Consider the following 56,177-nt stretch of genomic DNA (forward strand, 5'->3'; position numbering starts at 1 on the left):
TTACGCCCTTTATACCCAAATCAGAAATGGCTTTGAGTATAGTTTCCTGAACCGGGTCGGTTACCCCGGCGTTATAGGTAACTTCTATAGCCGAAAAGCCGTCAGCTTCCGCCTGCGGGCAGTCAGCGTCATATTTAAAGGTCTGGATTATTTTATCTGAAAGAAGCTCCTCAGAAATGGTCATGACTTCACTGTCTGAAAGCTGTCCCTCCAGCCAGAAAACGTCTATTACCCGTACTTCGGCAACTGAGGTAATACCAAGGTCTTGTATATCACGGCAAACACCGTTACCTCTGGGATCTGGCCACTCCGGTTTCAGGGAGACTTCTATTCTATGCACTTTTTACCAGCCCCTTTGGGAAATCAGCTTGTCGGGTTCTATCTGTTTTATATCCAGACCAGGCATGGCATCACCCAGCCCTTTGGATATTTCGGCCAGTACTTTGGCATCTTTATAGTGGGTTACTGCCTTTACTACGGCTTTGGCCATAGCTGCGGGGTTTGATGATTTGAATATACCCGAACCTACAAATACCCCGTCCGCCCCCAGCTGCATCATAAGGGCTGCATCAGCCGGGGTAGCTACTCCGCCGGCGGCAAAGTTTACTACCGGCAGTTTACCTGTTTTGTGAAGTTCAATCACCAGTTCCAGGGGTGCATTTATCTCTTTAGCATAGGCGGAAAGTTCGTCAGCAGACATGGATTGTACACGCCTGACAGAGCCCATAACGGAACGCATGTGGCGCACTGCTTCCACAATGTTGCCGGTGCCGGCCTCACCCTTGGTGCGTATCATAGCTGCGCCTTCGCCAATCCGCCTTAAGGCCTCGCCCAAATCACGGCAGCCGCAAACGAAGGGGACTTTAAAATCATGTTTCCAGACGTGGAAATTTTCATCAGCCGGGGTAAGTACCTCGGACTCATCAATGTAGTCAACCCCCATGGATTCCAGTATCTGGGCTTCTACGAAATGACCAATACGGCATTTGGCCATAACAGGTATGCTGACTACTTTCATAATCTGCTCGATAATAGTGGGGTCTGCCATGCGTGCAACGCCGCCGGCCGCCCTTATATCCGAAGGTACGCGCTCTAAAGCCATAACGGCGCAGGCGCCTGCTTCTTCCGCTATTTTAGCCTGTTCGGGGGTGGTTACATCCATAATCACCCCGCCTTTTAGCATTTGGGCCAGGCCAGATTTTACTTTAAAAGTACCGGTTTCCATATCTAATCTCCCCTGAGGGCTCTTCCGCCCTGTCCTATTCGGCTATATTCTACTATTTATGCTCCTTTGGGGCAAACATAATTGCATATTATTACAGCATCTGTCTGTTAATATGGTACTGTCTTTGTGCTATACTTTTGTAATCAAACGAGGAATTTTTAAAGTGAAAACAGGGAGGATTTGGTGAATATTTTCAAAGCTATAATGGGTAAATGTGATACCGCACCGTTAGCTGATGATGTTTGGAGTTTGATGGATAGCCAGATTACCCTTGATTTGGCAAAAGCTCCGGCACTATCTGAAAAGGGCGGGGCTGGTTATATGGCGGGCAAGGGGCTTGCCAAACCGGTGCTGGTAGTGCGCGGGCAGGATAACAATCTTTATGCTTATGAAAATGCCTGTCCCCATGGCGGACGCAAAATTGACCCCGTGGAGGGTGAATCCAGACTCCGCTGCTGCAGTGTAAACCACTCTACTTTTGATTATAACGGCAAGGTTCTTTCCGGACCTGCCCAGCATAAGCATGAACTACGGCGGTTGCTTACCAGCCAGGCTGACGGTAAACTACTTATCAGTGTTTAGTATCTGGGTTTAAAGAATTCTGCGGAACTGCTGTCGGTAGTGACGGAAATATCCGTTATGCTATACTATTGCCTGCGCCAGCGTGGCTCAGAGGTAGAGCAGCGGTTTCGTAAACCGCCGGTCGGAGGTTCGAATCCTCTCGCTGGCTCCATTTATTTATGACGAGGTACGAAGCGATAATGAGCAAATTTATCGACAAGCTTAAAAATGTATCCAAGGGCTATGTACGCCCTATGGGTTTTAACGCGGTTGCCTCTGTTCCCCAGCCTAAAATGCTGCTCGCGGCGGAACTGGGTATAGAAGACCTGACGGATAAAGAAACATTTGGCGGGGCGGACGTAGTGATTGTTTCCGCCGGCAAAGCTAGTGCCAAGAAACTGAAAGAGACTGCAGATATGCTGGGCGATACAATCTGGGGTGTAGCGCTGGGTGATAAAGCAGCTGATGCCGAAAAAATGGCCAAGGCCGGTGCGGATTTTGTAGTTTTCAGCCCGGATGCTGAGGTATCACCCCTGACGGCTCTTGAAAAGACCGGCAAAATAATTATGCTTGAAAACAACCTGACTGATTTTATGATAAGGGCGGCGGACTGTCTGTCTGTAGGGGCGGTTATCGTGGGTGAGCAGGCAGATACAGCCGCTCTTAGCTGGCGGAAGATTATGCTCTACCAGCGTTTTGCGGATATATTGTCAAAACCATTTCTGGTAAGGGTAAGTTCAAATATCACGCTTTCGGAGCTTCAGTCACTCTGGGCTTTGGGTATAGATGGAGTGCTGATAAGCGGCAGTACAGGCTTGAAAGAACTGCGTACGCTGATAGACGGGGCTGAATGGGCGGTTAAACGCAAACGCGGGCATATGAGTGCCATTGTGCCTTCTCTGAAAATGCCTGCGTCCGAATCAGTTGCCCCTGAAGAACCCGAAGAACCAGATGAAGATGATTAATTAAAGGCCTCTGTTTTAGGGCTGTGAATTTCAGCGAATAAAAAAGCCGGTTTAAACCGGCTTTTTGTTTTATATTTTATACAAAATACTTTATTGGCATTTGGAGAGCTGGTAGCTTTTACCCTCGGTGGTAATAGCCGGTGCAATAACCATTTCAACCTGCTGCATTTCGCGTATGTTGGAAGCGCCGCAGACACCCATGGATGTTTTAAGCGCACCAACCAGGTTTTGAGTACCGTCAGTAACGGAAGTGGGGCCGAACAGTATTTGCTCCAGACTGCCGGTAGTGCCCACTTTGATGCGGGTACCTCTGGGCAGGGAGGGGTGGGGATGAGACATACCCCAGTGATAACCCCGTCCGGGAGCTTCGGCAGCCTTGGCAAACGGTGACCCCAGCATGACGGCATCAGCACCGGCACAGATAGCCTTGCAGACATCGCCGCCCTTTTTAAAGCCGCCGTCGGTAATAATAGGCACATAACGGCCGGTTTCTTTATAATATGTTTCACGGGCAGCGGCGCAGTCCATACTGGCGGTTATCTGGGGAACGCCGATACCTAAAACCTCGCGTGAGGTGCAGGCAGCACCCGGACCAACCCCGATTATTACTCCGTGAACACCGGTACGCATAAGCTCAAGGCAAGCCTGATAGCTGACGCAGTTGCCAACCAGTACTGGGACTTTAATCATCTTTACAAATTCTTCAAAGATAAGCCCGTGGCTGCTCTTGGAGACATGGCGGGCTGAAGTGACAGTGGAAGCAACAGATATAATATCCGCTCCGGCTTCAACTGCTACGGGAGCCAGTTTTTTGGCATTAGCAGGCATCAGGGAGACGGCACAGACGCCGCCTTTGGCTTTTATTTCGCTTACCCGCTTGGTAATCAGGTGTTCTTTAATAGGTTCGGCAGTATAAATCTTCTGCATGAAGGCAGTTACTTCGTCAATGGGTTTAGATATAATCTGGTCAAGAATTTCCTGGGGGTTTTCATAACGGGTATAAATACCCTCCAGATGCAAAACAGATAAACCACCCATTTTGCTCATGGCAACCGCGGTATCCACATTGGTTACGGCGTCCATGGCCGAGGCGATAAAAGGAATGGCGAAGTTAATATTGCCGATTTTAAAATCAACTTCTACCTGTTCGGGGTTAACTGTTAACCCGCCGGGGACAATGGCTACCTCGTCAAAGCCGTAGGTACGCCTGAGGGTTTTAAATTCTGGTACTGTCATCTCAGCTCTCCTTACTATTAAACATGAACTATATCAGAGCCGGCAAAGCCAAGTCAAGGCAAGGTGTTTGTTTCTATTATAACCCTGAAGGAGGTTAAAAAGTAGAGAGAAGTCAGGGCAGATTTAAGGGGCAGTATTTTCCGGCGGGTTTTCAGCTGCCAGTTTAGCCTTTAGTCTTATTCTGCTACAATAATAAGGTTATGGCTTTATATGTGGTGGCGACCCCTATCGGCAATCTGGAGGATATAACCCTCCGAGCACTGCGTGTGCTTTCAGAGGTAAAGCTGATTGCGGCGGAGGATACCCGCCATACCCGTAAACTGCTTTCCGCCCATAATATAAAGACCCCCCTGACCAGTTACTTTGAGCATAACCGCCTGTCAAAGCTGGATTATATTCTGGAGGTGCTGGGAGAGGGGGATGTGGCTTTGGTTTCAGATGCCGGTATGCCCGGTATTTCAGACCCCGGCTACGAGCTTATCAAAGCCGCCCATGAAAACGGTATAAAGGTTGTGCCTGTGCCGGGGGCTTCAGCCGTGATAACAGCGGTAGCGGTATCCGGGTTGGACTCCGCCAATTTCAGCTATTTGGGGTTTCTGCCCCGCCAGAAAACTGAACGCCGAAAAGCCCTTTCGGAAGCGGCATTACTTGGTGCAAGTATTGTTATATTGGAAGCGCCCCACCGTTTGCATGGCTGCTTGCTTGACATAAAAGATGTGCTGGGAGACCGCCAGATAGCCGTCTGCCGTGAGCTTACCAAAATATATGAAGAAATATTCAGGGGCAGTATCAGCCAGGCTATCAGTCATTTTGACCAGCCGAGGGGTGAATTTGTGCTGGTGGTGGAGGGTTGTAAACCGCCCGTATCTCAGCCGGAGCTGACGGATGATATAATAAAGGAACTTAGCATACTCAAAAAACAGGGCAAACCGGCTAAAGAAGCGGTGGCTCTGGTAAGCCAAAAAAGCGGTCTGCCCAAAAAAGAAATCTACCGGGCTTGGCTTAAAATTAACAAAACCTTATAATAGGTAAAATTTGCGAGGTGTTTCATGAGGAGAGGATGTATTTCACTGGGAGATGTGGTTTGCACTGGCTGCAACAATAATATTCCCTATCCTGAGCGTTATTTGGCTGTAGACGAAGAAGACGGTAAAGAAGTAGACAAAGGTACTACCGTTCATTACTGTGTGGAATGCGCCCTGAAGAAAGGGTATGCCAGCTACAAAGAAGAAAAAGGCGAGAGAATTCTAACCTTTCTGCCCTGAGGATATAAATGAGCGAACGAATATTTATAGGTGTGGCTTGGCCTTACGCCAACAGCCAATTGCATCTGGGGCATGTTGCCGGCGCTTATCTGCCGGCAGATATTTTTGCCCGTTACCACCGCACCCGCGGGGATGAAGTGCTTATGGTATCCGGTTCGGATATGCATGGCACTCCTATTACCATAAGGGCGGAGCAGGAGGGTATTACTGCTGCTGAAGTGGCAGAGCGTTATCACCGGCTGTTTATGGCTTCGTGGCCGAAGCTGGGCATAAGCTGGGATTGCTATACCTCAACTGCAACCGCTAACCATGCCCGCACCGCTCAGGAGATGTTCCTCAGCCTGTATGAAAAGGGTTATATTTATAAAGATACGGTTTGCCAGCCGTTTTGCCCCCGCTGCAACCGTTTTTTACCTGACCGCTATGTGGAGGGGACTTGCCCCCACTGCAAATATGAAGGTGCCCGCGGGGACCAGTGTGACAACTGCGGCAAACCCTTAAATGCGGCTGAATTATTGAATTTTCGCTGCAAAAACTGCGGCAATCCCCCCGAGTTTAAGGAAACCGAGCACTTTTTCCTGAAACTTTCGGCATTTGAAGAAGAACTGCTCCGCTGGGTGGAGAACAAAACCCACTGGCGGACCAATGTATTAAATTTTACTCTGCGTTATTTAAAAGAAGGCCTCAAAGACCGGGCTATTACCCGTGATTTGGACTGGGGTGTGCCGCTGCCGCTTCCGGGTTATGAGGGCAAACGGCTGTATGTCTGGTTTGAAGCGGTAATAGGCTATCTGTCTGCTAGTATAGAGTGGGCGGTGGCTAAAGGCCAGCCGGGTGAGTGGCAGAAATACTGGGGCGGAGATACTAAAAGCTATTATTTTATAGGCAAAGACAATATTCCGTTCCATACCATTATCTGGCCGGCTATGCTGATGGGTAAAGGCGGACTTAATTTGCCGTATGATGTACCTTCAAATGAATATCTCACTATAGAAGCCCAGAAGTTTTCCAAGAGCCGCAATAAGGCTATCTGGGTGGACGATGTTCTTTCACGCTACAGCGTGGATACCCTGCGTTACCTGCTTTCGGCCAATATGCCTGAAAGCTCTGATATGGATTTCTCCTGGAGGGAATTTGTCCGCCGCAATAATGACGAACTGGTAGCCACCTACGGCAATCTGGCCCAGCGCGTTTTGACTATGGTCTGCCGTAATTTTGACAATAAAGTTCCCGAATACGGCAAGCTGGACGAACGTTCCCTGAATCTCATTGAGAAAACCAGCGCCATGCTGTCTGAAACAGACAAGGCCTTGCACGGCTGTAATTTCCGTGAGGCTATTAAACTGGCTATGTCACTGGCCCAGGAGGCAAACCGCTATCTGGATGAAAAAGCCCCCTGGAAGGAAATAAAGGTGGACAAAGCTGCCGCCGCCCGCAGTTTATACGTGGCCATGGCGGCTCTTTCCGGGCTTCGGGTGGCTTTTTACCCGTTCCTGCCGGAAAGTTCAAGCAGGCTCAGTACCTATCTGGGTTTCGGCTCTGAAATAGAAAAAGATGGCTGGGTGCTTAAAATGCCGGTAGTCGGGCAGGAAATGACCCCGCCGGAGCCGCTTTTTAAGAAACTGGAAGATTCGGTTGTCGAAGAAGAAGCCGCCCGCATGGGGCTTTAGTATTTACCAGGAGGCAAGGTCTTGTTGAAACTTAGCTCTATCTACGCACCTATAAATGAAGGACTCAAAGGGGTTGAGGACGAATTTAAACTGGTATCCGAAAGACGGAAGCAGTCTTTTCCCGAAATGGCGGAAATGCTGGATTATATTCTGGTAGGGGGCAAGGTACTTAGGCCGGCCCTTTCCATGCTGTCTGCCATGTGCTTCGGTGCCGGCATAAAAAGAGTGTTGCCTTTGGCCACTTCTTCTGAAATGCTGCATATAGCAACCCTGGTGCATGATGATGCCATTGACAAGGCTGATACCCGCCGCAGCCGCCGCACTGTCAATTCCGTATGGGGGCTGGAAAAGGCTATACTTTTAGGTGATTTCCTTTTTGCCCATGCTGCCGAAACAGCAGCTGACACCGGTAATATGCGTATAGTTACTCTGTTTGCCCAGACTTTGCAGATAATAGCCTCCGGTGAGCTGAAGCAGGCTTATGCCAGTTTTAACCCTGACCAGAGCTATGAGAATTATCTGGAGAGGATATCCGGCAAGACAGCCGCTCTTTTTGTAATGGCCACCAAGGGCGGGGCTATACTGGCAGATGCTTCGACGGCTGACGAAGAAATAATGCGTTCTTACGGCTATAATCTGGGTTTAAGTTTCCAGATAGTAGATGATATACTGGATTTTGTGGGTAATGCAAAAGATATGGGCAAACCCATAGGTTCAGACTTGAATAACGGCACAGTTACCCTGCCGGCACTCCTCCTGATGGATCGTTATCCGGAAAGTAACCCCATCAAGGATATGCTGGGTGCAACAGACCGTTCCGCTCATGTTGCCAAAGCAGTGGAGATGATAAATTCATCAGATATTATAGACCTTAGCTACAAAGAGGCTAAACGCTATGCTGATTTGGCCTGCAAAGACTTGTCAAAGCTTCCCAAAACAGCTGCCCGCGAATCTCTCTACCAGCTGGCAGAGTTTATAGTTGAACGTAAAAACTGACAAGGAGATATAAGATGAAACTTATGGGTTGTCTGGGAAGTATTCTGGCTCTCATTGTGATTGTCTTTGTCCTTACCCATTTGAGTGAAATCTGGGATTGGCTGGAAGGTATTTTTGCCTGATAAAATAGAGTATTTTTTAATACAAAAAAGCCACCTTTAAGAAGGTGGCTTTTTGATTAATCCGGTATGGGTTTAGGCAGATTCGGATATGGGGAGTTCACCTACGAATAGGTTTTCCAAATCAACTCCTTCCAGAGTCTCTTTTTCAACTAATTTTTCGGCAATAAACTTCAGACGGTTTTTGTTTTCGGTGAGTATGGTTTTGGCCTTTTGATGGGCTTCTTCAATCAGCCCGCGCACTTCTTCGTCAATCATATCGGCCACTTTTTCGCCATAGTCCTTCTGTTCGGATATCTCTCGTCCCAAAAAGACCATTTCCTCTTTGTTGCCAAAGGTGCGCGGTCCCAGTTTGTCACTCATGCCGTAGCTGGTGACCATCTTGTGGGCAATATCGGTAGCCCGGCGAAGGTCATCTGAAGCACCGGTTGAGAGTTCTTTAAAGGTCAGCTCCTCTGCTACATACCCGGCCAGCAGTCCGGCCATCATGGCCTTGAACTGGGAGCGGGTCATCAGGTAACGGTCTTCATTTGGCAGCTGGCGGGTATGCCCCAGTGTCATGCCTCTGGCTACAATGGATATTTTATGGACAGGGTCAGCACCCTGTACCAGCCGAAGTACGAGGCCGTGTCCGGTTTCGTGGTAGGCGGTGACTTCTTTTTCCTGAGTGCTTATGCGGCGGCTCTTGCGTTCCGGTCCGGCAATAACTCTGTCAATTGATTCCTCAAGGTCTTCGGTTTCAACTACTTTGCGGTTCTTGCGGGCAGCCAGTATGGCGGCTTCGTTAAGCAGGTTTGCCAGATCCGCACCCGAAAAACCGACTGTTTGCTTAGCCAGATTTTCCAGATTAACTGTATCTGCCAGAGGTTTGCCCTTGGCATGAATTTTCAGTATGGCTTCACGCCCTGTTATATCGGGTTTGTCCAGCACCACTCTGCGGTCAAAACGGCCCGGGCGGAGCAGGGCTGGGTCAAGGATATCAGGGCGGTTGGTAGCCGCAATAACTATTACGCTGGTATCGGTATCAAACCCGTCCATTTCCACCAGTATCTGGTTAAGGGTCTGTTCGCGTTCGTCATGCCCGCCGCCCAGTCCGGCACCGCGCTGGCGTCCGACAGCATCTATTTCGTCTATAAAGATAATGCAGGGGGCATTCTTTTTAGCCTGGTCAAACAAATCACGCACTCTGGAAGCGCCCACACCCACAAACATTTCAACAAACTCGGAGCCGCTTATAGAAAAGAAGGGAACGCCGGCTTCACCGGCAATAGCCTTGGCCAGCAAAGTTTTTCCCGTACCGGGAGGGCCTATCAGCAAAATACCTTTGGGAATGCGGGCACCCAGCGCCTGAAACTTTTCACGGGATTTTAAGAACTCTACTACTTCGCCCACTTCCTGTTTGGCTTCATCTACCCCGGCCACGTTGGCAAAGGTGATGGTGGGTTTATCCATATTAAAGAGCTTGGCTTTTGAACGGCCGAAAGAGACTGCCTGGTTGTTGGCGCCTCTTGCCTGGGTGAAGATAAAGATAAGCAGACCGCCGAATATTAGGAAGGGCAGATAGGTAAGAATCATAGTGCCCCAGTCCAGTCCGCCCGCCGGCTGGATATTTACCTTTACATCAGTCAGGTCTAACCCCTCAATTTCGTAAATGCTGGCTATGTATTCCTTTACGGTGGTAAGTTTTGTGCCGTCAGTAGTGGTTACTTCTATGTTTTCGCTGTCAACCGTTATTTCGGCAATCTTGTGTTCCTGAGACAGGGTTATAATCTGGCTCAGGGGCACTTCCTCCGGTTTCTGGGCGTTCGGCACCAGAAACGAAAAGATTGCTATGATAGCCACCAGCATCACGACATACATAATGGTGCTGCGTTTCCAATTTGAATTCATTTGGTACCTCAAAATTTCATGTAGTATGGGACATATTAAGTAAATTATAGCATATAAGGATTTTGGCGTCTTTACGCCAGCGAGAAGTATGTCTCTTTCAGGAGCAGGGCATCTTCCTCAATGTTTGGGCTCTCACAGATTACCAGCCCGGCACAGCCTGTGTCGCGCAGGCAAAGTAACAGCTCCTTATAGTTGAAATCTGACTCTGCCAGATTCAGGTGCTGTTTTTCCCCACGGGGTGAGTAGTCTATACCCGAAATATGAATGTGCATATTTTTAAGTGTTTTTTCACCCAGATAATCTGCCATGGTATTTAACATAAAACTAAACTCGGAGTAGGAGTTGAATTTGCCGGTGCGGGCATGATAATGGGAAAAGTCTATGGTCGGCAGCAGGCCGGGTATCTCGCTGCAAAGTGCCATAGTCTCCTTTAGATCTCCGAACTGGGTGACTTTGCCGCTTACTTCGGGGCGGAGGGTTATCTGAAAGCCCTCTTCCTGAAGACGTTCAGCCACCGGGCGGATATTATCCCGTATGGCTTCGTAGGCAGCAGAAGGAGAATCTGTCAGGTAAAAACCGGGGTGGAATACCAGAGACCCCGCCCCGCAGAGTGATGCCATTTTGGCGGACTGGTACAGAAGGTGCTGGCTCATTTTGACCTTGTTTTCTTCAACTGCATTAAAGTTCAGATAGTACGGGGCATGGGCGGACAGCTTTATGCGGAGAAGCTCTGAAAGTATGCGTACCGGATTGGTATCCGGGGCTTTCATATATACCCCGCGGACAAACTCTATTTCCATGCCATCCAGCCCCAGTTCCGCCACCCGGTGAATACCGTTCTGGGTGGTGTGTTTGGGGGTGGAATAGGGAATGCCGGCGGTGCCGAAAAGTAAACCTGCCATAGGGTATAAGTATATCAGATGTGTTCGGCATTTAAAAAACCTAAGGGCTGTTTTAGCCTTATTACAGCCCTTAGCGGGTTGTATGCTATACTAAAAACAGATTTTTGGGGAGGGTGCACTTGGAATCAATAGATATTGCCCGGCAGATGGTGAGCATAGCCAGTGAGAAACAGGCTGAAGATATAGTCCTTCTGGATGTCAGGGAGCTGGTTAGCTACTGTGATTATTTTGTGCTGATGAGCGGCGCTTCCGGCCGCCAGCTTTCAGCTATTGCGGATACGGTTGAAAAGACCTTTAAACCTCTTAAAATAGGGCCGCGCCACCGTGAAGGTGACGCGGATTCAGGCTGGATACTTCTTGATTTCGGCGGGGTGATTGCCCACATATTCACCCCTGAAATACGCTCTTACTATAAACTTGACCGTCTCTGGGAGAATGCCCCTAAACTAGTTGCCATGCAGTAACTAACGGCGGTTGTAGTGCACCAGTTCGCTTTCGCTGAAGAACAGGCTTATTTCGTGTTTGGCATTTTCAGCCGAGTCTGAGCCGTGAACGGTATTCTGCTCTATATTTATACCCAAATCTCCCCGTACAGTACCCTTTTCAGATTTGGCAGGGTCAGTTGCCCCCATAGCCTTGCGCATTTTCTCGACGGCATTTTCGCCCTCAAAAACAGCGGCTACAATAGGGCCTGAGGTGATGTAAGTGACCAAATCCTTGAAAAAGGGGCGTTCCCGGTGGGGGGCATAGTGCTTGTCAGCTAAAACGGCGTCCATCTGGAGCATCCGCAGGCCAATCATTTTCAGCCCCAGTTTTTCCATTCTGCCCAGTATTTCGCCGGACAGGCCGCGGTTAACGCCGTCAGGCTTAACCAGTAAAAGTGTTCTTTCCATATTTCTCCTTTATTTAGCGCCGGCCAAACCTATAAAACCGGCTATATCTTCTACACTAATCTTGCCCAGGGTGTCAACTATCATATCAGCTTCGCTCAGGGCTTGGGGTTGCTGGCTGTTAGTAACAGCTATGCATTTCATACCGGCTTTCTTGGCGGCTTCCACTCCGGCGGGTGCGTCTTCTATTACCAGGCACTCTTCCGGGCTGGCGCACAGTCTGGCGGCCGAGAGTAAGAATACCTGGGGGTTGGGCTTGCCCTTGGTGACATCTTTTTCGCTGACTGTAGCCAGGAAGTAGTCCCCTATACCCAGTTTGGTCATAACCAGCTTGATATTGGCCAGCGGTGCCGAAGATGCAATAGCCATGCGGTAACCGGCTGTTTTCAGGGATTTTAAAAGTTCTATCACACCGGGAAATAGCTTTATCTCCTGTCCGGCGTATTCACGGAAAAGGTGTTCCTTGCGGTCAGCCAGAGTGTGGATGGTATCCGCGTCTGATTTTTCACCCAGCACCGAGTAAATTATCATGTCATTCCGCAGGCCGAAGGTACGGTAAAAATCTGCTTCGGAAAAAGTATAACCTATCTCCGCAAAAGTAGTCTGCCATGCCCGCATATGAAAGGGGGCGGAATCTGCAATTACCCCGTCCATATCCCAGATAACGGCTTTGTTTTGGGAGAGCGGCAGGCCGGTGCGGTGTTTGCGGGGGGATATCTGGGGGCGGCGCAGGTAAAGCGGCTGCAAACCGGCAGGGCTGTCAGTCAGGCCGTCTTCAATCCTCTTTTTAGCCAGCCGTGCCAGCGAGGCTGCCCTTGAAGGGCGTATATCAGCCGGGGCAAATACTGTTTTTTTATCTCCAAGCAGGGTCTTAAGTTCGGCTTGGCTGGTTTGGCTTATCGGCCCGCAGATAACACAGGGTTCACTGACTTCAGCGGCCAAATCAGCCAGATTGGTGATATAGGGTTTAGCCACTTCTTTTAAGCCGTCTCCGTCCTTTTGGTAAACTGCTGCGGCATATTCCTGCTGACCTGAGGGCAGTAATGCCCACACCTTAAGGCCGCTTGCCAGATAGGGGTAGGCGGCCAGTTCCAGTGTGCCGATACCGCACAGGGGGATATCCAGAGCAAAAGCCAGGCTTTTGGCGGTACTCAGGCCTACTCTTAAGCCGTTAAAACTGCCCGGCCCTATAGAAACCGCAATAGCGTTAGCGTCTTTAAGGACCAGACCAGCTGACTCAAGCAACCAGTTCAGCCGGGGCAACAGCTCTACCGTCTGGTTCTGGTGACTGAGCCAGTTGTACTGGGCCACTATTTCATTATCTTTAAGGATAGCCAGCCCGGTATCCGGGGTGGCAGTATCAATGGCTATTAAAACCGGCATCCTTTACCCTCTGTGAAATCTCATTTAACAGCTCTTCATAGCGGATACCCCAGGCATATAGGGTCAGCTCACGTTTATCATCATCAAGATAGGCTATTTCTATCCGCAGGTTTTCTGAAGGCAGCAGTTCGTCGGCTTTATCAGCCCACTCTACCACAGTTACTCCGCTGCCGTACAAATAGTCATCCAGACCCAGTTCTTCTATCTCTTCGCTCAGGTCCAGACGGTATAAATCTATGTGATACAAAGGTAAACGTCCGTACATCTCACGCACGAGCACAAATGAAGGGCTCAAGGCATTTTCGGTAATATCCAGTCCCTTTGCCAGTCCCTGGGTCAGGTTAGTTTTGCCTGCTCCAAGGTTTCCCACCAGGAAGATAATATCCCCGGCTGATGCCAGTTCGCCTATTATCTTTCCCAGATCCTGGGTTTGCTGGGTACTGTGACTCACCAGTTCAAGTTGATTCATTTTGGTTTCTTAAAATGCTCCCAGCCGTTCTTTCCCGGCTGAAGGGCCCTCCCATCTTTATCCATTAATCTTAATTCCTCCGGTTTACCCGGAATAATCTCACCTATGACAGTAACCGGTATAGGACTCTGCACCGAAATTTGCTCTATCACCTCGGCAGAGGCGGTAAACAACAGTTCGTAATCTTCACCCCCGTAAAGGGCCATGTTTTGGGCTTGAAAGGGGTAGCAAAGACGCAGGCTGGGGTGGAGGGGCAGCTTACCAAGATCAATTCTGGCACTTACCCGGCTCTGCCTGAGTACATGCCCAAGGTCAATCACCAGCCCATCACTAATATCTATACAGCAACGGACGCCCTCTTTAACCAGCAACCTGGCTTCATTTATCCGCGGTTCAGGGCGGTAAAAGGAGCGGTAAAATATCTCACGACTTTCGTCAGGGACTTTTGTTTGGTTTAGCAGCATATCCAAACCGGCAGCAGCACTGCCCAGATAACCGGTAACAGCTATTTTCTGCCCTGCCTGAGCAGCATTTCTGGTAAGCAGGCGGTTCGGGTTTTCCACCGAACCCAGCAAAGTGACAGCCAGGTTTATTATGGATGACTGGTTGGTATCACCGGCTATTATAGCAATCTGGTATTTTTCAGCCAGACTGTACATGGCGTTATAGCAGTCTGTCACGCTGGAAACGAGCGTATCCGGCGGCAGGTCAATATTAACTATGGCATATTGAGGGACTCCCCCCATGGCGGCAATATCGCTCATATTTATTGCCATGGCTTTGTAACCCAAATCTGCCCAGCAAAGCATGTTGCGGTTGAAATGTACGTTTTCAATCAGGCTGTCCACGGTGACCAGCTGATATCCCTGCGGCAGAAAAACAGCGGCATCATCACCAATATCAATTATTAAGTTTTCACGGGCAGGGGTGTTTACAGCAGACTTTTGGTGTAAAAGATTGTTCAGCTTGTCTATCAGCTGGCATTCGCCTATGTCAGAAACCTTCATAATGCAAAGATTATACCATTTTTCATGCGGTGCCTGCAGTGCTGAAAATAGTCATTTTGTAAAATTCAGGGGGTGGTTTTTCAGATTTGGCTTACGTATGAGTTGCGAATGGGGTCAACCTTGACAATTAATACATTGAGGAATATGATTGGTCTTTGAAATCGCCATCAATATGGCGTTTTTATTTGGCACTTACTCAAAAAAGCTGAGTTTTGTCATTGCTAACTCTCCGTTTCAATGACTTCAGATACGGTATATGTTTAAATAAATGCTTCAAAAGGTGATAGCTGATGAGTAGTTTGGCCGAAGCGCCTATCCAGGATCCCGGATTTGACTCTGAAGAGGCGCATAAACGTAAACAGTACATGGTTGACTTGTTCGTAGTTCAAGCGAAAAACTATGATTTCCACGATGATGTCTTCGGGCTTTATGCCCACCGTTTTTGGATGCGGACTGTTCTTAAGATTGTCGGTAAGTTTGTGAAAGGCCGCACCAGTACCAAAATGCTTGATTTGGCTTGCGGCACCGGCTTTGTTACCTTCAATACGGCCCGGAACTTCGAAAACATTGATATAGACTCCTTTGATATCAGCCCCGATATGCTGGCGGTTGCCAAGGAGCGTTACGAAAAGTATTTCAAAGGGCGGAGTATAAAGTTCTGGCAGGGTGATGCCGAAGTTCCCTTTGGCGAAGAGAAATACAATTTGATAACCACCAGTTTCGCTTACCGCAACTTTGCCAACAAAGGGCTGGCTACCGAGAATGTTTTCCGTGCCTTGAAACCGGGCGGTCTCTTTATTATTCAGGACCTTACCAAACCTGAACACCACCCCATGCGCGGACTGTATATATTCTATATGAAGTATATTTTGCCTTTGTTTACCAGTATTTTGGGTACCGAAAAATCGGCTGCCCGCTGGCTTTATAAATCTGCTATGATGATGCCCACTAACGGGCAAATTGTAAAACTAATGGAAAGCAAAGGCTTTGAAAAATGCCAGTATAAGAGCTTGTCGCTGGGTATTGCCTGCGTAATCTGGGGCTATAAACCGGAGAAATCAGAATAAAATGAGCAGTGTAGATGTGAATGTGAAAGACCCCGGTTTTGAGTCTGAAGAGGCTCAGGCCCGCAAACGTTATATGCTTCAGTTATTTGGTTTTCAGGCCAAACATTATGACCTGCATGATGATATTATGGGTTTGGGTATTCATCGCCGCTGGGGCAAAGAGATGGTTTTGGAGATACTGACCTATACCCGCAATATGCCGCAGGTAAAAATGCTGGACCTTGCGTGCGGTACGGGTTTTGTTACCTTTAATACTTTGCGCTACATGAAAAATGTGGATATAGACGCCTTTGATATCACCCCCGAAATGGTGGAAGTAGCCAAGGGACGTCTCAAGAAGAATTATCCGGACCGCAACGTGAAATTCTGGGTGGGTGATGCCGAAATACCCTACGGTGATGCCAAATACGATGTTATCGGCACTTGCTTTGCCTTCCGCAATTTTGCCAACAAAAATCTGGCTGCCTCTAATATCTTCAAAGCACTTAAACCGGGCGGTCTGCTGGTTTTACAGGATATGACCAAACCCGAAAAACAGCCTTTCCGCGGTATTTACCTGTTTGCCTTGAAGAATCTGATGCCCATTATGGCTCGGATAATTGGTACAGAAAAAAAGTCTGCCCGTTATCTGGCAAATTCGGTGTTGGCCATGCCTAGTAACGCGGAAATAATGGCTATACTCCAAAATCAGGGTTTTATAAATATCAAATCCCACTATCAGAGTGGCGGTATGGGTACACTGACTGTTGCCTATAAGCCGGAGAATTAGACATGGGTAAAGTGGATACACTGGCTTATGACATTGGGAATAACCGTACCCGTCACGTATATATAGGCAACGATATACTGAATAGTCTGCCGGAATATGCACGTGAACTGAATGCGGACAAATTTTTTATTATTACCGATTCCAATCTTGAAAATATCCTGAAGGATAAAATCAAAGATTTGCTTTCCGGGGTGACCGAAACCCACCTGTTGGCTTTCCCTGCCGGTGAAGCCTCAAAAACTCTGTCTACTCTGGAAGACATAGGCTCAAAAATCCTTGACCTTAGGGCTACCAAATCTAGCGTTATCGTCTGCCTGGGGGGCGGGGTAGTGGGTAATCTGGGCGGCCTGACCGCCGCACTCCTTTTCAGGGGTTTGCGCTTTTTCCATATTCCTACCACCATGGTTGCTCAGATAGACAGTGCCATTGGCCAGAAACAGGCTGTTAACTACAAAATGGGTAAAAACCTGTTCGGCCAGTATTATGCCCCGGAGTTTGTCTTTATAGATTTTGATTTTCTCCGGACTTTGCCCGAACGCCAGATACGGGCCGGTTTGGCCGAATCTGTGAAACACGGCTTGTGTCAGGAGTCCTCCTTTTTTGACTATATAGAAGAACATGCCGGTGATTATTCGCCGAAAGTTATAGATTACATCTCCCGCCACACCATAGAGCTTAAGCTGGAGCTGCTTAAGATTGACCCGTTTGAGGGTAAGCTTGACCCCCAGCTGGAGCTTGGACATACTATAGGCCATGCGGTGGAGATTATTAAAAACGGCCAGCTTTTGCATGGTGAGTCTATTGCTATAGGTATGGTGGCTGAGGCCGCCCTTTCCTGTGAAATGGGTTATATGAAGCCCGAACTGGCCGCTAAAATAGAGCGTATTTTCAAGAAGCTGGGTTTGCCCACTCGTATTCCGGCGGATGTTCCTCTAGAAGGGGTGATGGAAGCCCTTCGCTATGATAACAAACGCCGTACTGCCCGTACAGACTTCTTTTTGCTTGAGGATTTTACCCGCTTCCACAAGGAAAATGGTAAAATAGGTACCAAGGTTTCTGAAGAGGTTTTAAAGAAAGTTCTTGAAAGCGCTTACTAGCGAACGGTCGGATTTTCAGGATTGGATACAGGCCGCCCGTCTCAAATTTTTACCTCAGGGTGTAATGCCGGTGGTATTAGCCGGTGCTTTGGCTTTTTCCGAGGGTACGTTTGATATTGCCAATTTTGTCGTGGCTTTTTCAGCCGCTGCTGCTGTCCAGATTGGCCTTACCATGTTTAACGATACTCTTGATTATGTTTACGGTACTGATTGCAAACCTATAGATGCTAAAAACCCCTTTTCCGGAGGGAGCGGGGTATTCACCTGCGGGATTATAAAACCCCGCCAGTCGCTTTTGGTTATCTTCTCTCTGTATTTCTTCGCCCTGCTGTGTGCCATTTATATGGCGCTGGATATGGGCTGGGGAGTTATGTGGATTGCCATTATAGGTGCAGCTATTTCCATACTGTACTCTGCTAAACCTTTGCGGCTTGCTTACCACGGTCTGGGCGAACTTATGATGCTTATCGGTTACGGGCCGGTGCTGACCGCCTGGGGGTATTTTGTTCATACCGGTATGGTTAGTTCGGATATACTGCTGATAGGTGTTATACCGGGTTTGTGTATGTGGGCAATGATACTTATAAATGAGATACCTGATTATCTGGAAGATCGGGCAGCCGGCAAACGTAACTTGACTTACCGCTTAGGGCCAAAAAATGCCAAGAATCTGTTTTTTATTTCATTGCTAGTCCTATATGCTTATATACTGGCGCTGGTTTTCAACGGGATAATGCCGCCTCTTTCCGCTGTATCTTTAGGTGGTATTCCTCTGGCTGTTATGGCCGTCAGGATTGCTCACCGTTATTATAATGACCCCATAAAGGTAGCCATGGCCAATAAATTGATGGTCATAATATATTCGGTCACAACTGCTACGGTGGCCATAGGGATGTTGACATAATGGTAGCCCCCAGTTTTTTTGAAAAAGTTGCTCCGGTATACGAATTTTTAACCCGTATGTTTATGCTGGGTACATTTGAAAGTGCCCGTGACAGAATGCTTAACGAAGATACCTCGTCTTTCAGTGTCCTTGACCTGTGTACCGGTACTGGGTATATTGCTAACAAGATAGAAGCAAAGCGGATTGTAGGTTTAGACCAGTCTGTCCAGATGATGGCCCTTAATGACCGCACCAAACGCCCCAACAAAACTCTGGTACGGGGAAATGCCTATCATCTGCCGTTTGAAGACGGTGAGTTTGAGCGCATTTATTGCTCCAGTGCCAGCCATGAATTCAAGCTCTTCGGCAAGGTACTGGCGGAGTGTTTCCGTACCTTGAAGCCTGGCGGCAAGGTGGCTGTTTATGACATTTACCAGCCCAAAAACAAGTTTTATTCTCTGATAGTCAATACTATATACCGTTATCCTGTTGAACATAATATTATGTGGGTGCATACGCTAGAGGAATGGCGCAAGCTTTTGACTGAAGCCGGCTTTGAGGTGGAGGAACTGGAAGCTGTCAGGGGGGTATTTGTTTTTGTTCGGGCTCGAAAGCCCGCTTAAACAATTAGAGGTTAGATATATATTACAAACAGGCCTTCTTAAAAGGCCTGTTTTATTTTTTTATAACAGATACTGCCAAAAGCGGACAGTTCCCCACTTAACAAATTACACCCTTATGGTATCATTAGGTATGCGTTATGCGGTTATAGCGGACATACATGCAAATCTGGAGGCTTTAAATGCCGTTCTGGAAGATGCATATAAACGGGAAGCTGCCGAAATCTGGTGTTTGGGAGATATTGTAAATTACGGTCCTGACCCCATGGCCTGTTTGGAAATACTGAGAAATCGCAAGCATATGGCAGTAGCCGGCAACCATGACTTGGCAGTAGCCGGCAAAATAAACCATTCGTTATTTGAATTGGAAGCCGCCCGTTGTCTCGTTTGGACTAGAAATCAGTTATCCTCGGATATGATTGATTATCTTGCCTGTTTACCGAAAGTGACCTCTGATGGTGATTTTACTTTGGTGCATGGCAGTCTAAAGCGTCCCGAATGGGATTATATCACTACTCCACAGATTGCAGCTGAGAATTTCAGCCTTATGAATACCCCGTATTGTCTGGTTGGGCATACCCATATGCCTTATGTATTTACTCCCGGTCAAAATGGAATTTGCCGCGGTATTCCCCTGATGGCAGGCAGTATGCAACCACTTCGCCAGACAAGCCTGATAATAAACCCCGGCAGTGTTGGTCAACCGCGGGATGGCAACCCACAGGCCAGTTACGGTATTTACAATGACGAATCTCGCACTTTTTGCCTTTACAGGGTGCCTTATAACATTTCTGCTACCCAAAAAAAGATGCAAAAAGCTAAATTACCCCCGTTTTTATCAGCACGATTGAGCAAAGGGCGTTAAATCTTTATAATAGGGGTACATGGAAAAAGATGTGCCTCTGTTAGCTGCCGGTGTACCTTCACTTATGGCTCAGGCCAAGGAGATGATGGAGGGTTATACCCTGAAAGCCCGCAAAGGGTTGGGGCAGCATTTTTTAATAAGTCAGGGCGTGCTGAATAAAATCCTTCTGGCTGCAGATTTGAAACCGACGGATACGGTTATAGAAGTGGGGCCTGGGCTTGGGGTGCTTACAGAAGAACTCCTTGAAAGAGCCGGGCAGGTTATAGCTGTAGAGCTGGATGACAAACTGGTAAACGCTTTGACCGAAAAATTCAAGGCATATCCCAATTTCAAGATTATCCATTCAGATATACTAAAAATCAGCCCTGAGGAAATACTGGGACAAAATATTCCTTACAAGCTGGTAGCCAATCTCCCTTATTACATAACCTCGGCTGTACTCCGCCAGTTTCTGGAAGCAGAAATAAAGCCTGAACTGATGGTGGTCATGGTGCAGAAAGAAGTGGCCAAAAACATGGTCGCCAAAACAGGAGACATGGGTCTTCTAACCCTGAGTGTGCGGTTTTACGGCAACCCTGCGTTGGTGGCTACTGTTCCGGCTGGGGCTTTTTACCCCCCGCCGGAGGTGGATTCGGCTATTGTAAAGGTGGTTATTCCGCAAACAACAATTATGGACGGGGTGTCTGCGGTTGATTTTTTTAAACTGGCCCGAGCCGGTTTCGGCACCCGCCGCAAAACACTTCTTAATGCACTTGCCCAAGGGCTGGGCATATCCAAACAGGATATACTGTTACTACTGGAAAGGTCAGGCATAGACTCTGCCCGCCGGGCAGAGACCTTAAGCATGGAGGAATGGAAAGGGTTATGCCTGGAATATACGGTGAATCCATGCTGACACTGCTGGCTCCTGCCAAAGTCAACCTTAGTCTGGAAGTACTCTACCGCAGAAATGACGGTTACCATGAGTTGCGAAGCATTGTTCAGTCTCTGAGTTTGTGTGACCGCCTGTCTTTCAGCCCCGCTAAAATGGTACAGATAAGCTCAGACAGCCCGGACTGGCAGCCCGAACATAGCCTAGTTTCGAAAGCAGTGACATTGTTTAGTGAAAGATGCGGGCAAAGCAGCGGGGTGAACCTCAAAATAGCCAAACGCATTCCTCTGGTTTCCGGACTGGGTGGAGACAGCTCTTGTGCGGCGGCTGTTTTGAAAGGGCTTAACAAGGTCTGGGGATGCGGTTATCCCTGCTGGCGGCTGATGGAAATAGGTGCAGAACTTGGTTCTGATGTCCCCTTTTTCATAATGGGTGGTACGGCTATGATGGAAGGACGGGGAGAAACGGTAACTCCTCTGCCTACCCTTAATCAGATGTGGGCGGTTTTGCTGGTTCCGCCAATTTCAATGCCGCCGGATAAGACTGCCGTTCTCTATCGCAATCTGCACCCGGACAGCTTTACCAGTGGTGAAATAGGTGATAAACTGCTGGAAGATATTTGTCATGGCAAGCTTAGCCCCAGCCTTTGTTTCAACGTTTTTGAGAAAGTAGCTTTTACCCTTTTCCCCGAACTGGTTAAATACCGCTGGCAGTTTTTGGAAGCAGGGGCATACCAGATATCTTTGGCCGGAGCAGGCCCGACCCTGTTTACCCTGCTTAAAGATAGAAATACGGCTGAAAAAATATACCATAACCTGTGCCAAAAAGGGCATCAGGCCTACTTGGTATCGACCTTGGGGCCGCTGGATTGATAAATCCCTTGGGGGTATCATATAGGGGTAACGCAAATATCAGGGAGGTGTTTAATGTCCAGTTCCGAAAATTTGAAAGCCGCTTTTGCTGGTGAGAGCCAGGCAAACAGAAAATACCTGTTTTTTGCCGATAAGGCTGAAAAAGAGGGTTTTGTCCATGTGGCACGTTTATTCAGGGCTGCGGCCGAGGCTGAAACCGTGCACGCCCGAAACCATCTTAATGTTTTAAAAGGGGTAGGTGCTACAGCTGCCAATCTGGAAGCGGCAGTTGAAGGAGAAAGTTACGAATTTAACAGTATGTATCCTGCTTTCATAAAAGAAGCCGAAGCCGAAGGAAATTCCTCAGCTTTGCTCAGCTTTAATCACGCCAACAAGGTAGAAAAAATCCACCATGGTTTGTTTGAGGCAGCCCTGAAAGAAGTAAAATCCGGCATCAAAGCTCCTGACCAGGTTTATTATGTGTGCCAGGTTTGCGGTAATACCGTACTGGGTACGGCTCCTGACCGCTGTCCTATATGTGGTGCTCCTGCCTCTAGCTTTAGGGCTGTCTAGCCGAATTGTTCCATAAAACAGAGGGGGAAGTAATATTACTTCCCCCCTTTTAATTTTTAATATCATTCTGCCGAGTCTAAGTAAGAAAAATGTCTTCCGGTTTGGCTGCAAACTCTTTCCCGCAGGTGGTGCAGCAGAAAAGCACTCTTTCTACTACGTTATCCTTGCGGTCAATACGGGATAAGGTTCCGTCTCCGCCATCCTTAGGGCAGGTAGCACAAAGTATATATCTAAAACCAGTTTCAGGGTCACGGGTGGAAACCATGCCTTGTGACAGGAGTTTATTGGTTAGCGCCAGGTCTTTTTTTATTTGCAATGTCAGCTCCGTTTTTTTATTTATCAAACCAGTATATACCCATAACGCCTGTGAAGATATTATTTTAAAGATTAGTTTTAAGGTTCAGTATTTTGGCATATTCTGACCGCATACGGGACAGGCATGTTCATGTGTTTCCTTTTTCTTGCGGAATTCTTCCAGCAGTCCGGCAGACAAAATGGCGGTTGGTAAAGCAAAAGTAGCCAGTCCGAGTATGGATATAATACTGGCTAGAAATTTTCCCAATGAGGTAATGGGGTAAATATCGCCGTAACCCACGGTAGTCATGGTCATAACAGACCACCACATAGCATCGGGTATATTTTTGAAAACATCCGGCTGGGCGGGGTTTTCCACAAAGTACATAAGGCTGGAAGTGACGATAATGAGCAGCAGGATAATGGCAAAAGATATTATCAGGGCTTCTTTGCGTTCGCGGAGTACGTTTAGAATCATGCGTGAAGTTTCGTTAAAGCGTTTTAAGTGCCCCAAACGGAATAACCTTAAAAGCCGCAGGGATCTCAGGAAACGCAAATCTATGTGTATAAGGAATGGCAGGTAGAAGGGCAGTATAGAGAGCAAATCCATCAGTGCCAGAGGAGAAACCGCAAAGCGTATCCGTCCGCTAAAAGAGTGGGAATATTTAGGCTCGACAGTACAGCTCCACACCCGCAAAATATATTCCAGGCTGAATACCGCTACTGAAAATATCTCAAAGCTGTGAAGAAGGGTATGATAATCCCGTGCAATACTGTCTACCGAACCAAGTATGACTGCCAGTACGTTTAAACAGATAAGGCTGATAATAAACCAGCTGACAAACTTGCGTGACGGGCTGTCAAAACCAAAAGTCAGCAGGTCATGAACACTTTTCATAGGATTATGTTTGGTCATCGGCCAGTCTCCGTTTTACATAATCTATTTCATCTATCCGGCTGGAAACCTTGCCGTCCAGTTTGAGATTCAGCAGTTCGGCAAGTATAGTTTTAATATTAGGGCCGGGTGCAAATCCCAGTGCAATTAGATCAGCCCCTTTTAAATACGGTTTTACGGCGGACAGTCTTTCGTGGAAAAGCAACAGGTTTTTTCTGACCAGCGGGTTGTCTGCAGAAACATAAAATGCCTGCAATGCTTCTTTCGTACACTTTGCCAGCAGACTGTACAGACGGCTGGGGCTAAGTGCGGACATATCCAGTTCCTCCCGATGTTCTGCCAGATACTGGCAATCCTTCAGGCAGGCGGATAGGTGTTTGCCAAGATGCAGGCGGGTTATCAAGGAGTCTGCCTGGGGGCTGTCCATGCGTGCAGTGAGCAGGCAAAGGTATATTTCAGGAGACACGTTTTCTCCATATATTTCTCTGACCTCGGTGAATTTGTCTGCCAGCCATTTGTCAGCCTTTGCAAACGGCAGGCTGTTTCTCAAAACACCCGTTTCTTCTGCCTTAAGCAGTATATTTTCCGGTTTGGCTTCCTTAAAAACACATTCAATCTCGTACCATAATCTGTCAGCACCTATCAGAGGTATCAGGTGTGCATCACGCAGAAGCAGGGGCAAGGTATCACCTGAAATACTAAAACCAAGGCGCTCCGAATAACGCAAAGCTCTCCAGATGCGGCTGGGGTCATCTTGGAAGCTCTTCGGGTGGAGTACGCTAAGTTTGCCCTGTTTCAGGTCTGTAAGCCCGTTGTAGGGGTCTGCAAGGTGGCCGAAATCTTGAGGGCTCAGGCTTATGGCCATAGCATTTATTTTAAAGTCGCGGCGAAATAAATCTGCCCTAATATCGCCTTCAAGCACTTCGGGCAGTTTACCCGGTACAGGGTAAATTTCGCTTCGGGCGGATGTAATATCCAGCTTGAATCCGTTTATATCTGCCGAAAGGTTATTAAAGCGGTGGTGCAGGGTGACTTTGTATGGAGTTTTCTCAAAAAGTTTTTGCCCGAACAAGATAGCGTTTGCGGTCAGAACCAGATCTGCATCTTTCGGGGTTTTGTCCAGCAGAAAGTCCCTTACCATACCTCCCGCCAGGTAAAGGTACAGGTTTTGACTGGCTGCCCGTTCAGCCGCATGCAGAATGAGCCGGTTTATTTCCGGCGGCAAGCGGTTTTTTAAAAAACTTCTTAGCTTTTCCGCATTCATTTAAAGCCAATTATAGCACAGCTTTCTGTCTTATTTTATTGCCGAGATGGGCAGTTACTGGTATCATTTTAAGTAATTTTATGAATACTCATGCTATAAAGGTTTCTAATCTAGTCAAAAGGTACAAAGACTGCACCGCTCTGGACGGACTGAGTCTGGAAATAAAGCAGGGTGAGTGTTTTGGGCTTTTAGGACCAAATGGAGCTGGCAAAACCACTCTGGTGCGTATACTGACTTCACTTGCTCCATCAGATTCGGGCACAGTGGAGGTAATGGGGCTTGACCTGGCAGACCACCTAAGGCAGATAAAGGCTATGTTTGGGGTGATACCCCAGCTGGACAATCTGGATTCTGAACTTTCGGTAACCGAAAATCTGGTTACTTTTGCCCGTTTTTTTGACATAAAACCGGCTGATGCCCGTCGAAGAGCCTCTGAGATACTGCATCTTTTTAAATTGGAACAAAAGGCTAATTCCGAGGTGAAGGCCCTTTCGGGTGGTATGCGGCGGCGTTTGCTGCTGGCCAGAGGGCTTATGAATAACCCCAGCATTATTATCCTGGATGAACCTTCAGTTGGCCTTGACCCCCAGTCCAAGTATCTTGTCTGGCAGAAACTGAAGGAATTTAAAGCCTGCGGCATAACTCAGTTACTTACCACCCAGAATATGGACGAAGCGGCAGTGCTGTGTGACCGGATAGCCATAATGCATCAGGGCAAAGTGCTGGATATGGACACTCCCAAAGGGCTGGTGGACAGGCATGTAGGCCAGTGCCTTATAGAGATAGAGGTGCGTCAGGGCGAGCACGAAGCGATAACAGCTGAGTGTATGCGGCGCGGGCTGGATTTTGAAGATTCCGGACTGATTATACAGGTATTCCGCTGTGGCAAAGATAACTTGCTTGACGAACTTAAGGCATTTGGCTGGAATGTGTGGCAGCGGATAGGCACTCTGGAAGATGTATTTTTACGTCTGACCGGAAAGGGGCTGGTGGAATGAACTGGCCTACTTACCGTGCTTTTTATATGTGGCTTCGGAACTACAACGTCTTTATCCGTTTGTTCTGGTCTATTGCGCCGGGGTTTGTTATTGAACCGGTAGTGCTTCTGGTAGCACTTGGTTTCGGCTTCGGGTCATTTATAGGGGATATAAACGGCCAGCCTTATATGGAATTTATCATACCGGGTGTTATTGCCAGCTATGCCATGACCAGCGCTACCTTTGAGTGTACCTATAACGTCTTTTTCCGCATGGACTTCCGAAAAACCTATGACTCCATACTGGCTACCCCTATGAATATAAGTGACGTGGTAACCGGGGAAGTTTTGTGGGGAGCTACCCGCTCCATCATAACAGCTTGCATTATCCTGCTGGTGGCGGCCCTGTTTGGTGTTATCCATTCGCCGCTGGCTCTGCTGGCACCTGTTTTTGCGGTGCTGGAAGGCATCATGTTTGCCAGTATGGGTGTTTTCTTTGCTTCTATAGTCCCCTCTGTTTACAGTTTTAATTATTATTTTACCCTGTTTATCGGCCCGATGACTTTTTTCAGCGGGGCTTTTTTCCCGGTCTCCAGCTTTCCGGAGACGGTTCAGGTTATTTCAAATATTGTGCCTCTTACCCCGGCGGTCAGCCTTATACGGGGGGCGGTCAGTGGTGACTTTGCGGGGGTAAATGTGGTAATCTCGTTGCTGGCGGTTATCGGGGTGTCAGCCGCCTTTTATATAGCTACCCTGTTCAGCATGAAACGCCGGGTTATGGAATAACCCTTTAAATAGTCTGGGGTTTTTGGATAATATACAAAGGAGCGGGAGATGAAGGTAATTGCCCTGGTGGGCATGCCGGGGGCGGGTAAGACCGAAGCCTCGCGTATGTTCAGTAAAAATGGTTTTATACGGATACGTTTCGGAGATATCACTGATGAGAAACTTCGGGAGCTGGTGCTGCCCCTGAACGAAGAGAACGAACGCAAGGTGCGGGAATCACTCCGCAAGCAGTACGGCATGGAGGCTTATGCGGTGCTGAACCTTAGCCGTATTGATGAAAACCTGAAGAAAGACAACGTGGTGGTAGACGGGCTGTATTCGTGGGAGGAGTACAAGTTTCTAAAAAGCTACTATAAAGAACAGCTTGTTGTGGTCGCTATTTCTTCTGCCCCCGCTACCCGTTACTCCCGTTTGTGTGAAAGGGCAGACCGCCCGTTGAACTATGATAATGCCGTTTCCCGTGATTACTCCGAGATAGAAAATATAAACAAAGCCGGGCCGATTGTCATGGCGGATATTACGCTTCTTAATGAACTGGATTTGAAAGATATGGAAAAACAGGTAAAGAAGCTTAGCCTGGAACTGCGGGCAGACGTATGAGCCGTCCGAATGCAGACGAATACTTTCTTAAAATAGCGGCGGTGGTTGCCGAACGTTCTACCTGTGTCCGTCATCATGTCGGGGCGGTAGCTGTAAAGGATAAACATATTCTCTCTACTGGTTACAACGGTGCGCCGGCCGGTCTGACAGACTGTCTGGAACTGGGTTGCCTGCGTAATCAGAACGGCATACCATCTGGTACCCGGCATGAGATTTGCCGGGCAGTCCATGCCGAACAGAATGTTATTATTCAGGCGGCTTTGCACGGTACCAGTCTGGAAGGGGCAACTGTGTATGCCACCCATACTCCCTGTGTGCTGTGTGCTAAAATGCTGACTAATGCCCGTATCAAACGCTACGTCAGCTACGGCAAATACGCAGATGATTCATTTATAGATATGTTCAAACAGGCGGGGATAGAGGTAGTTATAAAAGACCGTCCCCCCGGTATAGTGGAATATCTGGACTAAAAAGTATAAAAAATGGTCAAAATTTCGGAATAGCCAAAACGGTATTGCAGTGTTACAATTAGTGCATACCAATGTGAGTTAAAGTATTTGGTAGCGAAAGTAATAGTTAACCCGGTGGCGGGGGCAAAGTCCACCGAACAAAAATGGCCGCATATCAGCAGGCTTATGCGTGATATGGGTTTTTCTTATGATTTCCAGTATACCGAAAGCCAAGGGCATGCTATTGAGATTGCCCGTAATGCCGCTTTAAATGGCTACCCCTATCTGGTAGCAGTGGGCGGTGACGGCACTATTAACGAAGTAGTTAACGGTATTCTTACCGCCAGCCATGACCAGAAAACCCTGATGGGAGTGGTGGATACCGGCACCGGCAATGATTTTGTACGTTCGCTGGGTCTTGATGGTAATTATCTGCATTCCTGCCAGCACTTGCTTAGCCCCAAGCACACTCTGGTTGATGCCGGTCTGGTAACATTTCAAAAAGAAGGCCATCAGGTCAGCCGCTTCTTTGTAAACGGGGCAGGGGTAGGGTTTGATGCCGAAGTGGCAGCCGCAACCGAACATATGCCCAAAGCTCTGGGCGGAACTATTCCTTTTGTAATGGCTCTGGCTAAGACTCTGCTTGGATACCGCAATAAGACTATAGATATAGGGCTGGATAAGTATAACTATACCCGCCGTGTTTTAAGTGTGATTGTAGCCAACGGCAGTTATTTTGGCGGCGGTATGAAGATAGCCCCATCCGCCCTTATTACCGACAGCCGTTTCGATGTTATCACTTTGGGTGACGTAAACAAACTGGAAATCCTGCAAACTTTCCCCAAAATCTACAAGGGTACTCATATAACACACCCCAAGGTAAAAACCGAACACGCCCGTTTTGTGAGTATTAGTTCTGAAGAGGGGCTTTATCTTCAAGCGGACGGGGAGCTTTTAGGTAAAACCCCGGCAACCTTTGAGGTCTTACCTCAAGCACTCACCATGGTTTTCTAAATTTACCCCTGCTGTTTTTCTCTTTCACTAAAAACCGGGACTATCTGTCTTGTTCTCTGTTTATTCTAGCTTTTATTTTCGTTCTGATAAATGCCGCAGTAGCCGCCGGTTTCGGCATTCAGCTTGAAAAATACCAGCTGAATCAGGCGGGTATTCCGTTCCAGTATCAGCCCTGCTGGATTATAGACTACCAGCAAAGACTCACTTCGGCCGGAATAGCCGGCATCCCACACAGCGGTGTTGACAGTACACCCGCTGCGTAAAAGTGACGAGCGGGGAGTGGCCAGCGCCATAACATCTTTGGGTATGTTGACTATCTCGTTGTAGACTACGGAATAAATACCCGGCATCAGCTTTATCTGGTTATTACAGTCAAACTCAAGCGGGTTATTTGAGGGCAGTTTACGGCGGGCATTGTCCGTGGGCAATACCCCTTCGCCTTCCAAACTGCGTACCTGTTTCAAGCTCAAATCAAATCCGTTTGGCTGGAGCTGGTTTTCCAGATCAGGGTAACCTTCCAGAAGTGGTTTAGCGGACTTTATGAGGCGGAGTATTTCTTCTTTGGCTAGAGCCGACATTGGCGTTTCTCCCGCATATTATTTAAGTGAATTTAACACAATACAGGCGCTTCGGCAAATTTATTTTGGCGTTAACATAAAAAAGCACTTGACACTGCGCTATTATTTATTGTATACGTATTAAAGCTAGCTTGGTTCCGAGGCGGTTAATTGGGAATCTGTGTCCAAAGACTGCGCTGGAAACAAAGCAATTTATATCAAGGAGGTGCAGTCATGGCACAGGACAAAACTTTGGTCTGTCGTGATTGTGGCAATGAGTTCATTTTTACCGCCGGTGAGCAGGAATTTTATGCTTCCCGCGGTTTAAAAAATGAACCCAAACGCTGTCCCGCATGTCGTTCCGCTCGCCGCTCTGAAAACAGGGCTGAAGGTGGCGAAAGAAGGACATATGAAGTGGTGTGTGCCGCGTGTGGCGTTCAGACCACTGTTCCTTTTGAGCCTACTGAGGGCCGCCCGGTTTATTGCAAGGACTGTTACGCTAAAACAAAAGAAAGCGAATAGTTCCTCTTTTTATCCCGGTAAAATTAAATACAGACTCATGCTTTAAGGGTTTCCTTGTGAGTATGGGTTTGTATTATTTTGTAGCTAAGAGTTATGCAGGATTTTAGACAGAAAGAGTTTGGTTCTTTCATGTTTGGGGTTAGTAAAGAACTCATCCGGTGAAGCGCTTTCCACTATCAGGCCTTCGTCCATGAATATTACCCTGTCAGCCGCCGCTCTGGCAAAGCCCATTTCGTGAGATACAACTACCATGGTCATGCCCTCTTTGGCCAGAGCAGTCATCACATCCAGCACTTCTTTTATCATCTCCGGGTCAAGTGCGGAAGTAGGTTCGTCAAAGAGCATTATCTGGGGGTTCATGGCTAAGGCTCTGGCTATGGCGACCCGCTGCTGCTGGCCGCCTGAAAGCTGAACGGGGAAGGCATGGGCCTTGTCCGGTATGCCCACTTTTTTAAGCAAATCTGCCGCAATCTCGGCCGCTTCCTCTTTAGTGCGTTTGCGCACCTGGCACTGGGCAAGGGTGATATTATCAATGACCTTCAGGTGGGAAAAGAGGTTGAATGACTGGAAAACCATGCCTACCTCACGGCGGACATGATTGATATTTTCAGTGCTATCAAGGGTAATGCCGTCTACGGTTATTCTACCGGAATCATATTCTTCCAGACGGTTTATGCACCTCAGCAGGGTAGATTTGCCCGAACCGGAAGGGCCGATAATCACCACTACTTCGCCCCGGTTAACATCAAGGCTGACTCCGCGCAGAGCCTGAACCCTCCCAAAATGCTTTTGGACGTTTTCGATCTTGATAATGGGTTTTTCTGCAGAAGTGTGTTTTTTATTCATTATCTTGAAAATGCAGTTTTCTTTTCTATGTAGTTTATCAGACGGCTGGATAGGAGTGTAAGTATCAGGTAGAGCAGGGCAATCATACTCCATACTTCAATAGGGTTGAAATTGGTGGCGGTAAATTCCCGCCCCAGCCTTACCATGTCAGCTACGGCTACGGTGGATACCAGTGAAGTGTCCTTAAGAAGTGAAATAAATTCGTTGCCCATGGGTGGCAGGACTACTCTCAGTGCCTGAGGCAGTATTATAAATCTCATTGCTTGAGTATGACTCATGCCAAGGCTGCGGGCAGCTTCCATTTGTCCTTTGGGTATACTCTGGATGCCGGCTCTGTAGATTTCGCTCATATATGCGCCGTAGCAGAAGGTCATACCCCAGATAGCCATAACAATGGGGTTTGCCTGATAATTCATCATAGGGCCGAAATTAAGACCTTGCCCTATACTCTGGATTATGACCGGGAAGGCGAAGTACCACCAAATAAGCTGCACCAGCAGGGGAATACCGCGTACTATTTCAACATAAAATGTAGCCAGTCCGCGCAGGATGGTGTTTTTGGATAAACGCCCTAAAGCGCCGAATAAACCGAAAATAAGCATCAGGAAATAGGATACAACTGCCACCAGAACTGTTATGCCGATACCTACCCAGACATACTTGAAGATATCCAGAAAGGGATCAGGTTTAAACAGCATAAGGCCGCCGGCTAGAGCAAAAACCCCGGCTACCAACCACCACCAGGGATCCATATGGCTGGACGGTTCAGCCCCCGGTATCAGGTTTATTTTTTCAGGCGGCTTAATCTTGTCTTCTACCATTTCCTCATACAAGAGAGGGGGCTTTTAAAGCCCCCTCTCTATTTTTTACCTGATTACGGATTTAAGTTCCACTTAGCTACCAGTTGGTCAAAGGTGCCGTCGGCTATGACGGCTGCCAGACCTTGGTTGATCCTGGCCAGAATCTCTGTTTGGCCTTTAGCTACTGAGATGCCGTAGTATTCGTCAGTGAAAGCAGTGCCCACTTTCTTGATTTTGTCAGGGTTGGCATTTACATAATCTATGGCAACGGGGGTATCACAGATAACGGCGTCAATCTGGCCGTTCATAAGGTCCTGGAAAGCCAGGCCGATTTCATCATACGATTTAACAGTAGCGCCCTCTATTTTCTGAGCTTCTATAAATCCGGTGGTTCCGGTCTGGGCTGCAACCTTTTTACCGGTGAGGTCGTTATGGCTCAGGATAGTGGTGTTGTTTTTCTGTACGCAGACCATCTGGCCGGCATTGAAATAGGGGTCTGAAAAGAGCCATTTTTCGAGACGGTCGGGGAGAATGGTGATTGAGGAAATAGCTACTTTATACTGACCGGTAGCCATACCTGCCAGCAAAGCGTCCCAGGCTACGTTTTGGAAGGTGACTTCCAGATTGGCCTTTTCGGCAATAGCTTTCATCAGGTCTATATCAAAACCCTCTATCGCATGAGTCTGTTCATTAACATACTCAAAAGGAGCCCAAGTGGCATCGGTTACTACAGTAACTTGTATTTTTGTGGTGCTGTTATCAGTATTGTCGGTGTCATCATTAGAGCTTTGGCAGCCAGAAAACAGCAATGCGCTGGACAGGAGCAGGGACATAAGGATAGTACTTAAGCGCTTCATCTTTCCTCCTAGATTTATTAAAGCTAAATTAAAGCCTTACAAAAAGATGCAGATTAAAAAGATTGCGAAGAAAGTCTACAATATTTAGGGCCATGTGTCCATGTTTTTTAGGGTTTGTGTTGAAAAATAATGCCCGGCCGGAGGTTATTTATAGCTGAAAACTTCCCAGCCGGGCATTTATTATTAAGTTTTGCCAGCGGCTATTTTGAGCGGGTAGCTACGAAAAGAGTACCGGGGCCGGCATGTACGCCCAGAGCGGCTCCCAATCTGGATATTACTATCTGTTTACGCGGGAAAAACTCTGCCAGGCGGTCTGCCATGGCAACTGCCTCATCAGGGGTGGTTGTATAAACTACAGATAAAGCGGCAAGGTTTTTCACCCCGGCTGTAAATTCAGTAAGCTTTTCCATGCCTTTGCTTCGGCTTCGTACTTGTCCGGCAGGCAAAAGCTCGCCTTGGCCCACAACCAATACTGGTTTCACCGAAAGTAAGGACCCCAGTAAGGCTTTGGATTTACCTATACGCCCGCCCAGTGCCAGATATTTAAGCGTATCAAAGAAGCCCATCATCTGGACTTTTTCTACTGCACTGCGTACTGTATCGGCTACTTCCTTCACGTTCTTGCCGGAAAACGCCGCTTCTGCACCTAGCAAACCTAGTAACCCCAAGCCCATGGAAACCGAACGGGAATCTATAACCTCTATAGGGGGGGTATCATTGCCCAGCAGTTTTTTTGCCTGAATAGCGGAGTCGTATGTGCCGGAAAGCTTGGAAGAAATATGTATGGAGACAATGCCGTCACAGTCGGGTGCCAGTTTCTGGTATACATCTATAAAATCCTGAGGGGAGGGTTGCGAAGTATTGGGATGGATAGATTCGGTCTGGAGTTTTTCGAAGAACTGGTCCTGAGTTATTTCAACACCGTCTTTCAAGGCTTTTTCGCCGAAGCGTACATAAAGGGGGACGATGGTTATTCCCAGAGATTTTGCCAGTTGAGGGGGTATATCTGCGGTGCTGTCTGTAACAATCTTGATTGTCATATAAATCTCCCTCCTATAATTACAATAATAGTTTGGTATATTCCGGAAAATCCCCGGGGAATGTACCCGCCTTAGCCCACCTGACCTCCTTGGGCGTGGTGAGTGCATACATTCGGCAGCTGTAATGCAGAAACAAATTTTATAATGTTTATAGTTTCTTATAAAATATAAAAAAAGTCAAATTTAGACACAATCAGGCACTGGGGCGGGTTTTTAAAAAACACAGAAGCTTGAACGATATATGAGGATTAAGAAAAATGGCTGCAATATGTGATGGCGGAAATATACCAAGATGAAAATATCAGTCCGGATGCCGGAATAAAAGAGTATAAAAAGAATATGGCTGTTAACTGGCAGAATTGCAGTAAATACGGGGAGAAAATAATTGGTGGCAGCGGGTAGATTTGAACTACCGACCAAGGGCTTATGAGTCCCCTGCTCTGCCACTGAGCTACGCTGCCACTAAAGACGTATTGTAAAATCTGCAAGGAGGGTTTGTCAAATCTCCCCATATACGGGATTATAGTGCGGCATGAAACACCGGTAAAGGTATCCAAGGGTATTTGCGGCTAAAATTCGGAAAGTATGCAAGCTGGAAAGGTATAGGGCTTTTAAAAAGGGTTAAAAAGTGTTAGATTTTGGTGTTGTTTTAGCGTTTTATGCTAAAATAGCTGCATTGAGAATAAACTTTGGGGGCGTACCATGGCGCTGACTCAAGTTAAAAATAATACTTCAAATATAGAATCCATTACTTTCGGTAACCTTACCTGGATAAATATTGAAAATCCCCAGGGGGTTGATACCGAATATCTGGCGGCTAATTATCCTTTCCATCCCCTTGACCTTGATGATGTACTGTCACGCCGCCAGCGCCCCAAGATTGACGAATACAAAGATTATCTTTTCTTTGTGCTTCATTTCCCGTTTTACAATAAAGAATTGCGAACTACCGTGCCGGCCCAGCTTTCGGTATTTATCGGGGAAAATTATCTTATTACACTGCATACTGGCAATCTGAAACCGCTGGTCAAGCTTTACCGCGAAATGGAGCTGGAAGAAGATGCCCGCCCCGAATATTTCAACCACGGCTCAGGCTTTTTAATGTACCGTATTGTTGACAGGTTGGTAGACTATTGTCTGCCTATTACCGTAAAGCTGCTGGACAACCTGGAAGAAGTGGAAGATGACATTTTTGCAGGTTCCAACAGTGACCTTAATATTGTTAAAGATATTGCCCTGCTCAGACGGGATATCATTGCCACCCGCCGGATTATCTGGCCGATGAGGGCTGTTATCGGCTGTCTGGAAAACAAGCTCAGAAAATTTATAAATCAGGATATGTCTGTTTATTTTGGAGATATGACAGACCACATGGATAAAGTGTGGGATACTCTGGATGAAACTAAAGAGGTTATAGAAGGCCTAAGCTCCACTTTTGACTCCATGTCTTCCCACCGGACTAACCGGGCTATGCGTATTTTGACCATTGTGGCTACGATTTTACTGCCGTTTACCATGGTAGCCAGCATCTTCGGCATGAATATTCCCCTGCCTTTCCAAAACTCGGAGAATGCCATTTACTTTGTGGCGGTTATTACAGCTATTATCGTAGGTTTGATGCTGTACATGTTCCGCCATGTCCGCCTTATTTAATTCTGCCGGAGAAAAATTGTTATGAGTGTTTCCAGCCGTCTGCTTATTGTCAGTGGTTTGTATATTACCTGCCTTATCACCGCTAACCTTATAGCGGTGAAAATTATTGGGCTGGGAGATGTGTTTCTGCCGGCGGCGGTGATAGTCTTTCCGTTCAGCTATATCTTCGGAGATGTCCTGACCGAGGTTTACGGTTTCCACTGGGCAAGGCGAATTATCTGGCTGGGCTTTATCTGCAACCTTATTTTTGTGGTTTTTGTGGTGCTGGGTCAGATACTGCCGGGAGCGCCCTTCTGGGAGGGACAGGCGGCTTATGAGACCATACTCGGTTATACCCCGCGGATTTTGGTTGCCTCATTTTTAGGGTATCTGGTGGGTGAGTTTGTAAACTCATTCATTATGGCCAAGCTGAAACTGCGGACCAAAGGGCGTTACCTGTGGCTGCGTACTATCGGCTCTACTCTGGCGGGACAGGGGCTGGATACATCCATATTTATTCTGGTGGCGTTTCTGGGTACGCCGGCGTTTGTGCCGCTGATGATACTCTATCACTGGGGTTCAAAAGTGCTTATTGAAGCGGCGGCTACGCCAATTACTTACAAGCTGGTAAATTATTTGAAAAAAGCTGAAAACAGCGACCACTTTGATACAACTACCAATTTCAGCCCTTTCAGGCTCTAGACAGCGGTTCAGGTACAAAAGTGGAAATAGTATTTTTAGGCGCTCACAACTGCGAAACCAAAACCACCCGTCCAAGTTGTCTTATGCTTTCCGGCGGGGTGGTGCTGGATGCTGGCGCCATTACTTCAAGTTTAACACTGGAAGAGCTCTATAATCTTAAGGCGGTTATACTGAGCCATGCCCATTATGACCATATAAAAGATGTGCCGCTGCTGGCTATGAATCTGGCTTATGGGCTGAAAAGCGTGGATATTTACGGCAGTGAGGCGGTTGAAGAAGTGGTTACCAAGCCGCCTTTTTCCGGCGGTTTTTACCCTGATTTTTTTACCCGCCCGCCATCTACTCCGGTTTTGCGGTTTAATACAATTATTCCCGGTTCGGAGTTTGACTGCGAGGTTTACCGGATACTGCCGGTATCTGTACCCCATTCTCGGGATACCACCGGTTTTTGGGTAAAAGACTCAAACGGACATTCGTTTTTTTATACCTCGGATACTGGGATTGGCTTAGGGGATGTCTGGAAACAGATTGACCCGGAAATGCTTATTATCGAGCTGACCATGCCGAATAAACTTAGCGAGCTGGCTTTAAGCTCAAAACACCTTTCCCCTGAACTTTTGGAGACGGAGCTCAGGCTCTTTCGGGAGATAAAAGGGTATTTGCCAAAGATAGTCACCCTTCACACCACGCCTTTGTTTGAAGCTGAAATCAAAACTGAAATAAAGGCAGTTGCTAAAAAAATGCATGCAGATATACTTATGGCTAGTGAAGGGCTAAAACTCCGGCTGGGAGAGTAGGTATGTTTGCTGCCTCGGAGGCTCCGCGGTTTCTGGTTGACCAGAATGTGGGCAAGCTGGCTGTTAACCTGAGGATGCTGGGTTTTGACGCCCGCCGTTTTGGAAGCGGGCCTGATAAACAGCTTGTTTCCGAAGCCCTGGCTGAGGGGAGAGTAATACTTACCCGTGACCATCTGCTTGCGGAAAGACGGCTGGTCAAAAAGGGCAATTTGAAGGTCATGCTTTTTGAAACCGAAGTGGCGGAAGACCAGCTCCGGCAGCTTTTATCGGATATGGTGTTTCGTTCATTTATTTGCCCTTTCAGCCGCTGCATAGAGTGCAATTACCCGCTTTATCCTGTTATGAAAGACACTCTGTCAGAGAGAGTGCCTCCATACGTTTACCAGAATCAGACTGAGTTCAAAGAGTGCCACCACTGCGGACGGGTTTTCTGGAAGGGAAGCCACTGGCAAGCCATGCAGGAATTATTAAGAAGAGTGGGTGTTGATAATAACACCTCTTGCTGATAAACTCGTCTTAGCCTTTGCGAAAGCCGGTAGAAAATGGAAATAACCACAAGCATACGGATGAGGCAAATAGAAGATGACTGTCAGAAACGGGGCATTAGCACCGAAACCCTGATGGAAAATGCCGGCAGGGCGGTGGCGGTGTTTACCCGCCATCTGCTGGAACAGAAAAATGGCTCCCGTGTGCTGATACTTGCGGGTGCGGGCAATAACGGAGGTGACGGACTGGTTGCCGGACGTTATCTGCAGAGCTGGGGCGAGGATGTAAGCATATTTAAGCCCTTCAGGGACACCCAGAAAAATAAGACTATTTCAGATGGTTTAAAACTCCCTGAAAATATATTTACGGATTTAACAAAACTGGAAGAATGCCTGGCAGATACCGATATTGTGATAGATGCTTTGCTGGGTACAGGCGCAAACCGTCCTTTGGAAGGTATATACAAGCAAGCCCTGCAAATGGCTGCCGCTGTCAAAAGTACCAGACCAGAAATGCAGGTGCTGGCCGTAGATTTACCTTCTGGTTTGAATGCCGATACAGGGCAGGCGGATGCGGCTTGCCTGAAAGCGGATTTTACCCTTTCACTGGGCGTTGCTAAGCAGGGTCTTTTTACCCACTGCGGGCTGGAGTTAAGCGGGGTGGTTTTGGTGGTGGATATCGGCATACCGCCCGGACTGACATCTGATATCCATACCCATTTGATTGAAAAAGATTGGGTAAGGGGTATTTTGCCTGTTCGTTCTGCTCATGCCAACAAGGGCAGTTTCGGCCGGGTGATGATTGTGGCGGGAAGTGAACGCTATATTGGGGCTGCTATGCTGGCCGGAAGCGCCGCCATGCGCATCGGTGCGGGCTTAGTTAATTTGGCGCTGCCGCAAAGTTTAACCGGGGCAGTGTCCGCCAAAATACCAGAAGCTATCTACCTGCCGTTGCCTGAAGTATCTTGCGGCATTCCCGATAGCTCTGCTTCACGTCTTATCCTGAGTGAACTGGGTAAATATGACGTACTTCTCATAGGGCCGGGCCTTGGGCAGAGCGCATATTCCGCCAGACTGGTTAGCGAAGTGCTTTCAAATCTGCCCGCAGGGATAAAGGTTGTCATAGATGCCGATGCTTTAAATATACTCGCCGCTATACCGGACTGGTGGCTTGAATATAAATTTGATGCTATACTCACCCCTCACCCGGGTGAAATGGGAAGGCTTACTAAGACTACTGCCGAATCTGTTCAGTCTGACCGTTTCGGTATTTGCCGTGAATCTGCCCGCAAGTGGGGCAAGACAATTATTCTGAAGGGTGCCGGGACAATTATTTCATCACCGCAGGGTGAAACCCTGTGTAATCCGGCGGCTAACCCTGTGTTGGCCTCGGCCGGTACGGGTGATGTACTTGCCGGAATAATAAGCGGTCTTCTCGGGCAGGGGTTGAATCTTTTTGAGGCGGCGGGTTTAGGTGTTAACCTGCACTCTGCTGCTGCGGAAGCACTGCGGAATGAGATGGGTGATGCCGGTGTACTGGCTTCGGATTTACTGTTAAAATTGCCTGTGATTATAAAAGAATTGAAACAGGGCTAGATTATGAATAAACAAACTGCTGCTGAACGACTTGTTGCCGTAGATATCGGCAATACCAGTGTAAATATAGGTATATTTGAGGGCGAAAAACTGCTGGCAAATTGGCATCTGGGTTCGGTTGCCCAGCGTATGGCTGACGAATATGCCGGTCTGCTTTTAGGCTTGTTGCAGCACTCAGGCATACGCCCCGAAGAACTAAATAGGGTAATCATGTGCAGTGTTGTGCCGCCCCTTACCACTACTTTTGAAGAGGTATTTAAAACTTATTTCAAGGCTGTTCCTCTGGTAGTGGGTGCAGGCATAAAGAGCGGGGTTAAGATACGAATGGATAATCCCCGTGAAGTTGGGGCTGACCGCATAGTAAATGCCGCTGCCGCCAGAGTGCTTTATCCGGGGGCGTGCATAATAGTGGATATGGGTACGGCCACTACCTTTGATACACTTTCGGAGAGCGGGGAATATATAGGCGGGGCGATTGCACCGGGTATTGCCACCTCGGCTCAAGCCATTGTAGAGAGGACATCAAAACTGCCTAAGATTGAAATAATCCACCCCGCTAGAGCTATCGGTTCTAATACTGTTTCGGCTATGCAGTCAGGGGTATATTTCGGTTATATCGGGCTAGTGGAAGAACTGGTCAGACGGATTCAAGCTGAGTTGGGGCAGAAAACCAGGGTGATTGCTACCGGCGGATACGCCTCACTTATAGCCGAAGGCAGCCGTATGTTTGACATAGTACGTCCTGACCTTACTCTTCAGGGGCTCAGGCTTATTTACCAGATGAATCAGGTTTAAGGGCTTTTATTTTGCAAAAATGAAATAGATGGTACGGCAACAGCTTCCCTTGTGTTCAGGACATCTAATAAGGGGTATTTGCCGTGGGAGTGCAAACGGATATGAAAAAGAAACAAACAATAGTTTTGGGGATAACAGGCAGTATTTCTGCCTATAAAGCGGCGGATATCACCTCCAAACTGGTTGGCGAAGGGTATACAGTCAAAGCGGTTATGACCGAAGATGCCTGCCATTTCATATCTCCCCTTACCATTCGGACGCTTAGCCACCAGCCGGTGGTAACCAGTATGTGGGATATGAATTCCGAATACAGTGTAGAGCATGTCTCACTGGCAGAGGAAGCGGATATTATTCTGGTAGCTCCGGCTACCGCTAATATCATTGCCAAGCTTGCCTGCGGCATGGCAAATGATATGCTTTCGGCTACTATTCTGGCTTGTAAATCACCTGTCATAATAGCTCCGGCTATGAATGACAATATGTATTCCAATCCTGTTACCCAGCAGAATATATCAAAGCTCAAGGAACGGGGTTTTGTATTTGTAGAACCGGAATACGGCCGGCTGGCTTCGGGGAAAACTGGGCAGGGCAGGCTGGCTTCGCTGGATAAGGTATTGGGCTCAGTTACCCAGGTTTTGGGTAAAAGCGGACCTTTGGCCGGGAAAAAACTGGTTATCAGCGCCGGGGGCACCCGTGAGCCGGTTGACCCGGTGCGTTATCTGGGTAACCGCAGTTCCGGTAAAATGGGCTATGCTCTGGCAGAGGAAGCTGTCAGACGAGGTGCCAGTGTAAGGCTGATTTCAGGGACTGTTGATAAACCTGCCCCTTTTGGAGTTGACATAAAGTATGCAGAAACCGCTATGGAAATGTTTATCTCTCTCAGAGAAGCGGTCAAAGGGGCAGATGCCCTAATTATGACAGCTGCTGTGGCAGATTACCGCCCGGAAAAACCGGCGGCGGATAAGATTAAAAAAGGGGATGGGGGGCTCGATTTGCATCTGGTAGCCAACCCTGATATTTTGACTGCTTTGCAGGGTGATTTTGTTAAGGTGGGTTTTGCGGCTGAAAGCCGTGACCTTATGATAAATGCCGTTAAAAAAATGGCTGATAAGAATCTGGATATTATTGCGGCTAACGATATCAGCCAGCCGGACAGCACCTTTGGTTCTGACACTACCCGCCTGACCCTTTTCTTTAAAAACGGGCGGATAGAGGAAATGCCGCTTATGTCCAAAAAGGAAGCGGCCGTGAGACTTCTTGATGAACTTTCAGCTTTACTTTAAAATTTGATTTAAAACTACCAAAATAAGATTATATAGTTCAAGTCAGATGCGGGGTGTTTACCCGGCCGCAGTTTGTGAGGTTAATTGATATGGCTCAGTGTTCCGATTTACCTGAAATGGCTAAGGCTTATGAAGCCGCCGAGGTTGAGAAAAAATGGTATCAGTACTGGATGGGGAAAGGTTATTTTAAGCCAAACCCTGATTCAGATAAAAAACCGTTTGTTATAATAATGCCCCCGCCCAATGTTACCGGGGAGCTCCACCTTGGTCATGCTCTGACAGCCACATTGGAAGATATTATGATCCGCTGGCACCGCATGTTGGGTGAACCGGCTTTATGGCTGCCGGGTGCGGACCATGCCGGTATTGCCGCTCAGGTAGTAGTGGAACGTGAACTAGCCAAACAGGGCAAAACCCGCCAAGAGCTGGGACGGGAACTTTTCTTGGAGAAAATGTGGGAATGGGTTAATCCCTGCCGTGAGAGAATCCGCCACCAGCATATGCGTCTGGGTGCTTCGTGTGATTGGGATAGGGAGACCTTTACTCTGGATGAAGGACCAGTTAAAGCTGTACGTGAGATATTCACCAATCTTTACGAAAAAGGATTAATCTACCGGGGAGAGCGGATAATCAACTGGTGTCCCCGCTGTGCTACCGCTGTTTCAGACCTTGAGGTAGACCATAAAGATTTAGCCGGGCATATCTGGCACTTGCGTTACCCTCTGGAAGACGGAAGCGGGTTTGTCACCGTGGCGACCACCCGGCCTGAAACCATGCTGGGGGATACGGCTGTTGCCGTTCACCCGGACGATGTCAGATATACAGGTATGGTAGGTAAGAATGTCCTTTTGCCCATTATGAACCGCCGCATACCTATTATTGCTGACGAAGCAGTAGATATGGCGTTCGGTACGGGTGCGGTCAAGGTTACGCCTGCCCATGACCCCAATGACTTTGAAATGGGGCTTCGCCATAGCTTGCCCATGATTACCATTCAGAACCGTGATACTACCATGAACGAAAATGCCGGCCCCTGCAGCGGCATGACAGCCAAAGCCTGCCGTGAATATGTGGTTTCGGAGATGAAGTCACTGGGTCTGCTGCTTAAGATAGAGGATTATACCCATTCGGTGGGGCATTGCCAGCGCTGCAGCGCGGTTATTGAACCTATGGTCAGCAAGCAATGGTTTGTTAAGATGGAACCTTTGGCTAAACCGGCTCTGGAGGCGGTAAACAGCGGGCGTATCCAGATACTGCCCGAAAGATTTACCAAAGTTTACCAGAACTGGATGGAAAATATCCGTGACTGGTGTATTTCCCGCCAGCTTTGGTGGGGTCACCGCATACCCGTCTGGTATTGCCCCTGCGGTGAGATGATAGTTTCCAAGGAAGACCCGACTGCTTGCCCCAAATGCGGCGGTACCAAGTTGGAACAAGACCCGGATGTGCTGGATACATGGTTTTCTTCAGGTTTATGGCCGCACTCTACTTTGGGCTGGCCTGACCAAACCGAAGATTTAAAACGTTTTTATCCAGGCTCGGTTCTGGAAACCGCCTATGACATTATCTTTTTCTGGGTAGCCCGGATGATTGTCATGGGTATAGAGGACATGAAAGAAGTCCCTTTCCGCACCGTTTATCTGCATGGCTTGATACGGGATGATAAGGGCGAAAAAATGAGCAAAACCAAGGGGAATGTGATAGACCCGCTTAAGGTTATTGACCAGTACGGAACAGATGCCCTGCGGTTTGCGGTTACCTTTGGCACTTCACCGGGAAATGACTCCAAACTGGGGCAGACCAAGCTTGAGGCCGCCCGTAACTTTGCCAACAAACTCTGGAACGCCAGCCGTTTCGTCATTATGAATTTGGGTGAAGGGAAAGAACTCTTGCCGGAGGCCGAATTGCCCCTTGAAGACCGCTGGATACTCAGCCGTATGAATAGAGTGACGGCAGACGTAACCCGTCTGATGGAGGAGTTTCAGTTTGGTGAAGCCCAGAGGATTTTACAGGATTTTATCTGGGGAGAGTTTTGTGACTGGTATATTGAGCTTGCCAAAGTACGGCTGCGTGATGAAGCGTCTGTATCCCCCCACTCGGTGCTGGTTAAGGTGCTTTCCACCATTTTGCGGTTGCTTCACCCCTACATGCCATTTATTACCGAAGAACTCTGGAGTTATTTAAGACCGTATCTGCCGAAATTACTCTGCGAAATGGATATTATCGTTGCTCCTTTCCCGCAAGCGGACAAGGCTTGTTTTGATGAGCAGACCGAAAGTATTATGGGCAGTCTGGTTGAAGTAGTCCGTTCGTTGCGTAACCTTCGGGCGGAACATAACGTGGAGATTTCCCGCTACATACAGGCAAACATATATGCCGGAGATATGGCAGAGGTTCTCAGTAACTACTTAGGGGCGGTAGAAACCCTTTCCCGCTCCCGCCCGGTGAATATCCTGCCCGGCCACTATATCGGTGCGTCTACTGCCACTGAGGTGGTTCTGGTGCTTAACGGAATTGAAGTGGTGGTGCCCATGTCTACTATGGTAGACCTTGAGGCAGAGGCCAAACGGGTAAAAGCTGAAATTGCTGAGTTGGAAACCCAGATAGAACGGCTTTCCGCCAGGCTTCAAGATGCGCAGTTCCTTGCCAAAGCACCCCAGGCGGTGGTAGACAAAGAACGTATCAAGCTTGAAGGTTATATTGAGAAAGTAAGCCGCCTGAAAGCGGCTTAGGAAGCTTGCTTGGCATCAGGGTTGATAGTAGGCACTTCGGCAATCACGGTAGTTCCCTGTCCGGGGTGAGTAAGTATGTGTATATGCCCGCCAATCAGCTGGGCACGTTCGTGCATACCTGCCAGTCCTAGTTTGCCGTTTTGAGCCAGATTGTCAGTCTGTTCCGAAAGGTTAAACCCTTTGCCGTTATCCTGGATAGTCAGTAAAATGGCTTTGGGTTTGAACTCCAGTTCCAGCCGTACCCAGGTGGCCAGTGAGTGTTTGCGGATATTATTAAAGGCTTCCTGAGCGATGCGGAAAATAAGCAACTGGATTTCGGCTGTCAGCTCTACTTCACGCCCTTTTATATTTGACTCAGTATGTATCTGCCCGTCCTGTGCCAGTTTCTCGGTCAGCCATTCCAAGGCGGGTATCAAGCCTAAATCATCCAGTATACGCGGCCGCAGGTCCTGGGCTATACGCCGCAGGCTTTCAAGGGCCTCTTCAGACTGGCTTCGCAGGGCATCAAGCTGGGGTTTGCAATCTGCAATGTCACGTTCAGACTGCTTACCCAAATTGTCTATCTTTTGCATCAGCAGCAAGAGCAGGGGGGCTACTTCGTCATGGAGTTCACGTGAAATACGTTTGCGTTCAGCTTCCTGTGCCCGTATTACATCCTGAACGAATGACTTCATGTTTTGCTGACGGCGAAGTTCTTCGGTGATATCCCGGGCTATATTTTGAAAACCAAGTACTTCGTCAGCTGATTTTACTAGAGTAGTTGCCATACGCAGTACCGCTACTGAACCGTCATGCCGGCGGATTTTTTGTTCGTAAGGCATTTTTACTTCTGCGCCGGCTGCCATACGGGCATTCATATCCATTATCTGGTCATACTCGGAGGCAGTAGTCAGCAGGTCTTTCAGGTTTTTCTGTTTAAGCTCGGTTCGGGAATAGCCTGTCAGGTCGGCTGATGCCCGGTTGGCGTATACAATATGCCCCTTCCGGTCATAAAACCAGATAGCATCGGAGGCATTTTCAAATAAACAGCGGTGGCAGAGTGCCGGCGGTTTAAAGCGTGTTTCGGTCATAGCCTTCTATCCCTTGAGGTACATCTTCAAGCATTACATAACCTTCGCGGAAGCCTTTGACAATAGCTTCAGTGCGGCAGCTGCAGCGCATTTTATTAAATATATTTGAAAGGTGGGCTTTTACTGTCCGCATGGAAAGGGTCAACTTATCGGCGATTTCGCGGTTGCTTAGACCCTTTGATGCCAGCTGGAGTATTTCAACTTCCCGCGGGGAAAGCTGGCCGCGGACTTTATCTTCGTCAGATTCCTTGCTCACATTTACCACCCGTTCCAGCAGTTTTCGGGTTGCAATAGAATCCAGTACGGATTCGCCGGCTTTTATAGCCCTGATAGCCCCTACAATTTCATCGCTTTTGGCGCTTTTCAGCAGGTAACCGCTGGCTCCGGCTTCAAGCAAACCGAGTATATAGCGGATATCGCTATATGCCGTAAGTATTAGGATACAGGTAGATGGGTTATTTTTCTTTATAAGTTTGGTTGCTTCCACACCGGTCAGTCTGGGCATGACTATGTCCATAAGGACTACGTCCGGTTTGAACTGAGCTACCATATCAACGGCTTCCTGCCCGTCTCCGGCTTCGCCGACTACTTCAATGTCTTTTTCCTGGCTTAACAATCGGCTCATACCCTCTCTAAGGACTGCATGATCATCAGCTATCAGGACTTTGGTTTTTGCCATGTTAAGCCTCCGTAAGTGGGGAATTAGTACTGTTAAATGATTGTATTATATCTTTGGGACTATAGCAATACATCATTTGATGAAATGCCCGAAATGGCCGGCTTAGCCCGATTTTTGCTGAAGCCGCCGGGCATATTTTTTAAGATAATTGAGGGACTTATTGGTGTCGGAAGCGACTCTGGCTTTTTCGCTGTGAAGCAGACGGTATTTAAATAACCAGTAGGTGAACTCTTTGAGCTGATGGATTTTTATGGTACTGGTTTTGGAATAACGTTTTTCGCGGCGGAACTGGTCCAGCATTTCGTCATGGGTGCGTTCATACAACTGGACAAAGGCCTCGTCTATAACTGTACCTTCCCTGCGTACCCCCAGTGAGCGGTGTTCTTTGCGGACTTCACTCTGGGTAACTACCAACAGCGCTTCTTCTACCGTGATACCGTAAAAATAGTTCAGGTACTGGCGGTAACGCACTTCCCCCAGAAATGCCATAAGTTCGTCAGACGTGAGTTCCTGAGGTGCAATCCCCTTGAAAAGAAGGTTATCCCTTTCCTGAGCAGGTATCAGGTCTTCCAGTTCGCGGCTGAAGCGTTCAAACAGAAGTATCAGGTCAAGTGCTTCACCGCCAATCAGGTATTGGTAGTGCCGCCCGGCATATTCTTCACTTTCCAGCGGCCAGGAGGCGGCTGCTTCCAGCATAGCCGGATACCATGTCTGCCCTTTTTCTATGGCTGCCCTGAGGCGGGCAATAACCAGTTCCGGGGTTTGTCCGTTTAATATTTCAGTCAACTGATTTATCCGTTTGCCAAGTGTTTATTTACCGCAGCATTTTTTGTATTTTTTGCCGCTGCCGCAGGGACAGGGGTCATTCCGGCCTACTTCTTTAGCAGCAGGTGCGGCCGGTTGGGTAGCGGCTTTGGCGGAAACACCGGGTATAGCGGCGGCGGGTGCGGCCGGCAGGGGTTTTTGCTGCTGCACCGGGCGGGAGGCAGCCTTGGCGGTGGCAGATTCGGTTTGGTGCTGAATCTGGATTCCAACCCGGTAAATATTGTGAACGACATCATGTTTGATAGTTTCCAGCAATTCCTGAAAACGTACATGCCCTTCGTTCTTATAAGCTATCAGCGGGTCACGCTGGGCAAAAGCCTGAAGCCCTATTTCCCGTCTTAAGTTTTCCATAATAGTTAGGTGTTCCACCCACAGGGAATCAAGGGTGTGGAGCATAATAATCCGTTCAAGCAGCCTCATTGAGCCTGCCCCGGTTTCATCTTCCTTTTTCTGATAGAGCTCTTCGGCGGTACGGGTGAGGAGTTCGGTTATTTCCTCCCTGGAAAGTTTTGCCAGTGCCTCTGCATTTATTTCGGTGGGCAGGGCAAAAATACCGCCTATATGGGTGACTAACCCTTCCAGATTCCATTCGGAAGAGTCATATCCCTGGGTATGTTCGGTAGTCTGGGTCATTATCTCTTCCCGAATCATATCCAGTATGTTTGATTTCAGGTCTGCCCCCAGGAGTATCTTGCGGCGTTCCGCATAGATAACCTCGCGGTGCTTGTTAACTACATCATCATATTCCACCAGGTGTTTGCGCACGTCAAAATGGTAACCCTCCACCCGTTTCTGGGCGTTTTCCAGAGTACGGCTGACCAGCCCGTTTTCTATGGGGGTGTTTTCGTCCATGCCGGCCCATTCCATAATGCCCTGTATGCGTTCACTCCCGAAACGGCGCATGATATCATCATCCAGTGCTACGTAGAAACGGGAAGAACCGGGGTCTCCCTGGCGGCCTGAGCGTCCTCTAAGCTGGTTATCAATCCGTCTGGATTCGTGGCGTTCTGTACCTATTACGTGTAAGCCGCCGGCTTCCAGCACCTGCTGGTGATGGGCCTGCCACTGGCTATAGGCTTTGTCATCATCTTTAGGCGGTTCTTTGCCGCCCAGCAGTATATCCACACCGCGTCCGGCCATGTTTGTAGCTACGGTTACCGCACTGGGTTTGCCTGCCTCGGCTACCACCTGAGCCTCTTTTTCATGCTGTTTGGCATTAAGTACCTTGTGTTCAATACCCTGCCTTTTTAGCATATTTGAAAGCATTTCAGAGTTTTCAATGGAAACTGTACCTACCAGCACCGGGCGTCCCAGGTTCCGCATTTCGTTTATTTCATTGACCACTGCTTTGAATTTGGCGGACTGGTCTTTATATATCTGGTCACCGTAATCTTCGCGGATGGCGGGTTTGTTGGTGGGGATAATAACTACTTCCAGTTTATAAATCTTGGAAAATTCCTCTGCTTCGGTAGCCGCCGTACCTGTCATGCCGCAGAGTTTACGGTACATGCGGAACAGATTCTGGATGGTCACGGTGGCATAGGTCTTGCTTTCCTGCTGGATTTTTACGTGTTCTTTGGCTTCAATAGCCTGGTGCAAGCCCTCGGAGTAACGTCTTCCCAGCATCATGCGGCCGGTGAATTCATCAATTATGATAACTTCGTTTTCCTTGACTACATACTGGTGGTCTTTCTTATAAAACTCCTTGGCGGAGAGGGCATTCCGTAGATGGCGGATAAGGGGGGCATTCTGGGGGTCATACAGGCTGCTGCCCTTCATAACTCCTTCGCGTGAAAGCAGTTTTTCCACATTTGCCCAGCCGTCTTCGGTCAGTTCGGCATTGCGGTCTTTTTCGTTTATCTCGTAGTCTTTCCCTGCCGCCAAACGGGGAGCCAGCCGGGCAAAGACTTCGTACAGTTTACCTGCCTCGGCATCCGGGGCGGAGATAATAAGAGGTGTGCGGGCTTCGTCTATAAGCAGGTTGTCAATTTCGTCTACTATGGCATAGTTCATTTCCCGCTGGACGCACTGGGCAAGGTCCGGCCGCAGATTATCCCGCAAATAATCAAAGCCGAATTCGGTAGAAGTGCCATAGGTAATATCTGCTTTATAGGCTTCCTGCCGTGAGACAGGGCGGAAATGCGCCCATGGGTCATTGGGTGTTTCAGAGGTATAAGCCGGGTCAAACAGCCGCGAAGGCAGTTCTTCGGTGGGTGTTTGCATGGGGTAAATACTGGAAACGCTGACCCCCAGCGCATGGTAGACCGGCCCCATCCAGTAAGCGTCACGTCTGGCCAGATAGTCATTTACGGTTACCAGATGAACACCTTTTCCCAGCAGGGAATTAAGGTAAAGGGGCAGAGTGGCTACCAGGGTCTTACCTTCACCGGTGCGCATCTCGGCTATCTTGCCGTGGTGAAGCACCATACCGCCGATAAGCTGAACGTCATAGTGCCTGAGGCCTATATTGCGGCGGGAGGCTTCCCTGACAGCAGCAAAGGCTTCGGGCAGAATTGCGTTAAGAGCGGCATTTTCTTTAACGGAAAGGTCTTTGTTTAAAGACTCAAGCTTAGCCTTGAGGCGGCTTTGTTTGCTGTTGTCAGCCGTTTTCTGGGCTTCAACAAGTTCGGCAGCAGTGTTGGCAATATCTTTCCGGATGCCTGCAGCGGTGGTTTCAAAGGTATCCTTCAGGCGTTCCTTAAATTCGTCAGTCTTGGCCTTTAGGGCTTCGTCACTGAGGGCGGTGAAAGAACTTTCAAGCTGGTTTATTTTGTCTACCAGCGGTTCAAGTGCCCGGATCTCCTTCTCGTTTGAGTCTCCGAAGCCGGAAAAGAATTTAAACATGGTTTACTCCATTTGCATCTGATCGTACATCTCGCCGATGGAATTACCGGTATGTATCCGGTAAATAGCCTCACCGATGAGAGGTGCGATGGAAAGAACAGTTATTTTATCTATTTTCTTGGGGGGAGTAAGAGGTATTGAGTCAGTTACCACCAGTTCCTTTATGGGGGAGGCCGCAATGCGCTGGATAGCCGGACCGGAAAGCACCGGGTGAGTGGCGCAGGAATATACTTCTTTCACCCCTTTGCTTATAAGTATATTTACGTTGCCTACCAGTGAACCGGCGGTATCTATTTCATCATCAAAAGTCAGGGCGTTTTTGCCCTCTACATCGCCGATGATATTTATAGTGCGGGTTATATCGTTATTGCCCATCCGCCGTTTTTCTATAATGGCCAAAGGGGCATCCAGTTTGGCGGCAAAATCACGGGCTTTTTTGGAAATGCCCACGTCGGTGGCTACTACTACCAAGTCTTCTATTTTCTTCTTCTTGAAATAGTTCGCCAGCAGGTTTTCAGCAGTCAGTTCGTCTACCGGCATATCAAAAAAGCCCTGTATCTGGGGGGCATGCAGGTCTACGGTGAGTATACGGCTGGCACCGGCGGTGGTTAAAAGGTCAGCAATAAGGCGGGCGGTAATGGGCACCCGCGGCTGGTCTTTTTTGTCAGTGCGGCCGTAGCCGTAATAAGGCAAAACCGCCGTAATTCTCTCTGATGAAGCCCGTTTAAGGGCATCCATCATAATAAGCAGTTCCATTATGCTCTGGTTGACGGGTGAGCAGGTGGGCTGGATAACGTAGACATCTTTCTGGCGGACACTTTCCTGTATTCTGACGAATATGTTTTCGTTTGAAAACTGGAAAACTTCGCATTTGCCCATCTGAACCTTCAGGTAGTCTGCTACCGCTTTGGCCAGATCAGGATTTGCGTTGCCGGTGAAGATTTTCAGTTCTTCTGTCAAATTGCCGTTAACCAACACGTCCGTTCCCCCTTTTTATGCGTCTATACCGGGTACAGGGAATTTGCGGCAAAGGTGAACTACCTCAGCCAGCACCTGTTTTTCTACATCTTCATTGCCTATGTTTTTAAGTACCTTGCCAATCCAGCTTACAGTCTGGCGGATTTCAGCTGGCCCAAACCCGCGGCTGGTTGCCGCCGGGCAACCCAGACGTATGCCTGCAGGTATGTTGGCAGTTTGATTTTCGGCAAAAGGTACGGTATTACGGTTTATTACAATACCGGCTCTGCGCAGTGCCAGCTGAGCATCGTAACCGTTTACCCCTATGGGGCTAAGGTCTACCAGCACCAGGTGGTTGTCAGTTCCGCCTGAGACCAGGCGTAAGCCCAGCTTGCGTAGTTCCTCAGCCATTACCTGGGTATTTTCAAGAGTCTTTTTCTGGTAAGTAACAAAACCGGGCTGCATAGCTTCCTGAAAAGCTACTGCTTTGGCGGCAACTACCTGCATAAGGGGGCCGCCCTGCATGACAGGGAATACAGCCTGGTCAATGGCTTTGGCGTATTGTTCTTTGCATAGGATAAAGCCGCCCCGCGGGCCGCGCAGGGTTTTATGGCTGGTAGAGGTAACTACATCGGCGTATGGCACAGGTGAGGGATGAAGCCCGGCGGCTACCAGACCGGCAATATGGGCTATATCCACCATCAGCTTGGCGTCCACTTTGTCACAGATAGCCCTGAAACGTTCAAAATCCAGTATGCGGGGATAGGCTGAGGCACCGGTCACAATCATGCGGGGACGATGCTCCATAGCCAGTTTTTCCAGATTATCGTAATCAATCCGTTCGGTTTCGGCATTCAACCCGTACTCAATTACATGGTAAAGTTTGCCGGTGAAGTTAACCTTTGAACCATGGGTCAGATGTCCGCCATGGGAAAGGGTGAGACCCATTATGGTATCACCGGGTTTTACCATGGCGAAATAGGCAGCCATGTTAGCCTGAGCCCCGGAATGGGGCTGGACGTTGGCATGTTCGGCATGGAACAGGGTCTTGGCCCTGTCTATAGCCAGCTCTTCTACGGCATCTGCATATTCACATCCGGCGTAGTATCTTTTACCGGGATAACCTTCGGCGTATTTATTGGTGAAAACTGAACCCTGAGCTTCTAAAACAGCTTTGCTGGTATAGTTTTCCGAAGCAATGAGGTCAATTGTTTCTTTCAGGCGGGTGGTTTCCTGCATTATGGCATTATAAACTGCCGGGTCCGAGGTCTTTAAAAAGCTCATGGCTCTCCTTTCAGGTGTAAAAAAACAATCAGCGTAAGTCTACAACGCAAGGGATATTATATCAAATTGACTTGACATATTGACAGTGTTATCATAACCCTATTAGGCAGCTAGATGTCAGATAAATAATATAATGCACGATAAAGAAGAATTACTCAAGGGCGTATATTCGGAAATAACCCGCTGTGTACGTTGTAACCTTCATACCACCCGCACCCGTTCTGTCCCCGGCGAAGGGAATGCCGATGCCAAGATTATGTTTATTGGCGAAGCCCCCGGCTTTAACGAAGACCAGCAGGGGCGTCCTTTTGTAGGTGCAGCCGGCAAATTCCTTACGGAGCTTATTCACTCTATAGGTCTTACACGGGAAGATGTGTATATTACCAATGTAGTTAAAGACCGTCCGCCGGGCAATCGTGACCCCTTGCCGGACGAGATTTCTGCCTGTCGCAATTTTCTGGACCGCCAGATAGAAATAATAAAACCAAAAATAATAGTCACTCTGGGCAGGTATTCTATGGCCAGGTATTTCACCGGTATTACCATAAGTAAGATTCATGGTCAGCCGATGAGACGGGACGGGATAATTTATTATCCTATGTACCACCCGGCCGCAGCCCTGCATCAGGGGGGCTTACGTAAGGAGATTGAGCAGGATATGCTCCGGATACCGGGGTTAGTTGCAGAGCTGGAACATGCTGAGGCACTTTCAGTTCCCAAAGAGCCTCCTGCCCGGCAGTTAGACCTGTTCTAACGAAGTATGGCAAAACCTAAACTGAAGATTGTACCTCTGGGTGGCCTGGGTGAGATAGGCAAGAATATGATGTCTGTAGAATATGGGGAGGATATTATCCTCATAGACTGCGGGCTGATGTTCCCGGAAGAAGAAATGCTGGGTATAGATTTGGTTATACCTGACATTTCATACGTGCTGGAAAACCGCGAAAAAGTGCGGGGCATTGTAATCACCCATGGTCATGAAGATCATATAGGGGCATTACCTTATATACTTCCCCAGATAAACGTACCTATTTATTGTACCAAACTTACCCAGGGGCTTATTTCGGTAAAGCTGAAAGAGGCCAAGCTGCTGCACCAGACTAAGATAAATGTTATCCCGTCTGACGGCACTTTCAAGCTGGGTAAACTCAAAGTGGATTTTTACCCGGTCTGCCACAGCCTGCCGGATTCGGTGGGGCTGGTTATTCAGACGCCTATCGGGGCGGTAGTCCACAGCGGGGATTTCAAACTGGACTATACGCCGGTAGACGGCAAACCCACCAATCTGTCACGTCTGGCTATGCTGGGCTCGCGTGGAGTACTGCTTTTAATGTCAGACTCCACCCATGTGGAGCTGCCGGGTTATACCCCTTCGGAAACTGTGGTGGGCGAAAATATTGACCGCATTATCGGGGCGGCTACGGGGCGGGTACTGGTAACCACTTTTGCTTCGCTTATTTCCCGCCAGCAGCAGGTTATTGATGCCGCTGCCAAATACGGGCGGAAGCTCTTTTTTGCCGGCCGCAGTATGACTGAGATTCATAAAATGGCGGCTGATTTGGGTTACCTTAAAGTGCCCGAAGGTCTGGTCTGCAATATAGACCAGCTTCAGCGTGTGCCTCCGGAAAAAGTGGTCTTGATGACCACCGGTTCTCAGGGTGAGCCTACTTCCGCTCTGGTGCGGATAGCCAACCGTGATTTCCGCCATGTCCATATAATGAAAGGTGACACCGTAATTATTTCGGCTTCGCCCATACCCGGCAACGAGTCACTGGTGAGCCGTACTATAGACAGTTTGTTCCGCCAGGGGGCTAAGGTATTTTATGACCGCATAGCCAAAGTGCATGTACACGGGCATGCCAGCCAGGAAGAACTGAAGCTGGTGCTTAATCTGGTCAAGCCCAAGTATTTTGTGCCTGTACACGGCGAATACCGCCACTTAACCATGCATGCGGAGCTTGCCCGGACTATGGGTGTTGCCCCGGAAAATACTTTTATTATGGAAGACGGGGATATACTGGAGCTTAATACCAAATCCGGCCGTATTACCGGCAAAGTTCCCTCCGGCAATGTTTATGTAGACGGCCTTAGCGTGGGTGATGTGGGTGGGGTGGTACTCCGCAACCGCCGTATGCTTTCGCAGGATGGTATTGTGGTGGCGATTGTAGCTATCAACAAGCAAACCGGTATGTTGGTAGGCAGGCCGGATATTGTTTCCAGAGGTTTTGTTGACCCTGATGAATCTAAAGCCATGCTGGATGCCAGCCGTGACCTTATAATCAAGCTGCTTGACCATGACGGTAAAGACATTCCCGAAGGGGCTATGTATAATGACGTCAAAGAAACGCTGAATAAGTTTTACTACGAGCAGACTAAACGGCGTCCTATGGTTATTCCGGTTATGGTAAAAGTGTAGGTTTGTAAATGAGGTTGATATGCCTAAAAAAGAAGACCCTAGAGAAACCCTGCGGAATGCCCGGCCCAGAGCTAAATCTGCGGCTAAGGTAACTGCCCGTCCGTCTAAAAAAACCGCTCCGGTACGCAGCAAGGCTAAAAAACCCGCTGCTAAGAAGGCTTTTTCAAATACCCCGGTCAAAGGCGGGGCTTCCTGGCTTTGGGTTATGCTGATAGCTTCGGCTATGGCCTTTGTGGTCTGGCAGTGGGAAGGCGTAATGGACTTTTTTGCCAATTTCGGCAGCGGTACGGCCGGGTTGTTCGGCTGGGGGCTGCTGCTTATTCTTTTGGGTATTATTATAGCTATTGTGGCTCTCAGGTTTGACCAGATGTCCGAATGGGCTCACCGTTACCGCTTAAATCTCTGGAACAAATGGCTGGGCGGGGTAGTGCTGATTCTGGCGGCCTGGGGAATGCTGGGTATGATGGATGCCGGCGGTGATATAGGTCTAAGCATACTTGGCGGTAACGCTGATATAAACGGGTTTATGCGGGTGCTGGCTCTGATTGTACTGGGGGTTATCCTTATAGCTCCGGGTGCAGTCTGGCGAAGCCTCAGCGGGCTTTTCAGGGGCATTTTCAGCCCCTCCCGCCGCTCTAATATGCCCGAAGTGGCCCGCCTTGACCGTACGGTAGTCAGCCGCCCTGTATTCGGCGGTGATGAAGACCGTATTGATATGGGTGAAGAGGCACGCAGACCTCTGCCTGAAAAAGCTGCCCCTAAGATAGAACTGCCCTCTATAAAGCTGCCGTCTTTCGGCAAAGCTGAATCACGGGTAGTAGAAGTAAAAAATCCGCTGGCGGCTAAAAGTACTCCCCAGACCGAGCTTCCCAATATGCCGCCGGAGGCTGCCGCTAAAGAACCTAAACCGGCTGATGAGCGCACTGATGCAGACCGCAAGCAGATAGCTTCCGAAGTCTGGAAAAAATATGGTGAGGCTGAGGGGATAGCCGAGGTGGACGGCTGGAAACTGCCGCCTATAGAAATGCTGGATAAAACTACCGAAATAGGTTTTTCGGAAGCGGATAATCTGCAGCGGGCACGGGCTATTGAAGAAGCCCTGGCCAGCTACGGGGTGGAGGGCAAGGTTATCCAGATAAATGCCGGTCCTACCGTTACCCAATTCGGGGTTGAACCGGGCTGGGACCGCAAGTTTAAAGAAGTTAAAGAGCGTGACAAAGACGGGGAGACTGTTTCCCGCCAGGTGGAGGTTTCCAAGACAAGGGTCAAGGTTGACCGGATTGCCTCTCTGGCAAACGACCTGGCTCTGGCTCTGGCTGCTCCTAGTTTACGCATTGAAGCCCCGGTGCCGGGTAAATCCATAGTGGGTATAGAAGTGCCCAACACTTCATTCGGGGTGGTATCTATGCGGAGCGTCATGGAGACCAATACTTTTCAGAAGATACTGGCCCGTTCACCCCTGGCCCTGGCTTTGGGTAAAGGTGCAGGCGGTGAGGCTGTTTCGGGAGACCTTACCAAGATGCCCCATTTGCTTATTGCCGGTGCTACCGGTTCGGGGAAGACAGTCTGTTTAAACTCTATTATCTGCTGTATGCTGCTTAACAATACGCCTTCCAGCGTAAAGTTTATTATGATAGACCCCAAACGGGTGGAGCTGACCCCCTTTAACGGCTTGCCCCATCTGGCTACCCCGGTGATTGTAGACGTGGAAAAAGCCCTTTCCGCCCTGCGCTGGCTGGCGGCCGAAATGGACCGCCGCTACCAGACACTGGCCGCCGCCGGTTCGCGTAATATAGAAGGTTACAACAAAACCCGCATGGGTTCTGACCGGATGGCGTTTATTGTGCTGATAATAGATGAGCTGGCTGACCTGATGATGGCTGGTTTTGATGAGGTTGAACATATCCTCTGCCGTTTGGCCCAGATGGCCAGAGCAGTGGGTATTCACCTGGTGGTGGCCACCCAGCGCCCGTCAGTAGATGTTATCACCGGGCTTATCAAGGCTAACTTCCCCACCCGTATCAGTTTTGCGGTTACCTCTCAGGTAGACTCGCGGACTATTCTGGATATGGTGGGGGCGGAAAAACTGCTGGGGCGGGGCGATATGCTTTATATGCCCACCGAGGCAGCCAAACCCAAACGCCTGCAGGGCTGTTATGTTTCGGATGCCGAGAGTGAACGCCTGATATATTTCTGGACCAACCAGAAAGATATTTCTCCATCTGAAGCTTTGAAGGTTGAGGAGATTACCGCGCCGCCGCCTGCCCAAAAGAGCAAAAGCAAAGACCCTTTGTTTGATGAGGCTATGGCACTTATATCAGAGCATAACAATATTATTTCAGCCTCGTTTTTACAAAGGAAGATGCATATCGGTTACCCCAGAGCCGCCCGTTTGGCAGATGAACTGCGGGAAGCTATTGAGGGTGATGACGGCAAAGCCGAAGTGCCTAAAGATGAGTATTAAATAAACAGCTTACTCTGTATTAAAAAAGCCCTGACTTAAATCAGGGCTTTTATTTGGTCTTTTTTTCAACAGCGTCTTTGTAAACTCTGGCCAGACCTTTGCCGTGCTGGGTCATCTTGCGGCGGCGGCTTTCCAGCTTTTCTTCGCGCCGTTCCTGACGGGTTAAGGGGTTTTTACTTGGTTCTTTCATTTTTATTTACGGGGTCTGTTTCAAGTACCGTCCGCAGTTCCACCACCCGGTCACGGATAAGGGCTGCCCGTTCAAATTCCAGATTTTTGGCCGCTTTTTTCATCTGGCTTTCCAGTTCTTTTATCAAACGGACAATGTCTTCCCTGAGAGTGGGGGCAGGCCTGAACTCAGGGCCGCTGACTTCGGCGGTGATTGAGCGGATACGTTCATTTATATCCTTGATAGCCTTGCGGATACCCTGCGGGGTAATATTGTGCAGACGGTTATAGTCTTCCTGTATTTTGCGGCGGCGGCTGATTTCGTCCATAGCCCGCTGCATAGACCCGGTGATTTTATCTGCATACATGATAAC

59 protein-coding genes and 2 tRNA genes (2 of these 61 only partly in view) are annotated in these 56,177 nt (G+C 48.4%); 35 read left to right on the forward strand and 26 right to left on the reverse strand.

Annotated features, from left to right (window positions below; translation table 11 throughout):
- Together purL and pdxS are read right to left on the reverse strand one after the other, a co-directional pair.
- On the reverse strand, positions 1-340 hold the 5' end (the start) of the coding sequence (gene purL / locus ASJ33_RS02105; RefSeq protein WP_041330614.1) for a phosphoribosylformylglycinamidine synthase subunit PurL. The gene continues 2,522 nt to the left of window position 1, outside the view; the window shows 340 of its 2,862 coding nt (coding positions 1-340); its start codon is at positions 338-340; its stop codon lies off the left edge, out of view.
- A 3-nt stretch (positions 341-343) separates the two neighbouring features.
- Positions 344-1,225, reverse strand: a complete 882-nt coding sequence (gene pdxS / locus ASJ33_RS02110) for a pyridoxal 5'-phosphate synthase lyase subunit PdxS (RefSeq protein WP_012881658.1) — start codon at positions 1,223-1,225, stop codon at positions 344-346.
- A 183-nt stretch (positions 1,226-1,408) separates the two neighbouring features.
- Between pdxS and ASJ33_RS02115 the strand changes: the two genes are divergently transcribed.
- The 3 genes from ASJ33_RS02115 to ASJ33_RS02125 all read left to right on the forward strand — a co-directional run bounded on the left by ASJ33_RS02115 (position 1,409) and on the right by ASJ33_RS02125 (position 2,751).
- Positions 1,409-1,807: a Rieske (2Fe-2S) protein gene (locus tag ASJ33_RS02115; protein WP_023651935.1), complete on the forward strand. Its 399-nt coding sequence runs from the start codon at positions 1,409-1,411 to the stop codon at positions 1,805-1,807.
- Between the two features lie 76 nt (positions 1,808-1,883).
- A tRNA-Thr gene (locus ASJ33_RS02120) sits at positions 1,884-1,958 on the forward strand.
- A 28-nt stretch (positions 1,959-1,986) separates the two neighbouring features.
- Positions 1,987-2,751 carry a hypothetical protein gene (locus tag ASJ33_RS02125; RefSeq protein ID WP_023651936.1) on the forward strand — a complete coding sequence of 255 codons (765 nt, stop codon included), beginning with the start codon at positions 1,987-1,989 and terminating at the stop codon, positions 2,749-2,751.
- Between the two features lie 90 nt (positions 2,752-2,841).
- On the opposite strand, the gene ASJ33_RS02130 is transcribed toward ASJ33_RS02125, so the two are convergent.
- On the reverse strand, positions 2,842-3,987 hold the full coding sequence (locus ASJ33_RS02130) for a GuaB3 family IMP dehydrogenase-related protein (RefSeq protein ID WP_023651937.1): 1,146 nt from the start codon (positions 3,985-3,987) through the stop codon (positions 2,842-2,844).
- A 200-nt stretch (positions 3,988-4,187) separates the two neighbouring features.
- Here ASJ33_RS02130 and rsmI point away from each other — a divergent pair, with 200 nt between their 5' ends.
- Genes rsmI through ASJ33_RS02150 form a run of 4 tightly spaced genes read left to right on the forward strand, consistent with a single transcriptional unit; the run spans position 4,188 to position 7,918 of the window.
- Complete coding sequence (gene rsmI, locus ASJ33_RS02135; protein WP_041330616.1) at positions 4,188-5,012, forward strand: 16S rRNA (cytidine(1402)-2'-O)-methyltransferase; 825 nt, start codon at positions 4,188-4,190, stop codon at positions 5,010-5,012.
- Between the two features lie 24 nt (positions 5,013-5,036).
- Positions 5,037-5,252 carry a hypothetical protein gene (locus ASJ33_RS02140; protein WP_010936165.1) on the forward strand — a complete coding sequence of 72 codons (216 nt, stop codon included), beginning with the start codon at positions 5,037-5,039 and terminating at the stop codon, positions 5,250-5,252.
- 8 nt (positions 5,253-5,260) lie between these two features.
- Complete coding sequence (gene metG / locus ASJ33_RS02145) at positions 5,261-6,922, forward strand: methionine--tRNA ligase (RefSeq protein WP_041330617.1); 1,662 nt, start codon at positions 5,261-5,263, stop codon at positions 6,920-6,922.
- A gap of 21 nt (positions 6,923-6,943) precedes the next feature.
- A complete protein-coding gene (locus ASJ33_RS02150) occupies positions 6,944-7,918 on the forward strand; it encodes a polyprenyl synthetase family protein (RefSeq protein ID WP_041330619.1) in 975 nt (324 codons plus the stop codon).
- Between the two features lie 194 nt (positions 7,919-8,112).
- Here ASJ33_RS02150 and ftsH read toward each other — a convergent pair whose 3' ends face one another.
- Together ftsH and ASJ33_RS02160 are read right to left on the reverse strand one after the other, a co-directional pair.
- Positions 8,113-9,927, reverse strand: coding sequence for an ATP-dependent zinc metalloprotease FtsH (gene ftsH / locus ASJ33_RS02155; protein WP_041330621.1), 1,815 nt, complete (start codon positions 9,925-9,927; stop codon positions 8,113-8,115).
- A gap of 71 nt (positions 9,928-9,998) precedes the next feature.
- Positions 9,999-10,829 carry a TIM barrel protein gene (locus tag ASJ33_RS02160; protein WP_041330622.1) on the reverse strand — a complete coding sequence of 277 codons (831 nt, stop codon included), beginning with the start codon at positions 10,827-10,829 and terminating at the stop codon, positions 9,999-10,001.
- A 113-nt stretch (positions 10,830-10,942) separates the two neighbouring features.
- Here ASJ33_RS02160 and rsfS point away from each other — a divergent pair, with 113 nt between their 5' ends.
- Positions 10,943-11,293, forward strand: a complete 351-nt coding sequence (rsfS, locus tag ASJ33_RS02165; RefSeq protein ID WP_236886626.1) for a ribosome silencing factor — start codon at positions 10,943-10,945, stop codon at positions 11,291-11,293.
- Here the strand turns inward: rsfS and ndk are convergent, their stop codons facing one another.
- From ndk to thiL, 4 genes are read right to left on the reverse strand one after another with little or no spacing between them, the layout of a single operon-like run.
- Entirely contained in the window at positions 11,294-11,722 is a 429-nt protein-coding gene (ndk, locus tag ASJ33_RS02170; RefSeq protein ID WP_041330625.1) for a nucleoside-diphosphate kinase, read from the reverse strand. It abuts the gene before it with no gap.
- Between the two features lie 9 nt (positions 11,723-11,731).
- On the reverse strand, positions 11,732-13,102 hold the full coding sequence (locus ASJ33_RS02175) for a bifunctional tRNA (adenosine(37)-N6)-threonylcarbamoyltransferase complex dimerization subunit type 1 TsaB/HAD family hydrolase (protein ID WP_041330626.1): 1,371 nt from the start codon (positions 13,100-13,102) through the stop codon (positions 11,732-11,734).
- Entirely contained in the window at positions 13,080-13,571 is a 492-nt protein-coding gene (gene tsaE / locus ASJ33_RS02180) for a tRNA (adenosine(37)-N6)-threonylcarbamoyltransferase complex ATPase subunit type 1 TsaE (RefSeq protein WP_012881670.1), read from the reverse strand. Before tsaE ends, ASJ33_RS02175 begins: the two co-directional genes overlap by 23 nt.
- Positions 13,568-14,578 (reverse strand): thiamine-phosphate kinase, encoded by a 1,011-nt coding sequence (gene thiL, locus ASJ33_RS02185; RefSeq protein WP_041330627.1) that lies wholly within the window; start codon positions 14,576-14,578, stop codon positions 13,568-13,570. Before thiL ends, tsaE begins: the two co-directional genes overlap by 4 nt.
- A gap of 290 nt (positions 14,579-14,868) precedes the next feature.
- On the opposite strand from thiL, the gene ASJ33_RS02190 reads away from it, so the two are divergent.
- The 9 genes from ASJ33_RS02190 to ASJ33_RS02230 all read left to right on the forward strand — a co-directional run bounded on the left by ASJ33_RS02190 (position 14,869) and on the right by ASJ33_RS02230 (position 22,174).
- On the forward strand, positions 14,869-15,645 hold the full coding sequence (locus ASJ33_RS02190) for a class I SAM-dependent methyltransferase (RefSeq protein WP_012881672.1): 777 nt from the start codon (positions 14,869-14,871) through the stop codon (positions 15,643-15,645).
- Between the two features lies 1 nt (position 15,646).
- Positions 15,647-16,414 carry a class I SAM-dependent methyltransferase gene (locus tag ASJ33_RS02195; protein ID WP_023651949.1) on the forward strand — a complete coding sequence of 256 codons (768 nt, stop codon included), beginning with the start codon at positions 15,647-15,649 and terminating at the stop codon, positions 16,412-16,414.
- Between the two features lie 2 nt (positions 16,415-16,416).
- The gene (locus ASJ33_RS02200) at positions 16,417-17,511 is read left to right on the forward strand and encodes an iron-containing alcohol dehydrogenase (protein WP_041330628.1); all 1,095 of its coding nucleotides are present in this window, start codon (positions 16,417-16,419) and stop codon (positions 17,509-17,511) included.
- The gene (locus tag ASJ33_RS02205) at positions 17,495-18,415 is read left to right on the forward strand and encodes a prenyltransferase (RefSeq protein ID WP_041330629.1); all 921 of its coding nucleotides are present in this window, start codon (positions 17,495-17,497) and stop codon (positions 18,413-18,415) included. Before ASJ33_RS02200 ends, ASJ33_RS02205 begins: the two co-directional genes overlap by 17 nt.
- Entirely contained in the window at positions 18,415-19,017 is a 603-nt protein-coding gene (locus ASJ33_RS02210) for a class I SAM-dependent methyltransferase (RefSeq protein ID WP_041330630.1), read from the forward strand. The genes ASJ33_RS02205 and ASJ33_RS02210 overlap by 1 nt, the downstream gene beginning before the upstream one ends.
- A gap of 130 nt (positions 19,018-19,147) precedes the next feature.
- On the forward strand, positions 19,148-19,879 hold the full coding sequence (locus ASJ33_RS02215) for a metallophosphoesterase family protein (protein ID WP_023651953.1): 732 nt from the start codon (positions 19,148-19,150) through the stop codon (positions 19,877-19,879).
- A gap of 19 nt (positions 19,880-19,898) precedes the next feature.
- Positions 19,899-20,774 carry a 16S rRNA (adenine(1518)-N(6)/adenine(1519)-N(6))-dimethyltransferase RsmA gene (gene rsmA / locus ASJ33_RS02220; RefSeq protein ID WP_023651954.1) on the forward strand — a complete coding sequence of 292 codons (876 nt, stop codon included), beginning with the start codon at positions 19,899-19,901 and terminating at the stop codon, positions 20,772-20,774.
- Positions 20,768-21,622: a 4-(cytidine 5'-diphospho)-2-C-methyl-D-erythritol kinase gene (gene ispE / locus ASJ33_RS02225; protein WP_023651955.1), complete on the forward strand. Its 855-nt coding sequence runs from the start codon at positions 20,768-20,770 to the stop codon at positions 21,620-21,622. The genes rsmA and ispE overlap by 7 nt, the downstream gene beginning before the upstream one ends.
- A 54-nt stretch (positions 21,623-21,676) precedes the next feature.
- Positions 21,677-22,174: a rubrerythrin family protein gene (locus ASJ33_RS02230; protein WP_023651956.1), complete on the forward strand. Its 498-nt coding sequence runs from the start codon at positions 21,677-21,679 to the stop codon at positions 22,172-22,174.
- Positions 22,175-22,250: 76 nt separating this feature from the next.
- Here the strand turns inward: ASJ33_RS02230 and ASJ33_RS02235 are convergent, their stop codons facing one another.
- The 3 genes from ASJ33_RS02235 to ASJ33_RS02245 all read right to left on the reverse strand — a co-directional run bounded on the left by ASJ33_RS02235 (position 22,251) and on the right by ASJ33_RS02245 (position 24,627).
- On the reverse strand, positions 22,251-22,490 hold the full coding sequence (locus ASJ33_RS02235; protein WP_023651957.1) for a hypothetical protein: 240 nt from the start codon (positions 22,488-22,490) through the stop codon (positions 22,251-22,253).
- Between the two features lie 84 nt (positions 22,491-22,574).
- Positions 22,575-23,384 carry a potassium channel family protein gene (locus ASJ33_RS02240; RefSeq protein ID WP_023651958.1) on the reverse strand — a complete coding sequence of 270 codons (810 nt, stop codon included), beginning with the start codon at positions 23,382-23,384 and terminating at the stop codon, positions 22,575-22,577.
- The gene (locus ASJ33_RS02245; protein ID WP_041330633.1) at positions 23,371-24,627 is read right to left on the reverse strand and encodes a CCA tRNA nucleotidyltransferase; all 1,257 of its coding nucleotides are present in this window, start codon (positions 24,625-24,627) and stop codon (positions 23,371-23,373) included. The genes ASJ33_RS02240 and ASJ33_RS02245 overlap by 14 nt, the downstream gene beginning before the upstream one ends.
- Before the next feature lie 80 nt (positions 24,628-24,707).
- Here ASJ33_RS02245 and ASJ33_RS02250 point away from each other — a divergent pair, with 80 nt between their 5' ends.
- From ASJ33_RS02250 to ASJ33_RS02270, 5 genes are all read left to right on the forward strand, one after another.
- Positions 24,708-25,625: an ABC transporter ATP-binding protein gene (locus tag ASJ33_RS02250; RefSeq protein ID WP_041330635.1), complete on the forward strand. Its 918-nt coding sequence runs from the start codon at positions 24,708-24,710 to the stop codon at positions 25,623-25,625.
- The gene (locus ASJ33_RS02255; RefSeq protein ID WP_012881685.1) at positions 25,622-26,389 is read left to right on the forward strand and encodes an ABC transporter permease; all 768 of its coding nucleotides are present in this window, start codon (positions 25,622-25,624) and stop codon (positions 26,387-26,389) included. Before ASJ33_RS02250 ends, ASJ33_RS02255 begins: the two co-directional genes overlap by 4 nt.
- A 48-nt stretch (positions 26,390-26,437) precedes the next feature.
- Entirely contained in the window at positions 26,438-26,989 is a 552-nt protein-coding gene (locus ASJ33_RS02260) for an AAA family ATPase (protein ID WP_041330637.1), read from the forward strand.
- Positions 26,986-27,459 (forward strand): deoxycytidylate deaminase, encoded by a 474-nt coding sequence (locus ASJ33_RS02265; RefSeq protein WP_010936191.1) that lies wholly within the window; start codon positions 26,986-26,988, stop codon positions 27,457-27,459. Before ASJ33_RS02260 ends, ASJ33_RS02265 begins: the two co-directional genes overlap by 4 nt.
- A gap of 87 nt (positions 27,460-27,546) precedes the next feature.
- Positions 27,547-28,452 (forward strand): diacylglycerol/lipid kinase family protein, encoded by a 906-nt coding sequence (locus ASJ33_RS02270; RefSeq protein ID WP_041330639.1) that lies wholly within the window; start codon positions 27,547-27,549, stop codon positions 28,450-28,452.
- 65 nt (positions 28,453-28,517) lie between these two features.
- Here ASJ33_RS02270 and ASJ33_RS02275 read toward each other — a convergent pair whose 3' ends face one another.
- On the reverse strand, positions 28,518-29,030 hold the full coding sequence (locus ASJ33_RS02275; protein WP_023651965.1) for a deoxyuridine 5'-triphosphate nucleotidohydrolase: 513 nt from the start codon (positions 29,028-29,030) through the stop codon (positions 28,518-28,520).
- A gap of 213 nt (positions 29,031-29,243) precedes the next feature.
- Here ASJ33_RS02275 and ASJ33_RS02280 point away from each other — a divergent pair, with 213 nt between their 5' ends.
- Positions 29,244-29,531 (forward strand): zinc-ribbon domain containing protein, encoded by a 288-nt coding sequence (locus ASJ33_RS02280; protein WP_023651966.1) that lies wholly within the window; start codon positions 29,244-29,246, stop codon positions 29,529-29,531.
- An 84-nt stretch (positions 29,532-29,615) separates the two neighbouring features.
- Here the strand turns inward: ASJ33_RS02280 and ASJ33_RS02285 are convergent, their stop codons facing one another.
- From ASJ33_RS02285 to ASJ33_RS02300, 4 genes are all read right to left on the reverse strand, one after another.
- On the reverse strand, positions 29,616-30,377 hold the full coding sequence (locus tag ASJ33_RS02285) for an amino acid ABC transporter ATP-binding protein (protein WP_041330641.1): 762 nt from the start codon (positions 30,375-30,377) through the stop codon (positions 29,616-29,618).
- Positions 30,377-31,198: an amino acid ABC transporter permease gene (locus ASJ33_RS02290; RefSeq protein ID WP_041331690.1), complete on the reverse strand. Its 822-nt coding sequence runs from the start codon at positions 31,196-31,198 to the stop codon at positions 30,377-30,379. The genes ASJ33_RS02285 and ASJ33_RS02290 overlap by 1 nt, the downstream gene beginning before the upstream one ends.
- Before the next feature lie 53 nt (positions 31,199-31,251).
- Entirely contained in the window at positions 31,252-32,034 is a 783-nt protein-coding gene (locus tag ASJ33_RS02295; protein ID WP_023651969.1) for a basic amino acid ABC transporter substrate-binding protein, read from the reverse strand.
- A gap of 200 nt (positions 32,035-32,234) precedes the next feature.
- On the reverse strand, positions 32,235-33,074 hold the full coding sequence (locus ASJ33_RS02300) for a DegV family protein (protein WP_041330643.1): 840 nt from the start codon (positions 33,072-33,074) through the stop codon (positions 32,235-32,237).
- 270 nt (positions 33,075-33,344) lie between these two features.
- On the opposite strand from ASJ33_RS02300, the gene ASJ33_RS08605 reads away from it, so the two are divergent.
- The gene (locus ASJ33_RS08605; protein WP_257786075.1) at positions 33,345-33,476 is read left to right on the forward strand and encodes a hypothetical protein; all 132 of its coding nucleotides are present in this window, start codon (positions 33,345-33,347) and stop codon (positions 33,474-33,476) included.
- On the opposite strand, the gene ASJ33_RS02305 is transcribed toward ASJ33_RS08605, so the two are convergent.
- Positions 33,461-33,535: transfer RNA gene (locus tag ASJ33_RS02305), tRNA-Met, on the reverse strand. The genes ASJ33_RS08605 and ASJ33_RS02305 overlap by 16 nt on opposite strands.
- Positions 33,536-33,776: 241 nt before the next feature.
- Between ASJ33_RS02305 and ASJ33_RS02310 the strand changes: the two genes are divergently transcribed.
- From ASJ33_RS02310 to ASJ33_RS02345, 8 genes are all read left to right on the forward strand, one after another.
- Positions 33,777-34,727 carry a magnesium transporter CorA family protein gene (locus ASJ33_RS02310; protein ID WP_041330644.1) on the forward strand — a complete coding sequence of 317 codons (951 nt, stop codon included), beginning with the start codon at positions 33,777-33,779 and terminating at the stop codon, positions 34,725-34,727.
- A gap of 21 nt (positions 34,728-34,748) precedes the next feature.
- Positions 34,749-35,408: a queuosine precursor transporter gene (locus ASJ33_RS02315; RefSeq protein WP_041330646.1), complete on the forward strand. Its 660-nt coding sequence runs from the start codon at positions 34,749-34,751 to the stop codon at positions 35,406-35,408.
- Between the two features lie 20 nt (positions 35,409-35,428).
- The gene (locus ASJ33_RS02320) at positions 35,429-36,205 is read left to right on the forward strand and encodes an MBL fold metallo-hydrolase (RefSeq protein WP_041330648.1); all 777 of its coding nucleotides are present in this window, start codon (positions 35,429-35,431) and stop codon (positions 36,203-36,205) included.
- A gap of 2 nt (positions 36,206-36,207) precedes the next feature.
- Positions 36,208-36,711: a Mut7-C RNAse domain-containing protein gene (locus ASJ33_RS02325; protein ID WP_041330650.1), complete on the forward strand. Its 504-nt coding sequence runs from the start codon at positions 36,208-36,210 to the stop codon at positions 36,709-36,711.
- A gap of 36 nt (positions 36,712-36,747) precedes the next feature.
- On the forward strand, positions 36,748-38,286 hold the full coding sequence (locus ASJ33_RS02330; RefSeq protein WP_041330652.1) for a bifunctional ADP-dependent NAD(P)H-hydrate dehydratase/NAD(P)H-hydrate epimerase: 1,539 nt from the start codon (positions 36,748-36,750) through the stop codon (positions 38,284-38,286).
- A gap of 3 nt (positions 38,287-38,289) precedes the next feature.
- On the forward strand, positions 38,290-39,081 hold the full coding sequence (locus ASJ33_RS02335; protein WP_041330654.1) for a type III pantothenate kinase: 792 nt from the start codon (positions 38,290-38,292) through the stop codon (positions 39,079-39,081).
- 101 nt (positions 39,082-39,182) lie between these two features.
- The gene (coaBC, locus tag ASJ33_RS02340; RefSeq protein WP_041330656.1) at positions 39,183-40,364 is read left to right on the forward strand and encodes a bifunctional phosphopantothenoylcysteine decarboxylase/phosphopantothenate--cysteine ligase CoaBC; all 1,182 of its coding nucleotides are present in this window, start codon (positions 39,183-39,185) and stop codon (positions 40,362-40,364) included.
- 89 nt (positions 40,365-40,453) lie between these two features.
- A complete protein-coding gene (locus tag ASJ33_RS02345; RefSeq protein WP_041330658.1) occupies positions 40,454-43,096 on the forward strand; it encodes a valine--tRNA ligase in 2,643 nt (880 codons plus the stop codon).
- Here the strand turns inward: ASJ33_RS02345 and ASJ33_RS02350 are convergent.
- The 6 genes from ASJ33_RS02350 to glyA all read right to left on the reverse strand — a co-directional run bounded on the left by ASJ33_RS02350 (position 43,093) and on the right by glyA (position 50,755).
- Positions 43,093-44,166 carry a PAS domain-containing sensor histidine kinase gene (locus tag ASJ33_RS02350; RefSeq protein WP_041330660.1) on the reverse strand — a complete coding sequence of 358 codons (1,074 nt, stop codon included), beginning with the start codon at positions 44,164-44,166 and terminating at the stop codon, positions 43,093-43,095. The genes ASJ33_RS02345 and ASJ33_RS02350 overlap by 4 nt on opposite strands.
- Entirely contained in the window at positions 44,147-44,845 is a 699-nt protein-coding gene (locus tag ASJ33_RS02355; protein ID WP_012881703.1) for a response regulator transcription factor, read from the reverse strand. The genes ASJ33_RS02350 and ASJ33_RS02355 overlap by 20 nt, the downstream gene beginning before the upstream one ends.
- 102 nt (positions 44,846-44,947) lie before the next feature.
- Positions 44,948-45,631 carry a hypothetical protein gene (locus ASJ33_RS02360; RefSeq protein WP_041330661.1) on the reverse strand — a complete coding sequence of 228 codons (684 nt, stop codon included), beginning with the start codon at positions 45,629-45,631 and terminating at the stop codon, positions 44,948-44,950.
- A gap of 24 nt (positions 45,632-45,655) precedes the next feature.
- On the reverse strand, positions 45,656-48,514 hold the full coding sequence (gene secA / locus ASJ33_RS02365; RefSeq protein ID WP_023651981.1) for a preprotein translocase subunit SecA: 2,859 nt from the start codon (positions 48,512-48,514) through the stop codon (positions 45,656-45,658).
- A gap of 3 nt (positions 48,515-48,517) precedes the next feature.
- A complete protein-coding gene (locus tag ASJ33_RS02370; RefSeq protein ID WP_023651982.1) occupies positions 48,518-49,492 on the reverse strand; it encodes a ribose-phosphate diphosphokinase in 975 nt (324 codons plus the stop codon).
- A 15-nt stretch (positions 49,493-49,507) separates the two neighbouring features.
- Positions 49,508-50,755, reverse strand: coding sequence for a serine hydroxymethyltransferase (glyA, locus tag ASJ33_RS02375; RefSeq protein ID WP_023651983.1), 1,248 nt, complete (start codon positions 50,753-50,755; stop codon positions 49,508-49,510).
- A gap of 133 nt (positions 50,756-50,888) precedes the next feature.
- Between glyA and ASJ33_RS02380 the strand changes: the two genes are divergently transcribed.
- From ASJ33_RS02380 to ASJ33_RS02390, 3 genes are read left to right on the forward strand one after another with little or no spacing between them, the layout of a single operon-like run.
- A complete protein-coding gene (locus tag ASJ33_RS02380) occupies positions 50,889-51,509 on the forward strand; it encodes a uracil-DNA glycosylase (RefSeq protein ID WP_023651984.1) in 621 nt (206 codons plus the stop codon).
- A gap of 6 nt (positions 51,510-51,515) precedes the next feature.
- Positions 51,516-53,171: a ribonuclease J gene (locus ASJ33_RS02385; RefSeq protein WP_010936215.1), complete on the forward strand. Its 1,656-nt coding sequence runs from the start codon at positions 51,516-51,518 to the stop codon at positions 53,169-53,171.
- Positions 53,172-53,190: 19 nt separating this feature from the next.
- Positions 53,191-55,635: a DNA translocase FtsK gene (locus ASJ33_RS02390; RefSeq protein ID WP_023651986.1), complete on the forward strand. Its 2,445-nt coding sequence runs from the start codon at positions 53,191-53,193 to the stop codon at positions 55,633-55,635.
- A gap of 49 nt (positions 55,636-55,684) precedes the next feature.
- On the opposite strand, the gene ASJ33_RS08470 is transcribed toward ASJ33_RS02390, so the two are convergent.
- A complete protein-coding gene (locus tag ASJ33_RS08470) occupies positions 55,685-55,825 on the reverse strand; it encodes a hypothetical protein (protein ID WP_010936217.1) in 141 nt (46 codons plus the stop codon).
- Positions 55,809-56,177, reverse strand: the final stretch of a protein-coding gene (gene uvrB, locus ASJ33_RS02395) for an excinuclease ABC subunit UvrB (RefSeq protein WP_041330663.1). Its footprint extends 1,638 nt past the window's final position; only the last 369 of its 2,007 coding nucleotides appear in the window; the start codon falls outside the window, past its right edge; it ends in the stop codon at positions 55,809-55,811. The genes ASJ33_RS08470 and uvrB overlap by 17 nt, the downstream gene beginning before the upstream one ends.

It is taken from the genome of Dehalococcoides mccartyi, from assembly GCF_001889305.1.
Taxonomy (GTDB): domain Bacteria; phylum Chloroflexota; class Dehalococcoidia; order Dehalococcoidales; family Dehalococcoidaceae; genus Dehalococcoides; species Dehalococcoides mccartyi_A.

Coding starts and splice junctions, on each gene's coding strand:
- pdxS (WP_012881658.1), bottom strand. CDS start 1,225: ATGGAAACCGGTACTTTTAAAGTAAAATCTGGCCTGGCCCAAATGCTA.
- ASJ33_RS02125 (WP_023651936.1), top strand. CDS start 1,987: ATGAGCAAATTTATCGACAAGCTTAAAAATGTATCCAAGGGCTATGTA.
- ASJ33_RS02130 (WP_023651937.1), bottom strand. CDS start 3,987: ATGACAGTACCAGAATTTAAAACCCTCAGGCGTACCTACGGCTTTGAC.
- rsmI (WP_041330616.1), top strand. CDS start 4,188: ATGGCTTTATATGTGGTGGCGACCCCTATCGGCAATCTGGAGGATATA.
- ASJ33_RS02140 (WP_010936165.1), top strand. CDS start 5,037: ATGAGGAGAGGATGTATTTCACTGGGAGATGTGGTTTGCACTGGCTGC.
- metG (WP_041330617.1), top strand. CDS start 5,261: ATGAGCGAACGAATATTTATAGGTGTGGCTTGGCCTTACGCCAACAGC.
- ftsH (WP_041330621.1), bottom strand. CDS start 9,927: ATGAATTCAAATTGGAAACGCAGCACCATTATGTATGTCGTGATGCTG.
- ASJ33_RS02160 (WP_041330622.1), bottom strand. CDS start 10,829: ATGGCAGGTTTACTTTTCGGCACCGCCGGCATTCCCTATTCCACCCCC.
- ndk (WP_041330625.1), bottom strand. CDS start 11,722: ATGGAAAGAACACTTTTACTGGTTAAGCCTGACGGCGTTAACCGCGGC.
- ASJ33_RS02175 (WP_041330626.1), bottom strand. CDS start 13,102: ATGCCGGTTTTAATAGCCATTGATACTGCCACCCCGGATACCGGGCTG.
- tsaE (WP_012881670.1), bottom strand. CDS start 13,571: ATGAATCAACTTGAACTGGTGAGTCACAGTACCCAGCAAACCCAGGAT.
- thiL (WP_041330627.1), bottom strand. CDS start 14,578: ATGAAGGTTTCTGACATAGGCGAATGCCAGCTGATAGACAAGCTGAAC.
- ASJ33_RS02190 (WP_012881672.1), top strand. CDS start 14,869: ATGAGTAGTTTGGCCGAAGCGCCTATCCAGGATCCCGGATTTGACTCT.
- ASJ33_RS02195 (WP_023651949.1), top strand. CDS start 15,647: ATGAGCAGTGTAGATGTGAATGTGAAAGACCCCGGTTTTGAGTCTGAA.
- ASJ33_RS02200 (WP_041330628.1), top strand. CDS start 16,417: ATGGGTAAAGTGGATACACTGGCTTATGACATTGGGAATAACCGTACC.
- ASJ33_RS02210 (WP_041330630.1), top strand. CDS start 18,415: ATGGTAGCCCCCAGTTTTTTTGAAAAAGTTGCTCCGGTATACGAATTT.
- ASJ33_RS02215 (WP_023651953.1), top strand. CDS start 19,148: ATGCGTTATGCGGTTATAGCGGACATACATGCAAATCTGGAGGCTTTA.
- rsmA (WP_023651954.1), top strand. CDS start 19,899: ATGGAAAAAGATGTGCCTCTGTTAGCTGCCGGTGTACCTTCACTTATG.
- ispE (WP_023651955.1), top strand. CDS start 20,768: ATGCTGACACTGCTGGCTCCTGCCAAAGTCAACCTTAGTCTGGAAGTA.
- ASJ33_RS02230 (WP_023651956.1), top strand. CDS start 21,677: ATGTCCAGTTCCGAAAATTTGAAAGCCGCTTTTGCTGGTGAGAGCCAG.
- ASJ33_RS02240 (WP_023651958.1), bottom strand. CDS start 23,384: ATGACCAAACATAATCCTATGAAAAGTGTTCATGACCTGCTGACTTTT.
- ASJ33_RS02245 (WP_041330633.1), bottom strand. CDS start 24,627: ATGAATGCGGAAAAGCTAAGAAGTTTTTTAAAAAACCGCTTGCCGCCG.
- ASJ33_RS02250 (WP_041330635.1), top strand. CDS start 24,708: ATGAATACTCATGCTATAAAGGTTTCTAATCTAGTCAAAAGGTACAAA.
- ASJ33_RS02255 (WP_012881685.1), top strand. CDS start 25,622: ATGAACTGGCCTACTTACCGTGCTTTTTATATGTGGCTTCGGAACTAC.
- ASJ33_RS02260 (WP_041330637.1), top strand. CDS start 26,438: ATGAAGGTAATTGCCCTGGTGGGCATGCCGGGGGCGGGTAAGACCGAA.
- ASJ33_RS02265 (WP_010936191.1), top strand. CDS start 26,986: ATGAGCCGTCCGAATGCAGACGAATACTTTCTTAAAATAGCGGCGGTG.
- ASJ33_RS02275 (WP_023651965.1), bottom strand. CDS start 29,030: ATGTCGGCTCTAGCCAAAGAAGAAATACTCCGCCTCATAAAGTCCGCT.
- ASJ33_RS02280 (WP_023651966.1), top strand. CDS start 29,244: ATGGCACAGGACAAAACTTTGGTCTGTCGTGATTGTGGCAATGAGTTC.
- ASJ33_RS02285 (WP_041330641.1), bottom strand. CDS start 30,377: ATGAATAAAAAACACACTTCTGCAGAAAAACCCATTATCAAGATCGAA.
- ASJ33_RS02290 (WP_041331690.1), bottom strand. CDS start 31,198: ATGGTAGAAGACAAGATTAAGCCGCCTGAAAAAATAAACCTGATACCG.
- ASJ33_RS02295 (WP_023651969.1), bottom strand. CDS start 32,034: ATGAAGCGCTTAAGTACTATCCTTATGTCCCTGCTCCTGTCCAGCGCA.
- ASJ33_RS02300 (WP_041330643.1), bottom strand. CDS start 33,074: ATGACAATCAAGATTGTTACAGACAGCACCGCAGATATACCCCCTCAA.
- ASJ33_RS02310 (WP_041330644.1), top strand. CDS start 33,777: ATGGCGCTGACTCAAGTTAAAAATAATACTTCAAATATAGAATCCATT.
- ASJ33_RS02315 (WP_041330646.1), top strand. CDS start 34,749: ATGAGTGTTTCCAGCCGTCTGCTTATTGTCAGTGGTTTGTATATTACC.
- ASJ33_RS02325 (WP_041330650.1), top strand. CDS start 36,208: ATGTTTGCTGCCTCGGAGGCTCCGCGGTTTCTGGTTGACCAGAATGTG.
- ASJ33_RS02330 (WP_041330652.1), top strand. CDS start 36,748: ATGGAAATAACCACAAGCATACGGATGAGGCAAATAGAAGATGACTGT.
- ASJ33_RS02335 (WP_041330654.1), top strand. CDS start 38,290: ATGAATAAACAAACTGCTGCTGAACGACTTGTTGCCGTAGATATCGGC.
- coaBC (WP_041330656.1), top strand. CDS start 39,183: ATGAAAAAGAAACAAACAATAGTTTTGGGGATAACAGGCAGTATTTCT.
- ASJ33_RS02345 (WP_041330658.1), top strand. CDS start 40,454: ATGGCTCAGTGTTCCGATTTACCTGAAATGGCTAAGGCTTATGAAGCC.
- ASJ33_RS02350 (WP_041330660.1), bottom strand. CDS start 44,166: ATGACCGAAACACGCTTTAAACCGCCGGCACTCTGCCACCGCTGTTTA.
- ASJ33_RS02355 (WP_012881703.1), bottom strand. CDS start 44,845: ATGGCAAAAACCAAAGTCCTGATAGCTGATGATCATGCAGTCCTTAGA.
- secA (WP_023651981.1), bottom strand. CDS start 48,514: ATGTTTAAATTCTTTTCCGGCTTCGGAGACTCAAACGAGAAGGAGATC.
- glyA (WP_023651983.1), bottom strand. CDS start 50,755: ATGAGCTTTTTAAAGACCTCGGACCCGGCAGTTTATAATGCCATAATG.
- ASJ33_RS02380 (WP_023651984.1), top strand. CDS start 50,889: ATGCACGATAAAGAAGAATTACTCAAGGGCGTATATTCGGAAATAACC.
- ASJ33_RS02385 (WP_010936215.1), top strand. CDS start 51,516: ATGGCAAAACCTAAACTGAAGATTGTACCTCTGGGTGGCCTGGGTGAG.
- ASJ33_RS02390 (WP_023651986.1), top strand. CDS start 53,191: ATGCCTAAAAAAGAAGACCCTAGAGAAACCCTGCGGAATGCCCGGCCC.
- ASJ33_RS08470 (WP_010936217.1), bottom strand. CDS start 55,825: ATGAAAGAACCAAGTAAAAACCCCTTAACCCGTCAGGAACGGCGCGAA.